Source organism: Pseudomonas sp. 13B_2.1_Bac1 (genome assembly GCF_025466155.1).
GTDB classification, from domain to species: Bacteria; Pseudomonadota; Gammaproteobacteria; order Pseudomonadales; family Pseudomonadaceae; genus Aquipseudomonas; species Aquipseudomonas aylmerensis.
The window spans coordinates 53,274-108,238 of the sequence record NZ_JANLOH010000046.1 but is presented as its reverse complement, the minus strand read 5'-3'; the positions used below and the strand labels follow the sequence as shown (position 1 = coordinate 108,238).

Annotated in this window: 57 protein-coding genes (2 of these 57 cut by a window edge); 28 read left to right on the top strand and 29 right to left on the bottom strand. The window is 63.1% G+C overall.

Annotated features, from left to right (window positions below; translation table 11 throughout):
• Positions 1-268, top strand: the end of a protein-coding gene (locus tag NTD80_RS10940; protein ID WP_315415295.1) for a glucose 1-dehydrogenase. 482 nt of this gene lie to the left of the window's left edge; the window shows 268 of its 750 coding nt (coding positions 483-750); the start codon falls outside the window, past its left edge; its stop codon occupies positions 266-268.
• A 62-nt stretch (positions 269-330) separates the two neighbouring features.
• Entirely contained in the window at positions 331-1,530 is a 1,200-nt protein-coding gene (locus NTD80_RS10935; protein ID WP_262133547.1) for an MFS transporter, read from the top strand.
• A 4-nt stretch (positions 1,531-1,534) separates the two neighbouring features.
• On the opposite strand, the gene NTD80_RS10930 is transcribed toward NTD80_RS10935, so the two are convergent.
• Positions 1,535-2,446, bottom strand: a complete 912-nt coding sequence (locus NTD80_RS10930) for a LysR family transcriptional regulator (RefSeq protein ID WP_262133546.1) — start codon at positions 2,444-2,446, stop codon at positions 1,535-1,537.
• A gap of 156 nt (positions 2,447-2,602) precedes the next feature.
• Between NTD80_RS10930 and NTD80_RS10925 the strand changes: the two genes are divergently transcribed.
• Positions 2,603-3,352: an SDR family NAD(P)-dependent oxidoreductase gene (locus NTD80_RS10925; protein WP_149415651.1), complete on the top strand. Its 750-nt coding sequence runs from the start codon at positions 2,603-2,605 to the stop codon at positions 3,350-3,352.
• A 5-nt stretch (positions 3,353-3,357) separates the two neighbouring features.
• Here the strand turns inward: NTD80_RS10925 and NTD80_RS10920 are convergent, their stop codons facing one another.
• Positions 3,358-4,242, bottom strand: coding sequence for an AraC family transcriptional regulator (locus NTD80_RS10920; protein ID WP_262133543.1), 885 nt, complete (start codon positions 4,240-4,242; stop codon positions 3,358-3,360).
• Between the two features lie 138 nt (positions 4,243-4,380).
• On the opposite strand from NTD80_RS10920, the gene NTD80_RS10915 reads away from it, so the two are divergent.
• From NTD80_RS10915 to NTD80_RS10905, 3 genes are read left to right on the top strand one after another with little or no spacing between them, the layout of a single operon-like run.
• On the top strand, positions 4,381-5,124 hold the full coding sequence (locus NTD80_RS10915) for an SDR family NAD(P)-dependent oxidoreductase (RefSeq protein ID WP_262133541.1): 744 nt from the start codon (positions 4,381-4,383) through the stop codon (positions 5,122-5,124).
• Positions 5,125-5,161: 37 nt separating this feature from the next.
• Positions 5,162-5,563 (top strand): VOC family protein, encoded by a 402-nt coding sequence (locus tag NTD80_RS10910; protein ID WP_262133540.1) that lies wholly within the window; start codon positions 5,162-5,164, stop codon positions 5,561-5,563.
• Complete coding sequence (locus tag NTD80_RS10905) at positions 5,560-6,537, top strand: saccharopine dehydrogenase family protein (protein ID WP_262133539.1); 978 nt, start codon at positions 5,560-5,562, stop codon at positions 6,535-6,537. The genes NTD80_RS10910 and NTD80_RS10905 overlap by 4 nt, the downstream gene beginning before the upstream one ends.
• A 33-nt stretch (positions 6,538-6,570) precedes the next feature.
• Here the strand turns inward: NTD80_RS10905 and NTD80_RS10900 are convergent, their stop codons facing one another.
• Positions 6,571-7,161, bottom strand: coding sequence for a TetR/AcrR family transcriptional regulator (locus NTD80_RS10900; RefSeq protein ID WP_262133538.1), 591 nt, complete (start codon positions 7,159-7,161; stop codon positions 6,571-6,573).
• A gap of 174 nt (positions 7,162-7,335) precedes the next feature.
• On the opposite strand from NTD80_RS10900, the gene NTD80_RS10895 reads away from it, so the two are divergent.
• From NTD80_RS10895 to NTD80_RS10875, 5 genes are all read left to right on the top strand, one after another.
• Positions 7,336-8,076, top strand: coding sequence for an SDR family NAD(P)-dependent oxidoreductase (locus NTD80_RS10895; RefSeq protein WP_262133537.1), 741 nt, complete (start codon positions 7,336-7,338; stop codon positions 8,074-8,076).
• Positions 8,077-8,122: 46 nt separating this feature from the next.
• On the top strand, positions 8,123-8,599 hold the full coding sequence (locus tag NTD80_RS10890; RefSeq protein ID WP_262133535.1) for a nuclear transport factor 2 family protein: 477 nt from the start codon (positions 8,123-8,125) through the stop codon (positions 8,597-8,599).
• 123 nt (positions 8,600-8,722) lie between these two features.
• On the top strand, positions 8,723-9,451 hold the full coding sequence (locus NTD80_RS10885; RefSeq protein ID WP_262133534.1) for an SDR family oxidoreductase: 729 nt from the start codon (positions 8,723-8,725) through the stop codon (positions 9,449-9,451).
• Positions 9,452-9,872: 421 nt separating this feature from the next.
• Positions 9,873-10,172, top strand: coding sequence for a hypothetical protein (locus tag NTD80_RS10880; protein WP_262133533.1), 300 nt, complete (start codon positions 9,873-9,875; stop codon positions 10,170-10,172).
• A 136-nt stretch (positions 10,173-10,308) separates the two neighbouring features.
• Positions 10,309-11,091: a DUF4253 domain-containing protein gene (locus tag NTD80_RS10875; protein ID WP_262133532.1), complete on the top strand. Its 783-nt coding sequence runs from the start codon at positions 10,309-10,311 to the stop codon at positions 11,089-11,091.
• 80 nt (positions 11,092-11,171) lie between these two features.
• Here the strand turns inward: NTD80_RS10875 and NTD80_RS10870 are convergent, their stop codons facing one another.
• The 5 genes from NTD80_RS10870 to NTD80_RS10850 form a co-directional block, all read right to left on the bottom strand.
• Positions 11,172-11,429 (bottom strand): hypothetical protein, encoded by a 258-nt coding sequence (locus tag NTD80_RS10870; protein WP_262133530.1) that lies wholly within the window; start codon positions 11,427-11,429, stop codon positions 11,172-11,174.
• Entirely contained in the window at positions 11,430-11,960 is a 531-nt protein-coding gene (locus NTD80_RS10865) for a GNAT family N-acetyltransferase (RefSeq protein WP_262133529.1), read from the bottom strand.
• Between the two features lie 89 nt (positions 11,961-12,049).
• Positions 12,050-13,468 carry an efflux transporter outer membrane subunit gene (locus NTD80_RS10860; protein WP_262133527.1) on the bottom strand — a complete coding sequence of 473 codons (1,419 nt, stop codon included), beginning with the start codon at positions 13,466-13,468 and terminating at the stop codon, positions 12,050-12,052.
• On the bottom strand, positions 13,465-15,033 hold the full coding sequence (locus tag NTD80_RS10855; protein ID WP_083221481.1) for a DHA2 family efflux MFS transporter permease subunit: 1,569 nt from the start codon (positions 15,031-15,033) through the stop codon (positions 13,465-13,467). The genes NTD80_RS10860 and NTD80_RS10855 overlap by 4 nt, the downstream gene beginning before the upstream one ends.
• Complete coding sequence (locus NTD80_RS10850; protein WP_262133524.1) at positions 15,026-16,135, bottom strand: HlyD family secretion protein; 1,110 nt, start codon at positions 16,133-16,135, stop codon at positions 15,026-15,028. Before NTD80_RS10850 ends, NTD80_RS10855 begins: the two co-directional genes overlap by 8 nt.
• A gap of 100 nt (positions 16,136-16,235) precedes the next feature.
• Between NTD80_RS10850 and NTD80_RS10845 the strand changes: the two genes are divergently transcribed.
• From NTD80_RS10845 to NTD80_RS10815, 6 genes are all read left to right on the top strand, one after another.
• Positions 16,236-16,946 (top strand): CerR family C-terminal domain-containing protein, encoded by a 711-nt coding sequence (locus tag NTD80_RS10845; RefSeq protein WP_262133522.1) that lies wholly within the window; start codon positions 16,236-16,238, stop codon positions 16,944-16,946.
• Positions 16,947-17,224: 278 nt separating this feature from the next.
• Complete coding sequence (locus tag NTD80_RS10835; RefSeq protein ID WP_262133520.1) at positions 17,225-17,386, top strand: hypothetical protein; 162 nt, start codon at positions 17,225-17,227, stop codon at positions 17,384-17,386.
• A gap of 268 nt (positions 17,387-17,654) precedes the next feature.
• Positions 17,655-18,599, top strand: a complete 945-nt coding sequence (locus tag NTD80_RS10830; RefSeq protein WP_262133518.1) for an alpha/beta fold hydrolase — start codon at positions 17,655-17,657, stop codon at positions 18,597-18,599.
• Between the two features lie 70 nt (positions 18,600-18,669).
• Positions 18,670-19,278 (top strand): LysE family translocator, encoded by a 609-nt coding sequence (locus tag NTD80_RS10825; RefSeq protein WP_201144653.1) that lies wholly within the window; start codon positions 18,670-18,672, stop codon positions 19,276-19,278.
• Positions 19,279-19,644: 366 nt separating this feature from the next.
• Entirely contained in the window at positions 19,645-20,628 is a 984-nt protein-coding gene (locus tag NTD80_RS10820; RefSeq protein ID WP_262133550.1) for a GlxA family transcriptional regulator, read from the top strand.
• Positions 20,629-20,679: 51 nt separating this feature from the next.
• Complete coding sequence (locus tag NTD80_RS10815; RefSeq protein WP_262133516.1) at positions 20,680-21,600, top strand: ADP-ribosylglycohydrolase family protein; 921 nt, start codon at positions 20,680-20,682, stop codon at positions 21,598-21,600.
• Here NTD80_RS10815 and NTD80_RS10810 read toward each other — a convergent pair.
• From NTD80_RS10810 to NTD80_RS10790, 5 genes are all read right to left on the bottom strand, one after another.
• The gene (locus tag NTD80_RS10810) at positions 21,597-22,841 is read right to left on the bottom strand and encodes an NAD(P)/FAD-dependent oxidoreductase (RefSeq protein ID WP_262133514.1); all 1,245 of its coding nucleotides are present in this window, start codon (positions 22,839-22,841) and stop codon (positions 21,597-21,599) included. The two genes, NTD80_RS10815 and NTD80_RS10810, sit on opposite strands and share 4 nt — an antisense overlap.
• Positions 22,842-22,844: 3 nt before the next feature.
• Positions 22,845-24,416 carry an aldehyde dehydrogenase (NADP(+)) gene (locus tag NTD80_RS10805; protein ID WP_262133512.1) on the bottom strand — a complete coding sequence of 524 codons (1,572 nt, stop codon included), beginning with the start codon at positions 24,414-24,416 and terminating at the stop codon, positions 22,845-22,847.
• Positions 24,417-24,477: 61 nt separating this feature from the next.
• Positions 24,478-25,425: a dihydrodipicolinate synthase family protein gene (locus NTD80_RS10800; protein ID WP_262133510.1), complete on the bottom strand. Its 948-nt coding sequence runs from the start codon at positions 25,423-25,425 to the stop codon at positions 24,478-24,480.
• A gap of 40 nt (positions 25,426-25,465) precedes the next feature.
• Positions 25,466-26,392, bottom strand: a complete 927-nt coding sequence (locus NTD80_RS10795) for a 4-hydroxyproline epimerase (RefSeq protein ID WP_262133509.1) — start codon at positions 26,390-26,392, stop codon at positions 25,466-25,468.
• A gap of 12 nt (positions 26,393-26,404) precedes the next feature.
• Positions 26,405-28,030 (bottom strand): APC family permease, encoded by a 1,626-nt coding sequence (locus tag NTD80_RS10790; protein WP_262133507.1) that lies wholly within the window; start codon positions 28,028-28,030, stop codon positions 26,405-26,407.
• A 187-nt stretch (positions 28,031-28,217) separates the two neighbouring features.
• Here NTD80_RS10790 and NTD80_RS10785 point away from each other — a divergent pair, with 187 nt between their 5' ends.
• Positions 28,218-28,997, top strand: coding sequence for an AraC family transcriptional regulator (locus NTD80_RS10785; protein ID WP_065908295.1), 780 nt, complete (start codon positions 28,218-28,220; stop codon positions 28,995-28,997).
• An 85-nt stretch (positions 28,998-29,082) separates the two neighbouring features.
• The gene (gene treS, locus NTD80_RS10780; RefSeq protein ID WP_262133506.1) at positions 29,083-31,149 is read left to right on the top strand and encodes a maltose alpha-D-glucosyltransferase; all 2,067 of its coding nucleotides are present in this window, start codon (positions 29,083-29,085) and stop codon (positions 31,147-31,149) included.
• On the opposite strand, the gene NTD80_RS10775 is transcribed toward treS, so the two are convergent.
• The 10 genes from NTD80_RS10775 to NTD80_RS10730 all read right to left on the bottom strand — a co-directional run bounded on the left by NTD80_RS10775 (position 31,146) and on the right by NTD80_RS10730 (position 42,853).
• Positions 31,146-31,379, bottom strand: a complete 234-nt coding sequence (locus NTD80_RS10775; RefSeq protein WP_262133505.1) for a LysR substrate-binding domain-containing protein — start codon at positions 31,377-31,379, stop codon at positions 31,146-31,148. The genes treS and NTD80_RS10775 overlap by 4 nt on opposite strands.
• A 121-nt stretch (positions 31,380-31,500) precedes the next feature.
• Positions 31,501-32,703, bottom strand: a complete 1,203-nt coding sequence (locus NTD80_RS10770; RefSeq protein ID WP_262133504.1) for a dipeptidase — start codon at positions 32,701-32,703, stop codon at positions 31,501-31,503.
• A 2-nt stretch (positions 32,704-32,705) separates the two neighbouring features.
• The gene (locus tag NTD80_RS10765) at positions 32,706-34,994 is read right to left on the bottom strand and encodes a TonB-dependent receptor (protein ID WP_106803743.1); all 2,289 of its coding nucleotides are present in this window, start codon (positions 34,992-34,994) and stop codon (positions 32,706-32,708) included.
• Between the two features lie 26 nt (positions 34,995-35,020).
• The gene (locus tag NTD80_RS10760) at positions 35,021-36,055 is read right to left on the bottom strand and encodes an ABC transporter substrate-binding protein (RefSeq protein WP_262133502.1); all 1,035 of its coding nucleotides are present in this window, start codon (positions 36,053-36,055) and stop codon (positions 35,021-35,023) included.
• Positions 36,052-37,266, bottom strand: a complete 1,215-nt coding sequence (gene metC, locus NTD80_RS10755; protein WP_262133501.1) for a cystathionine beta-lyase — start codon at positions 37,264-37,266, stop codon at positions 36,052-36,054. Before metC ends, NTD80_RS10760 begins: the two co-directional genes overlap by 4 nt.
• Positions 37,263-37,940 (bottom strand): amino acid ABC transporter permease, encoded by a 678-nt coding sequence (locus tag NTD80_RS10750; protein WP_262133500.1) that lies wholly within the window; start codon positions 37,938-37,940, stop codon positions 37,263-37,265. Before NTD80_RS10750 ends, metC begins: the two co-directional genes overlap by 4 nt.
• Complete coding sequence (locus NTD80_RS10745) at positions 37,930-38,673, bottom strand: amino acid ABC transporter permease (RefSeq protein WP_262133499.1); 744 nt, start codon at positions 38,671-38,673, stop codon at positions 37,930-37,932. Before NTD80_RS10745 ends, NTD80_RS10750 begins: the two co-directional genes overlap by 11 nt.
• Entirely contained in the window at positions 38,666-39,484 is an 819-nt protein-coding gene (locus NTD80_RS10740; protein WP_262133498.1) for a transporter substrate-binding domain-containing protein, read from the bottom strand. Before NTD80_RS10740 ends, NTD80_RS10745 begins: the two co-directional genes overlap by 8 nt.
• Positions 39,481-40,140, bottom strand: coding sequence for a class II aldolase/adducin family protein (locus tag NTD80_RS10735; RefSeq protein ID WP_262133497.1), 660 nt, complete (start codon positions 40,138-40,140; stop codon positions 39,481-39,483). Before NTD80_RS10735 ends, NTD80_RS10740 begins: the two co-directional genes overlap by 4 nt.
• Positions 40,141-40,159: 19 nt before the next feature.
• On the bottom strand, positions 40,160-42,853 hold the full coding sequence (locus NTD80_RS10730; protein WP_262133496.1) for a TonB-dependent receptor: 2,694 nt from the start codon (positions 42,851-42,853) through the stop codon (positions 40,160-40,162).
• 285 nt (positions 42,854-43,138) lie between these two features.
• On the opposite strand from NTD80_RS10730, the gene NTD80_RS10725 reads away from it, so the two are divergent.
• The 7 genes from NTD80_RS10725 to NTD80_RS10695 all read left to right on the top strand — a co-directional run bounded on the left by NTD80_RS10725 (position 43,139) and on the right by NTD80_RS10695 (position 49,762).
• Positions 43,139-44,176, top strand: a complete 1,038-nt coding sequence (locus NTD80_RS10725) for a ScbA/BarX family gamma-butyrolactone biosynthesis protein (protein WP_177410334.1) — start codon at positions 43,139-43,141, stop codon at positions 44,174-44,176.
• Positions 44,173-44,850, top strand: coding sequence for an HAD family hydrolase (locus NTD80_RS10720; protein WP_262133495.1), 678 nt, complete (start codon positions 44,173-44,175; stop codon positions 44,848-44,850). The genes NTD80_RS10725 and NTD80_RS10720 overlap by 4 nt, the downstream gene beginning before the upstream one ends.
• Positions 44,850-46,067, top strand: a complete 1,218-nt coding sequence (locus tag NTD80_RS10715; RefSeq protein ID WP_262133494.1) for a cytochrome P450 — start codon at positions 44,850-44,852, stop codon at positions 46,065-46,067. Before NTD80_RS10720 ends, NTD80_RS10715 begins: the two co-directional genes overlap by 1 nt.
• Before the next feature lie 13 nt (positions 46,068-46,080).
• Positions 46,081-47,628 (top strand): MFS transporter, encoded by a 1,548-nt coding sequence (locus tag NTD80_RS10710; protein ID WP_106803751.1) that lies wholly within the window; start codon positions 46,081-46,083, stop codon positions 47,626-47,628.
• Positions 47,629-47,856: 228 nt separating this feature from the next.
• The gene (locus NTD80_RS10705; RefSeq protein WP_105696888.1) at positions 47,857-48,366 is read left to right on the top strand and encodes a sigma-70 family RNA polymerase sigma factor; all 510 of its coding nucleotides are present in this window, start codon (positions 47,857-47,859) and stop codon (positions 48,364-48,366) included.
• Positions 48,363-49,298, top strand: a complete 936-nt coding sequence (locus NTD80_RS10700; RefSeq protein ID WP_262133492.1) for a FecR family protein — start codon at positions 48,363-48,365, stop codon at positions 49,296-49,298. The genes NTD80_RS10705 and NTD80_RS10700 overlap by 4 nt, the downstream gene beginning before the upstream one ends.
• Before the next feature lie 62 nt (positions 49,299-49,360).
• Complete coding sequence (locus NTD80_RS10695; protein WP_262133491.1) at positions 49,361-49,762, top strand: hypothetical protein; 402 nt, start codon at positions 49,361-49,363, stop codon at positions 49,760-49,762.
• A gap of 9 nt (positions 49,763-49,771) precedes the next feature.
• Here the strand turns inward: NTD80_RS10695 and NTD80_RS10690 are convergent, their stop codons facing one another.
• Positions 49,772-50,050: a hypothetical protein gene (locus NTD80_RS10690; protein ID WP_106803754.1), complete on the bottom strand. Its 279-nt coding sequence runs from the start codon at positions 50,048-50,050 to the stop codon at positions 49,772-49,774.
• Positions 50,051-50,266: 216 nt separating this feature from the next.
• Here NTD80_RS10690 and NTD80_RS10685 point away from each other — a divergent pair, with 216 nt between their 5' ends.
• Positions 50,267-50,659 (top strand): tautomerase family protein, encoded by a 393-nt coding sequence (locus tag NTD80_RS10685; protein ID WP_262133490.1) that lies wholly within the window; start codon positions 50,267-50,269, stop codon positions 50,657-50,659.
• A gap of 39 nt (positions 50,660-50,698) precedes the next feature.
• Here the strand turns inward: NTD80_RS10685 and NTD80_RS10680 are convergent, their stop codons facing one another.
• Complete coding sequence (locus NTD80_RS10680; protein ID WP_262133489.1) at positions 50,699-51,304, bottom strand: cysteine hydrolase; 606 nt, start codon at positions 51,302-51,304, stop codon at positions 50,699-50,701.
• A 179-nt stretch (positions 51,305-51,483) separates the two neighbouring features.
• On the opposite strand from NTD80_RS10680, the gene NTD80_RS10675 reads away from it, so the two are divergent.
• Positions 51,484-51,681, top strand: a complete 198-nt coding sequence (locus NTD80_RS10675; RefSeq protein WP_065908330.1) for a hypothetical protein — start codon at positions 51,484-51,486, stop codon at positions 51,679-51,681.
• A gap of 14 nt (positions 51,682-51,695) precedes the next feature.
• Here the strand turns inward: NTD80_RS10675 and NTD80_RS10670 are convergent, their stop codons facing one another.
• The 4 genes from NTD80_RS10670 to NTD80_RS10655 form a co-directional block, all read right to left on the bottom strand.
• Complete coding sequence (locus tag NTD80_RS10670) at positions 51,696-51,977, bottom strand: hypothetical protein (protein WP_120448696.1); 282 nt, start codon at positions 51,975-51,977, stop codon at positions 51,696-51,698.
• Between the two features lie 149 nt (positions 51,978-52,126).
• Complete coding sequence (locus NTD80_RS10665) at positions 52,127-53,149, bottom strand: LacI family DNA-binding transcriptional regulator (RefSeq protein WP_262133488.1); 1,023 nt, start codon at positions 53,147-53,149, stop codon at positions 52,127-52,129.
• A gap of 24 nt (positions 53,150-53,173) precedes the next feature.
• A complete protein-coding gene (locus NTD80_RS10660) occupies positions 53,174-54,481 on the bottom strand; it encodes a carbohydrate porin (protein WP_262133486.1) in 1,308 nt (435 codons plus the stop codon).
• 54 nt (positions 54,482-54,535) lie between these two features.
• On the bottom strand, positions 54,536-54,965 hold the final stretch of the coding sequence (locus NTD80_RS10655) for a c-type cytochrome (protein WP_262133484.1). Its footprint extends 926 nt past the window's final position; only the last 430 of its 1,356 coding nucleotides appear in the window; its start codon lies off the right edge, out of view — the gene reads right to left on this strand; it ends in the stop codon at positions 54,536-54,538.

Below are 54,965 nucleotides of genomic sequence, written 5' to 3'. Positions count from 1 at the left end.
TACGTTGACCTTCGCGTTGGCTAGAGAGTTGGGGCCACGGGGTATTCGGGTTAACTCCATCCTTCCAGGCCATACCAACACACCTGCCACAGACGGCAATTTCGCCGGTGATTTTGGCGAGCAACTTATCGCCGGGACGCCGTTGCGTCGCTTTGGCGAGCCTGAGGACATTGCGCCGCTTGCCGTGTTCTTAGCGTCCGAAGATGCCCACTGGGTGACAGGTGAATCCATCCGGGCATCCGGTGGTGTGCGCGGCGTGGGCTACTAACGTCTGCCGAATAACCCACAGGCGTTCAGCAACGTGCGCCTGTATGCCTTCAGGTTTCGACAATGACGGACAGTTTAAAAGCAGCATCTCCTTTGGCGTTATCAACTACTCCAAGCACCCAATACCCACCGGCCTCCTGGAGCGCAGTTGTTGCCATCGGCGTAGGCGCTTTCACGCTAGTGACCGCAGAATTTTTACCCGTGGGGCTGTTGCCGCAAATTGCACAGGACCTTGCGGTCAGTGAGGGGCAGGCCGGCCTTATGGTTACGGCACCCGGCATCGTGGCCGCCGGCGCGGCGCTGTTAACCATCAGCGTGGGCAAGCGTATTCAGCGTCAGCACGCATTGTTGGTGTTGCTCAGTCTGTTGGTCATTTCCAATGCACTGGTCGCCTGCGCCAATAGCCTTGGCGTTCTTCTCGTGGCTCGGATGCTTCTCGGCGTCGCGGTGGGCGGTTTCTGGACCATTGGGGTTTCACTGGGCCCCAGACTGAGGCCCGACGCCATTGCCCGGGCAACGTCCGTCATCTTTTGCGGGGTGACAGTGGGCACCGTAGCCGGCGTACCAGCAGGGACATTCCTTGGCGGGCTACTGGGATGGCGATTAGCGTTTGCAGCCTTCGCGGCGCTGGTTGTGCTGGTGGTGGTGGCGTTAGTGGTGCTGCTGCCGCGTATTTCACCTGAAAAATCCCTGGGCTTCGCTCAAGTACCGGTGGTGATGAGGATGAACACCGTTCGGGCAGGGCTCGCGGCGGTTGTGCTCATTTTTATCGGGCAGTTCGCCGCCTACACCTATATCGCACCGTTTCTAACGCAAATTAGCGGTATCGAGTCGGGCCGCCTGAGTGCGTTGCTACTCGCCTATGGCGTGGCGGGAGTTTTCGGCAACCTTTTTTGCGGTTGGTTTGTCGAGCGCAATGTACGCAGAGCGGTGCTGGCCACATCGATATTCTTGGGTGGTGCCATGTTGGCGCTGGTTATCTGTGGCGCGAGTTCAGGGTGGGCGGCAGCAGCGGTCGTCGCCTGGGGCGTTGGTTTTGGCATGCTGCCTATCGCCATCCAGAGTTGGATATTCAAGGCCGCGCCTGATCGACTTGAGGTTGTAGCAGCGCTATTCGTTGCTGCCGGGCAGTTGGCGATGGGGCTCGGCGCACTGATCGGCGGTGTAGTGGTTGATCACTTCGGCGTTCAAATGGCTATGGGGGTGGGAGTGGCGGGTACGTTGGGCGCCACATTGTGGATTGTCGCGAGCTTCCCCAGGTAGACCCTTAGGGCAACACGTGTGGGTGGGCAGCGAAATGGTCCACCAGCCAATCGACAAATGCGCGCACGCGAACGCTCAAGTGTCGGTTGGGCATGTACACCACCGACAGCGGGTTGGGTTCGGCCTGCCACTCTTGCAACACCGGCACAAATGTACCGGTATCGATATAAGGCTGCGCCATAAACCGTAACGTATGGATCACCCCTAATCCGGCAAGGCCTGCGGCGAGGTAGGCGTTGCTGTCGTTGACTGCCACCACGTAACGGCCTTGCACGGCGATGTGCTCATCGCCCTTGGTGAACTCAAGGTTGTTATGCCTTCCGGAGCCCGGGAAAAAGTAACGTACGAGCGCATGGCCATCTTCCAGTTCACCTGGGTGGCTGGGCATACCGTGCTTAGCCAAGTAAGCCGGCGTTGCGCAGGTAACAAACGGCAGGCTTCCCAGGCGTCGCGCAATCAGCGAGGAGTCTTGCAGGATGCCGCCGCGAATCACGCAGTCAATGTTTTCGCTGGCCAGGTCTGCTGTGCGATCACTCGCGCCAATATCAATCTGCACCTGCGGATAGCGGGCGTGAAAATCGGGCAGCGCCGGTATCACCAGTAGGGTGGCAACGGTGGTGCCCATATCGATTCTGACCTTGCCTTTCGGGGCCGACTGGGTGAGCGCAATTTCCGCCTCCACCTCCAGCCAGCGATCAAGCACCCGACTCATCTGTTCGTAATAGACGCCGCCCTCATTGGTCAGCGTGACCCGCCGCGTGGTGCGGTTAAGCAGCTTTACCCGCAGGTGTGCTTCCAGCGCTTGTACCAGCTTGGTCACGGCATTGGGGTGCAGATCCATTTGCGTGGCTGCTTTGACGAAGCTGCCGGTTTCAACAATGCGGTTGAACGCTTGTACGGCAAGAAAGTAGTCCACGCGGGCACCTTTTGAGGAATCTGAAGAAGGACGTTTATCACCAAAGCAGTGATAGCGCATACCGATTAGATCAGTTTATCCCCACTTGGGTGGTGGTTAGTGTGGCGGCACGGTTTGTCATTCGCGACTGGCCCCTCACCACACAGGTAGAAAATCATGAGTAAGTCCTTGGCAGGTAAAGTTGCATTGGTTACCGGTGGCTCACGTGGCATTGGTGCCGCTATAGCCAAACGTTTGGCCGCCGAAGGCGCTGATGTGGCGTTCAGCTACGCCACATCAGCGGAGCATGCCCGTACGGTGGCGCACCACATCGAATCACTGGGTGTGCAGGCGTTGGCCCTGGTTGCCGATCAGGCGGACGCTAATGCCGTCGCTGCGATGGTCAACCAGGTACACGCGCACTTCGGTCGCCTGGACATTCTGGTGAACAGCGCTGGAGTGTTTGTCACCGGTGTAATCGGCGATCCGCAGGCCGATATTGCCGAGCTGGAGCGCCAGCAGGCCATCAATGTGGGTGGCGTTGTCGCGGCTGTTCGTGCGGCGGTGCCGCTGTTGGCTGACGGTGGACGAATTGTTTCCATCGGCACCATGTTTGCCAGCCGTGCGCCTTTCCCAGGTATCGCTGACTACGCTGCGAGCAAGGCGGCGGTCGCTGCTTATAGCCGTGGTTGGGCGCGCGATTTAGGCGGGCGTCATATCACCGTCAATACCGTGCAGCCGGGCCCGATCAACACCCAGATGAACCCAGAAACAAGTGATGTGGCTGCCATGGTTAAACAGATGACGGCATTGGGTCGCTACGGCCAGCCAGAAGAAGTGGCGGGCGCCGTGGCGTTCTTGGTGGGGCCTGACGCTGGATATATCACCGGCGCCACCTTGAATGTAGATGGTGGTCAGAACAGCTAAACGGCTTAAGCCCGTGTGTCCGCCAAAATTCGCGCGGCATCCCGCGCCGGCGGCAATCCAAAAACACGGGCGTAGTCGCGGCTGAACTGGGTGGGGCTTTCATAGCCCACTTCATAGGCCGCCGTGGTGACGCTCTTGGCGCTGGACACCAACAGCATGCGGGCCTGGAGCAGCCGAACGCGTTTCTGATACTGCAATGGGCTCAAGTTGGTCACTGCTTTGAAATGGCGGTGGAACGCCGACACACTCATCGCTGCTTTCTCAGCCAAGTCGTCGACACGAATGGGCTCGGCGAAGTCGCGACGAATCCACTGGATGGCCAGGCTTACTCGGGCCATGGCGGTGTCCGGGGCTGCGATTTCACGCAGCATCCAGCCTTGAGGCCCCTGCAAGACGCGGTAGAGAATTTCTCGCTCATACGCCGGCGCCAGAGCGGTGATGTCTTGCGGACGCTCCATCAGTCGTAACATACGCACCCACGCGTCCATCAGTTCGGGCGTGACAGCGGCTACGGAAAAGCCGTTTTCCTGTGCAACCCGCTCGGCAGGTTTTGGCAGATCCGCCAACAGCGTGGTGAGAATCGTCGGGTCCAACGTCAGGCTCACGGCCAGGTACGGCTCGCCCGTGGCGGCGGGGTGCACCTTGCCCACGGCCGGCAACTCGATGGACATTACAAAGTAGGTCGCCGGGTCGTAGCGCAAGGTGCGGTCGCCAACAGTCATCGACTTACTGCCCTGCAAAATCAGGTTGATCATCGGGTCGTACACAGCGGCCAACAGATGTTCCGGTACCTCGCCTTGCACCATGGCGACACGGGGAATGCCGGTTTCAGTACGCCGGTTCTCGGCATGGGCGGCCAGCGCCCGGAGTTCGTTCAGTTGATTATTCATGCTGAGCATCTGACGCCAGAGCGGGTACGCCGCGCAAGCAAAAAGCAGAAACAGGCAGGTTTCAAGTAGGAATGGCTGCGTGGCTGCGCACGGTGATAGCTACTGTGGCATCTCATCTAACCCACACCGGAGCACACCATGAGCGTCATTCTGATCACCGGGGGCAGCCGTGGCATTGGCGCTAGTACAGCCACCCTCTGCGCCGAACGAGGTATGGGCGTAGTCCTGACCTATAACAACAACCCGGAAGCGGCGCAGGCAGTGGTCGAGCAGATTCAGGCAGGTGGTGGCAAAGCCGTTGCGCTGAAACTGGATGTGGCCGACGTGAGCAGCTTTGGCGCTTTTGCTGAAACAGTTAAGCAGGTCTTGCAGCAGGTATGGGATGTGGCGCACCTCGACGGTGTCGTCAATAACGCCGGCTACGGGCTGTTCAATCCAATCGCGACGGTCAGCGAAGCGCAATTCGATGGGTTGTTTAAGGTCCACCTCAAGGGTCCGTTTTTTCTGACGCAGACACTGCTGCCGTTGCTGGCCGATGGCGCCAGCATCGTCAACCTCACTAGCGCCACGACCCGTGTGACCACGGCGGGCGTTGCGCCGTACGCCGCGTTGAAAGGCGGGCTGGAAGTGCTGACCCGTTACATGGCCAAGGAGTTTGGCGAGCGCCGTATTCGCGCCAACGCCGTCTCGCCAGGGGCCATTCGTACCGAGTTGGGTGGCGGCCTGAACGATGAGTTCGAAGCGTTGCTCGCCAGGCAAACCGCGTTGGGCCGGGTAGGCGAGCCAGAAGATGTGGGCCGTGTGATCGCCACTTTGCTGTCTGCGGAGAGTGCCTGGATCAATGCCCAGACCATTGAGGTTGCTGGCGGTTACATGATCTAGAACCCTCCACACTCACCCTTTAAGCGAGGAAAACACCATGCTCGACCATGTCTTTATTTCTGTCGCAGACCTGGAGCGCTCCATCGCGTTCTACAGCGCCGCGCTGCCACCGCTGGGCATCACCAGCCGTCTTGACTACGACGGCAAGGATGGCCCGCCCGGCCATCCCGACCTCAAGGGGTTTGGGGCTCACGGGCGCGTATTTTTCTGGCTGCGCGAAGGCGTTGTTGAAGGGCGCGCGGCGCATATCGGCTTTGTCGCCAATAGCCGCGCGCAGGTAAATGCCGCCTATGCCGCCGCTATTCAGGCCGGCGGCACAGACAACGGTCCGCCTGGCGCCCGTTTGCACTACGACCCCGAGTACTACGCCGCCAATGTGTTGGACCCGGACGGCTATAGCCTCGAATTCGTCTACAAAAAATGGCAGCACAGCGCATGAAAAAACTATTGATATACGGCGCTGCGGGTTACACCGGCGCCATGGTTGCAGAACAAGCCAAGGCCGCAGGTCTGAACGTCGAAATTGCCGGTCGCGATGCCGCCAAGCTGCGAAAACTGGCCGAGCGCCTGGGCGTGCCCTACAGGGTACTTTCGCTCGATGAGCCGCTGTCTAGGGCCTTGGAAGGTGTGGATGTACTCCTGAACTGCGCGGGACCGTTTGCACTCACCGCGCAACCCTTGATGCACGCCTGCATTGAGGCCGGCGTCAGCTACCTGGACATTACCGCCGAAATCAACGTTTACCGGTTGGCTGAGCGGCTCAGCGTGCAGGCTGCCAAAGCGGGAGTGATGCTGCTGCCCGGTGTTGGCTGGGACGTGGTGCCAACCGACTGTCTGGCCATGCACGTAGCGGAGCGTGTGCGTAGCCCTCAATCACTGCGTGTTGCACTTCAGGTGGCGGGGTCCATGTCGAGAGGTTCGGCAATCAGCGCCAGCGAAATCGTCGGCGCAGGCTTGATGGCGCGGATCGATGGGCAATTGGTTGCCACGCCCGACGCCCAGCCACAGTTGTTCGACTTTGGTGACGGCCCGGTTCTCTGCGCACCGCTGTCCTTTGGTGACCTGATCACGGCTTGGCACTCGACTTCCATCCCCAATATCGCAATGTACGTTCACGTCACCGGTGATGCGTTTCCCACCGGTGATCTGGCACAACTCCCTGATGGACCTAGCGCCGAGCAGCGACTGGCGCAACCCGCTCGCGCGGTCGCTGAAGTGACCGGCGCTGACGGAACCGTGGCGCGCTCGGTGATCGGGACGGTGAACGGTTATTCCTATACGCCTCTGGCCGCAGTAGAGGCAGCGCGCAGGGTATTGGGAGGTGAAGTCAGGCAGGGCTTTGCAACGCCGGCACAGGTGTTTGGCGTCGGCTTTGCTCAAAGCATTCCTGGTACATGGGTGACTGACCGGTAGATGGGCCGCTGATCATTCTTACGCGAATAGCGCTCAATCCTGCGGGCCTGACAGTTCATGGCTGATGAACCTGCCTGCGATCTGCGCCACGTCGATCAGTCGTTTGCGCGACATGCCATTGCACGCGGAGGCTGAAAGCCCGCGCAACGTAACCGTAATGTAATCCGCGAGGGTTTGCGCGTTACCCGGCTGCACGTTGTCCAGGTACGCCCGTATGACCTTAAGGCCGCCGTTAGCCAGGGTTTCAGCCATCGTGCGGGCCACTTCGTCATCGGCACGCAGGCCCTCGGTAATCATGCAGCCACGCAATGTGGTGTCTTTTCCATATTGCTTTGCAGCGGCGACCAACAGCGCGCAAAGCGCCTCGCCGGGCGGGTGCTCCGGCGCGAGGATCTTGTCCAGCGGGAGGGCGTTTTCGCTGGCGTAGAGCTGCATCGCCCGCTCAAACAACTCGGCTTTGCTGCCGTATGCCGCGTAGAAGCTTGGCGGCTTGATATCCATGGCGTCGACCAAGTCGGTAAGGCTCACCGCGTCGAAACCGTGTTCATGGAACATGGCCTGAGCGATGGCGACTCCCGCTTCTCTGTCGAAGGCCGGGCGACGTTGGCGAGTTTTCTCGTTCATGGTGACCTCGTGGATAAGCGTCCAGTGTAGCGATCACTAAATTCAACATCAATTGTCCGATGCGGATCGCTCAATTTATGTAGCGATTACTAAATGTGTTGCGTGGTTGATCGTGCGTATGTAGTGTCCGCTATATAAATTCAATCTTCCAATTCGCCTGTAGAGGACATCGCAATGCAATTTCGAGACAAAGTCGTTCTGGTCACCGGTGGGTCGTCGGGCCTTGGGCTAGCCATTGCCCAGGAGCTGGTGGAGCAGGGGGCTCATGTAGTCATCACCGGTCGCCGGGAGGCGCAGCTCAATGATGCCGTGGCCATCCTGGGTGATCGTGCCACCGCAATCGTGGCGGATGTTTCAATCGCGGCAGATTTGGCGGTGTTGTTCGGCAAGATCAAGTCGCGCCACGGCCGCATTGACGTACTCGTGGCAAACGCCGGTATGGGCGAAGTAGAGCCTCTGGGCAGCATCACCGAAGCGTATTTCGACCGGGTGTTCAACACCAATGTGAAAGGCGTGACCTTCACCGTTCAGGGGGCGCTCGCCCTTATGGGAAAAGGCAGCAGCATCGTCATTATTGGATCAACGGCCTCTATCGATCCGGGCCCAGGCCTGAGCGTCTATGGCGCGACCAAGGCCGCACTGCGAGCGCTGGTAAGAAGCTGGGTGCTCGACATTCGCGGCAGTGGGGTGCGGATCAATATGGTCAGTCCGGGCCCCGTCGACACCGATTCGTTGCGCAAGATGCTGGCCGAGCAGGCCGATGAAGTCATCAAGGCATTGAGTGAAAAAAGCACCATCGGCCGTATCGGCCAGGCCCACGAAATCGGTAAGGCCGTGGCCTTTCTGGCCAGTGATGCCGCGAGCTACATCAATGGCGTGGAGCTATTCGCCGACGGCGGCGCCTCTCAGGTGTGACCCCATCGCTGTCACCCCGGCTCGCCCTTAATCCCTGGAGAAAAACATGAGTGATACCCCACAACTGCTTGCACGTCTCGCCGCCGAGAGCGCCATCCACCGCCTTCACGCTATCTATATTCATCGTCTGGACAGTGGCGATTTTACCGGTGTGGCAGACGTGCTTCAGCATGCCGTGCTTCATGTTCTTGGCACCGAAGCGTCCACTCGGGAGGGCTTGCTGGCGTTCTTCGAAGCCGGCCTGCAAAAGCATGAAGACGGCACGCCACGTACCTGGCACTCGATCACCAACGTGCTGATTGATGTCGCGCCCTCGGGCGACAAGGCGAGTTCGGCCAGCTATTACACCGTGCATCAACAGCTTGATGGGTTTCCCTTGCAGCCTATCTGCACCGGCAAGTACCTCGACGAATTTGAATTGCACGATGACGAATGGCGATTCAGTCGTCGCGAGGTGACGTTGCGCTTCGCCGGTGACCTTCAGCACCACGTGCAAGGCGCGCAGCGCCATCTAGTTGCTTAGAGCGCCTTATGGGAAAAGCACGTCCCGCGCCGTTCCTGAATGGTGGGGGGCGGCTTGGCTTCTCGCTCATTTCGCATAAATGCCTGTCTCGCCAAGGCGTTTTTACTCCCGAGGAATTCAAATTTGAATAACAATCGACAGGCGCTGATCACCGGTGCCAACAAAGGCATTGGGCTCGCGATTGCCAAAGGTCTTGCCGAGGCCGGTTTTTTTGTCTGGATCGGCGCACGCGACGTTGCACGTGGCGAGCACGCCGTTGCTGAGCTGCATAAAGCAGGGCTCGACGCCGGCTTTCTTGAATTGGATGTTGCAGACGACGCCAGCGTGCAAGACGCTGCCACGACTCTGGCTGCGCACATTGAAGCGCTTGATGTGCTGGTCAACAATGCGGGCATTGCAGTCGACATGACGCGGGCGCCCAGCCAAGTGCGCATGCAGGACATGAAGGCTGTTTATGAGGTAAATCTGTTTGGCCCTGTGCGTGTCACCCAAGCGTTTTTGCCTTTGCTCAGGGCCGCCGATCAGGCACGGGTTGTCATGATGGGCAGCGGCGTAGGCTCGCTAACCTTGATCACCGACCCGACCTCGCTCTATTCGACCGTCAATCTGCTTGACTACACCTCGTCGAAAGTCGCGCTCAATGCAGTCACCGTCTCCTTTGCCAAGGAGCTGGCGCCGTTGGGCATCAAGGTGAACACGGTCGAACCTGGTCATGTAAGGACTGACCTTAATGGCAACTCGGGTGTGCTAACCCCTGAAGAAGGTGCGGCTATCGCGATCAAGATGGCATTGCTCGAATGCGACGGTCCTACTGGTGGCTTCTTTGGAAGCCATGGCCGGCAACCGTGGTAGTTCCTAAATAGTTAATTTAATGATCCGCAGGAGACCTGACAGCAGTGAGGGCGCGCTGCTTCCCGTGCCACGTTGTCAGGAGGACAGAGATGAGTGTTGTTGGCCGATACGCTCTTTCGCGACCGGCAGCAATTGGCCGACAGCTGTCGGCCGTTCCATAGCCTGCCCGCCATCTGTACAGCCGGCAGCAACGGCCCGAGGAGGGGAGATCAAGGTTGATTCAGGCACAACCATTTGGATGTCAAAAAGCTGGATCAGTCACGTGATTGCCCTTGTCAGCTCGTACTGTCCGCCTCCAATCGTCAATCATTCTGGCGGAACGTACTCAACCACCATTAGCCCGGTTGGACTGCCAGCGCGTGGAACGACCCGCTATGCCTGTAAGTCTACCTGTATCTACTCATGGTTAAGGTACAGCGCAATGGATAAGACAATCACCGTCGATCAACTAGCTACCACCGACCTTAGATCAATCAACGAAATATGGCTCGTCGGGACGCATACCCAGTTATGCCTATGGCGTGGCGAACAGGTCTTTACCCACGAGATGATGAGCGAGGGCACCCACGATCAGAATGTCCGACGCCTGTGCGTGCAGTTGGTCAACCCTGACGATCAAGCCGCCGTGGCCAGCGTTGAGGTAATTGTGCGCGAACGGCTGGAAAAAATCGGGAAGGAGGGCGAGTTTTATCCCGCAGAGGACGCTGATACTCATCAATAATAAAAGGAGTATCGGCCATTCATGGGGAGATAACCCAAGGCCTGTTGTCGCTTGCAAGCGTATCTTCCGCTGATGAGCCTGGAACGCTTAGGATTACTCACTCAATTCAGTAACACCATGGAGCAGTCAACAGGTTATGGAGATTGAATTTCGCGGTAATGGCATGCATGACAACCCGTCTGTAGGTACATGCGATGAGTACGGTGTGAGCGGGATTACCAGCTTTGACGATCTCGCCCAAGCTCGTCGTAAGATTGCTGAGGCGCACCCTGGATTTACACCTCTGTTCTCGCTCGATGATCTGCACCAGGCCCGCTACACCTCGGGACATGCGCGCAACAATTCAGGGATGGACGATGCATCGGAGCAGGACATAGCGGGTTTACCGCCAGAGTGCTTCGAGAATGGTGAATACATAGGCTATCCGACTACGAAAGCGGAGTTCGCAATCTGTCTTCGCAATTTCATGAACCTGGTTGTAGCCACGTCTTTCGAAGACGCTTGCGCTCATGGTTTGACGCTGGATGAGCAGGCCCTGCAGGAGTGGATCGGTTATCAGAACAACCCTGTCTCTCTTCTGGAACAGCCCCTTTCAGCTGTCGTGGTGCCCGTTCAGCAGTCTTGCCAGGCACTCGCGGCTTTTCCGAATGGCTATTTCACTTCCGACCTGGACCCAGCGAAGAACTTTGCGGTTGCGCGTCATTTTTCGGAAGCGCATGGCTTTGAGTTGATGGGCGTAGGTGCTTCTTACATCGGCTTCATTCGTGCTGAGCCGCTTGATACATCCTTGGCTAACGTCGTAGCCCAAGACTTCTGTGCGCTCTACAACACTAGCGAGGAAGACCTGCAAGCACGCGTTTGCGCAGTTGCACAGACGATCTCCGGTCTGACGCATTTGTGGCTCCGTTACGTGGAATGAACTCCGTGCGCAGTAAAAGTGAATCGTCGCTGGGTTCATAGACGCCATGATTAGATCGCCCAGCACCGATGCCCAACTCATCAAGCCGGCCCCTCGCTCCTGAGAATACGCTGCTCCTTCACCTCCCCGGCGTACCCGCCAATTTTCGCCTGCTGGGCCGTCAGTAACGCGCTGATCTTCATCAGCGCCACGGCTTCGTGCGGGGTTTTCGCGTTGGCCGCCATGGCCGTCAATTCGACCACGGACCAGCCGATGACCGCTGCCGCATCTTCCAGGTCGTAGAACAGTTCCTGCTGTGCCGTCCTGAGGCCATCGAGGCCTTGTATCAAGTCTTTCATCTATGACTCCGATGACGTGAGTTCAAGCGCCATGACCACCATGCCGATTTCTGCCAGGTCGGTGCTGAAGGGGATTTCTGCAACCTCCTGGAAACCCGACGCGGCGTAAAAGCGACGGGCATTGGCATTGCTCTTGAGGACATCCAGCCAAAGCAAGCGTTCTCCACGTTGCAATGCCCATTGGCGAATGAACTGCAGAAGTTGCTTGCCATACCCGCGCCCTGCGGCACTGCTGAGGAAGTAGATTTTTTGCAGTTCGGCGCCGGGTTCACCTGTCACGGGGGCAGGGGTGGACCGGTTGGCCTTGGCAAAGCCTACGACGTGGCCGCTGGCATCGGCGGCGATAAACCAGGCGTGCTGGTCGGGCTGGGCGAGTGAGCGGCTGAGGGCGCTGGTTGAGAAGTCCTGGTCGAGAAAAGCCTGCAAGCCGGCGGGCGACCAGATGGTCGAGAAGTGTTGCCGGTAGGTTTCGCAGCCGACTTCGCGCAAGGCGTCGAGGTCGGCCTGGGTCGCTTGCCGAATGGTGAGCATGTTCTTCCCTGAGTGGCGCGTCGGCGCGCTTTATTGCGCTGCCGAGTCGCCAGTGTGTCTCAGGCAGCAAGGGCGTGTAAACGCCGTCGTTACAGGCTCCAACCCAGCCCCAGGGCCTTGTGCAGCGAGGCAAAGTCCTTGAGTAATTCGGCATCGCCGGAAATCCGGCTCTCCTGCGCCTGGTAGCGCGTGCGCTCCGCATCCAGCCAATCCAGGGTGCTCGCCGTGCCCGCCCGATAACGTTGGCGCGTCAGGTCAGCCGCGCGTACCGCTGAAGATTCGACGTTGCGCAACAGCACCACGTTCTGGCGTTGATGCCCGTAGCGTGCCAAGGCGACGTCGGCATCGCGCAGTGCACTCAAGACCACGCTCTTGTACTGCGCGAGCGCTTCATCGCGACCGGCTTCGGCGCCTTTGACGCTGGCGGCGACGCGGCCGAAATCCAGCACGTTCCAGGTCAGGCGCGGCAGGATCAGCCAGGTGCCGTTGTCCTTGCGGGCGAGGTGGCCGGGGTCGCCGGCTGAGAAGGACAGGTCGCCCATCAGGCTGAGCTTGGGGAACCAGTCGGCGGTTTTCTCGCCGATCTGCGCGTTGCTGGAGGCCAGTTTGCGTTCGGCGACGCGGATGTCCGGGCGAGCTTTCAAGAGGGCGGCGGGATCGGCCACGGGTACTTGGGCGGGAATGGACGGCAGTGCCTGCGGTGTGGCGAGGCGCTCATCCAGTTCGCCTGGCTCCAGGCCGCACAGCAGGCTCAGTTGGTCCTGGGATTCGACGATGGCGGCTTGCAAGGGCAAGCGCTGGGCCTGGGTATTTTCGGCCTGGGTCAGCACTTGTTCGAGTTGCAGCTGGGAGGCCACGCCTCGGCTGCGGCGTTGTTGAGTGAGGTCCAGGGCCTGGTTTTCGATGTCGACACTCGCCTCTACCAGCGCCAGGCGCGCTTGTTGGTCGCGCAGGTCGGTGTAGGCCTGCACGATTTCGGCGACCAGTTGCACCTGGGCATCCGCCAGTTGTGCCTGTGCGGCGTCGGCTTCGGCCTGTGCGGCTTCGACGGCGCGGCGAGTGCCACCGAACAGGTCGGCTTCCCAACTGGCATCGAAGCCGGCGAGGTACAGGCTCAGCGGGCCGCGCCCACCGCCACCACCGCCCAGCGCCGAGGTATCAGGCGAGCGCAGTTTGAGCATCGCCGCATCGCCCGTGACCTTGGGCATCGCCTGTGCACGCGCACCGCTGAGGCTGGCGCGCGATTGGCGCAGTCGGGCCCGGGCGGTGGCGATGTCCGGGCTGTTTTGCAGGGCCTGGCTGATAAGGGCGTTGAGCTGCGGATCGCCCAGGGCCTGCCACCACTGCGCGACGACAGGCGCGTGTGGCACGTCGCTGTCGGCATGTGGCAAGCGTGCGGCGGCGAGGGTTTTCGGCGCAACGTCGGGGGCGCCGTGGTAATCCGGGCCCACGGTGCAGGCGGACAGCAGCCCGACGGTCAGGAGGAGGGGAAACGAGCGAGCAATCATCGTTGTACCGTGCGCTTTTTCAGAATGAAGATCAGGGGCAGGCACGCCAGCATCGCCAGGCCCAATAGGTAAAACGCGTCGTTGTAGGCCATCACCGAGGCTTGCCGTGCGATGTCGCTGGCCAGTTGGGTCAACGCCTGCAAATGCGCGGTGGACGGGTCGCCGGTTTGCGCCAGGTAGCTGGCGGCGTTGCTCGCCATGTGATCCTGGGCCAATTGGCTGTTGGCGAGAATGCCTTCGCGCAGCCGGTCGTCGTGGAAGTGGCTGCGCCGGTCCATCAGCACGCCCAGCAGCGCCAGGCCGATGGTGCCGCCAAGGTTGCGCGACATGTTGTAGAGCCCGGCCGCGTCGCCGGCATCCTGGGTCTCGACCGAACGCATCGACAGCTGACTGAGCGGCATCATCACCAGGATCTGCCCGAAACCGCGCAGCAGCTGCGACCAGACAAAATCATGCCCGACGCTGTCGGCGGTGAGTTGGGTATCGACAAAACAGCTGGCCCAATACAGCAACAGGCCGATACCGACCATCCAGCGCAGATCATAGCGGCCGAGCATCCTCGGCAGGATCGGCATCAGCAGGAACGCCGGGATACCGGACAGCAGCATGATCGCGCCGGATTGCTGGGCGTTATAGCCGGAGAGGATGCCGAGGAACTGCGGAACCAGATACGCCGTGCCATACAGTCCGGCGCCGACTGCCGTGCCGATCAGCAGTACGCTGCCGAAGCTTTTGTTGAGCACCAGTTGCAGGCGCAGGATCGGCGTGCTCGAACGAAACTGCCCGACGGCGATCAGGAAAAAACCGACCAGCGTGGCGATGCTCAACCAGCTGATCAGCAGCGAGTCGAACCAGTGCTCGCGCTGGCCTTCTTCCAGCACCACCGTGAGCGAACTCAGGCCCATGGCCAGGCCGAGAATGCCCAGCCAGTCGGCGCTGATGAAACGTTGCAGGTTCATGCGCTCAGTGGGCAGGCCGGTGATCAACAAGGTGATCAACGCGATGCTGATGGGCAGGTTGAGAAAGAAGCACCAGCGCCAGTTGATGTTTTCGGTCAGCCAGCCGCCAATCACCGGGCCGAGCAGGGGCCCGAGGATCACCGTCATGCCGAACATCGTGGTGCCGATCGCCAATTGATGCGGGGGCAGGCGGGTGCGCACGATGGTCTGGGCGGTGGGGATCATCGCACCACCGGCGAACCCCTGGCCGATGCGCCCGGCGATCATCGCGCCGAGGCTGGAAGACAGGCCGCAGAACATCGAAAACAGCGTGAACATCAGCGCCGTGCCGATCAGGAACCGGCGCAGGCCGAAGACCCGGGTCAGCCAGGCGGCGAGGGGAATCATGACGATTTCCGACATCAGGTAGCCGGTGGCAATCCACGTGCCTTCGGTGCCGGTGGCGCCAATCTGGCCCTGGATCTGCGGCAATGCCGAGTTGGTGATCGAGACGTCCAGGGTCGCGAGCAGCGCGCCAAGCGCCCCGGCGGCGACGGCGATCCAGTCGGTCAGCGAGGCATTGCGCGGTGTCTCGGCCGCCACCCCGGCCATGAGTGCCTCAGCCATGGTTGGCGTCCGCGCCGTGGGTGCGGGTGTCCACGTCCACGGTGGCCGACAGGCCGGGCATCAAGGCGGCGCGAATGTCGTCAGGCACGTCGAGGGAAATCCTCACCGGCACACGCTGGACGATCTTGGTGAAGTTGCCGGTGGCATTCGACGGCGGCAGCAACGCGAACTGCGCGCCAGTGCCGGGGGAGAGGCTGTCGATATGGCCCTGCAGGTCATGGCCGGGGAGGGCGTCCACGTGCACGCTCACGCGCTGGCCGGGGTGCATCGCGCCGATCTGGGTTTCCTTGTAGTTGGCTGTCAGGTAGATCGCGCTGACCGGTACCACCGTCAACAGGCGCGTGCCGGGCTGCACGTATTGGCCGACACGCACGCCGCGATCGGCGATGCGGCCATCCAGCGGGCTGCGAATCACCGCGTCATCCACATCCAGCTGGCTCTGCGCCTCGCTGGCCTTGGCCACGCCGAGTTGCGCCTGGGCCTGCTTGAGCTGGGCCTGCAGCGTGCCATAGCGGGTCTGGCTGGAACGCAAGGCGGCCTGCTTGGCTGCCACCGTGCTGCGCGCCTGCGCCAATTGGTTGTTGAGTTGCGCCAGGCGTTCTTCCGGTTCGGCACCCGAGCGGGCCAGCGGTGCATAGCGGGCGACTTCGGTCTGCGCATGCTGGGCATCGGCCTGCGCGCCCTGCAACTGCGCGCGGGCTTCGGCGATGGTTGAATCCTGCTGCACCAGGTCGGCCTGGGCCTTGGCGAAATCGGCTTCGCGCGCGGCAATGGTTGCCGAGGCCTCGTCGCTGACGGCCTGGTATTTACGTGCATCCAGGCGCACCAGAATGTCGCCGCGCTTGACGTCCTGGTTATCGCTGACCAGCACCTCGGCGACGTAGCCGTTGATTTTCGGCGCCACGCTGATGCTGTCGGCCTGCAGGTAGGCGTCGTCGGTGGTCTCGATGAAGCGCCCGGTGATCCACCACCAGGCGGCCCATGACACACCGACCAGCACGGCAACGGTCGCCAGTGTCAGCAGGATCCGCCGGGCCTTGCCGCGTTGGGTGGTGACGCTGTCTTCAGGCATGACCTGAGGGGAGGGAGGTGCGGCGGACATCGGGTCACTCCAGAATTTATATCAGGTGGAATAAATTCCTTTTTTCGCGAATTTTTGTCAACTGGTATATTTTGCTTCGGGTATTCGAAGGGAGCAGCACATGGCACGACATAAACCGGCCGCCGAGGGTGGCTATCAGCGCGGTGAAGAAACCCGTGCGCGCATCGTCGAGGCGGCGGTCGTGGTCTTTGGCGAGCGTGGCTACGACGGTGCGTCTACCCGCGACATCGCCACCGCGGCCGGCGTCAACGCGCCGGCGATCCAGTACTACTTCGACGGCAAGGAAGGCGTGTACCTGGCGTGCGTCGAGCACTTGATCACCTTGCTCTGGCGCAAGATGAGCGAAACCGTCGAGGCCGCTGAACACGCGCTTGCGGATGAAAATACCGCTGATGCGGCCTTGATCGAGGTGTCACTGGGCATCCTCGGCGCGGTGGTCTCGACCATTCAGGACAGCCCCCAGACCAGCGCATGGCGGGCGTTCCTCGACCGCCACCAGGCCGGTTTATGCCCGGCAAGTGCAACCACGGCGTTCGACGAGCGCTTCAAGGCACGCATCGCCCGGGTCATCCGGCTGCTTATCGCGCGCTTGGCCGGGTTTGCGTTGGAGGATGAACGCACGGTCATTCATTCGATGGCGCTGTTTACCCAGGGCCTGGCGTTCCGGGTGCAGAAGCCCAAGCTGCTTGAGGCGTTGAAGTGGACCGAGGTCAGCGTCAAGGAGATGGAACTGGTCAGGGACGTGGTGCTGATGCAGGCACGGTTTACGCTGGAGGGGCTGGTTCGGCAGCGGGACCTGCGCGCTCAATGAATACGCGGTCGACTGGGCAACGCCGCCGTTCTACGTTCACCTGATGACGGCGTTGGGCAAGGCGGATTACGTGCCGCCTATGTTTGCCTTTCTGCGTAAGGGCTAGCCGCGACGGGTGTTTCCTGTCACGGTCACAGAGCCCAAGCTATTGAAAAACAATGGGTTGTATCGCCATGCATACAAACCTTACCCACGTGTTACACGATAGTCATGACGCACTTCATTTTGCACGGTCATAGCCTGCGAGAAGTTAATCTCGTCAAGCAAGAGAGTGCAGAATGAAGTTGAGTTACGTAACCAAGGCGGCAGTGGTTGTCGCGCTGTTGTCGACCCTGTCGGGCTGCTGGATGTTCATGCCACCGGGAGGCGGCGGTGGCGGTCATGGCGGTGGCCATGGTCAAGGCGGCGGCCCGGGTGGGCCAGGTGGCGGTCCGCGCTGACCGATAGGCACTAAGACAGGCAAGTCATGCACCATGACTTGCCTGTTTTTTTGCCCGCGATAAATCACAGGCAAAGAAAAGCCCGTGATGGGGGCACGGGCTAAAGGGATGTTCATTAGGAGCTGGATTGACCATAGGCGTCCGTCTGTGAAAGGTTCGTGAAAGACAACAAGTATTTCACTGTGGGCGTTCATCATCCGTTCAGCGCGGATTCAAGCACGCTGGGCAACTATAGCGTTGAGCCATTTCTGCTGGTGGAGACGCGTAGATGCTAGTGATCGTTGCCTTGCTCGCCCTCGTGGGGCTCGGGGTGTGGTTGACCTACCCACGGGTGGGCAATCTGCTGTTTGTGCTGATTGCACAGGTGCAGGCGCGGCGCGCGCGCCTAAAGGGCGTGGTGGTGCCTATCAAGGGCATGACGCTGGCCACCTGGCAGGGCGGTGATCGCCAGTCGCCGGCGCTGCTGCTGATCCACGGCTTCAGCGCGGACAAGGGCGTATGGCTGGATTTCGCGCGGTATTTTACCGACGACTACCGGGTGATCATTCCGGACCTCGCTGGCCACGGCAGCAACGCCTTTGTGCCCGGCGGCGACTACAGCATCGCGGCCCAGGCGCGGCGGATGGTGGCATTGCTCGACGCGTGCCAGGTCGCGCAGGTGCACGTGATCGGCAGTTCGATGGGGGCCTACATCGCGAGTTGGCTGGCTGCGCAGTATCCGGAACGGGTGCTGTCCATGGTGCTGATCGGCGCAGCCGGCGTGCAATTGCCGCAGCCCAATGAGGTGGAAGAGCTGGTCAATGCCGGCGACAACCCTTTCCTGATTCACACGCGGGCGCAGTTTGATCGGTTCTTCGCCATGACCATGGCGTCGCCGCCGTGGATTCCCGAGGTGCTGCTGGCGGCCGAGGCGGCGGTGTATATCAAGCGGCGTGCTGAGCTTGCAGAAATTTTCGCAGACTTCGAAGGCAGCCCGCGCATGGAGCCGTGGCTACCCGAGGTGCGCGTGCCCAGCTTGATTCTGTGGGGCCGCGAAGACCGCATGGTGCCTGTCGCCAGTGCGCAGACCTGGCTCGCCCGCCTTGCGCAGGCGCAACTGCAGATCATCGACGGCGTGGGGCACTTGCCGATGGTCGAATGTACCGAGCTGGCCGCGCAATATTGCCGGGACTTTCTCGGTGGCGCCAAAGTGTACAGCTCGATCCGCTCCTAGCTGTACGGGGCGGCGGCGCGCGGATGGCTTTACTGTCGCAGGCCTGCAACCCCCGTTTGGATGCCGCGTCATGGTCATGTCTACCAGCCTGCTGTCAGCTTTTGTGTTGTTTGCCTTCGTATCCTCGATCACCCCCGGTCCGAACAACACCATGTTGCTTGCCTCCGGGGTGAACTTCGGGTTTCGCCGCTCGATTCCCCATGCGCTGGGCATCAGCATCGGCTTCATGCTGCTGGTGATTGCGGTGGGCCTGGGCCTGGGTGAGGTGTTCAAGGTCTTTCCGTGGGCCTACACGGTGTTGCGCTACGTGGGCGCGACGTACCTGCTGTACTTGGCGTGGAAAATCGCCACGGCAGGCGGTATGTCCGACAGCAACGATGAACGCGGCAAGCCCATGACTTTCCTCGGCGCGGCGGCGTTCCAGTGGGTCAACCCCAAGGCCTGGATCATGGCGCTCGGCGCCATCACCACCTATACGCCGGCCGAGGGCTATGTCACCAACGTGTTGGTGATTGCCCTGGTGTTCGCCGTCGTCAACCTGCCCAGCGTATGCGTGTGGGTCGGGTGTGGCACGGGCTTGCGCAATGTGCTGCGTGAGCCGCGCTGGGTGCGGCTCTTCAACGGCGTGATGGCGGGGCTATTGGTGCTGTCGTTGTACCCGATGCTGTTTGCCGGTTGAGATAGCCGCTGCCGCGATTGAGGCTGGATCAGACCGGCGAGATGGTTGCCAACAGGCCGATGCCGATGGTCAATACCAAAAAGCCGAACAGGAAAAGTGCCATCTTGGTCATAAGGCCTCCGAAGGGAAGGGGGTAGGGATGGCGCTATTGTCCGCCCAGGCGGCTTTTCGATACAGACGCAGATAACAAAGAAAAAACCGTATCAGATGCGTGTGCCGCCGTTCTGCCACGGGCTTTGATCGGGCGCGCTTTTCTCAAGATCAGCGCGTGAGACAGCCACTGCATTTGCCCCTAAGATGGCGCCCACTGCATCAACAATAAACGTGGGCCAACCCTCGATGGAAAGACGCCAATTCAGCGGTGGCATGCAAGGCAAGAACCTGCGCTACCTCAACGAAACCTCGCAGCAGCCGGCGCCGCTCACCCGCGTCGGCTTTTTGCTGCTCGAACACTTTTCGCTGCCGGCCTTCACCCAGACCCTCGACACCTTCGTCACTGCCAACCTGCTGCGGCCTGAATTGTTCGCCGCGCGCACCTTTGCTTGCGCGGATGACGAAGTGATCAGCGACCTCGGGCTGGTCATTCGTCCTGATGCACGCCTGGGCTCGTCAGTGCTGCAGGATCTGGAGCTGCTGGTGATCTGCGGCGGCTTTCGCACCGAACTCAAGGCCAGCGAAGACTTCATCCACCTGCTGCGCAGCGCTGCCGAGCAGGGCGTGAAACTCGCCGGGCTGTGGAACGGCGCGTGGTTCCTCGGGCGTGCGGGCCTGTTGCAGGGCTATCGCTGCGCCATCCACCCCGAACATCGGCCGGCCCTCGCCGAAGTGTCCAAGGCCACCCACGTCACCAGCGAACCCTACGTGATCGACCGCGACCGACTGACCGCCTCCAGCCCCTCCGGTGCCTTCCACATGGCCCTGGACTGGATCAAGGCCTTGCACGGCAAGGCCCTGGTCGAAGGCATCGAAGACATCCTGGCCTTCGAAGAGTCGCGCTACCGGCGCATCAAGCCGACCGAAAATGTCAGCGTCAGCGCCCCCCTGCGTGAGGTGGTGAAACTGATGGACGCCAACCTCGAGGAACCGCTGGAGCTCGACCAACTCGCGGTCTACGCCGGGCGCTCGCGACGCCAGCTCGAGCGCCTGTTCAAGGAGCAACTGGGCACCACGCCGCAGCGCTACTACATGGAACTGCGCGTGACCGAAGCGCGGCGCTTGCTGCAGCACACCGAACTGTCACAGGTGGAAGTGCTGGTGGCCTGCGGGTTTGTCTCGCCGAGCCATTTCAGTAAGTGTTACAGCGCGTATTTCGGATATCGCCCCTCGAAGGAGAAGCGGTTGGTCAAGTAGCATGGGCGCGGTAGACAAAAATCCGCACGAATGCTCAGTCAAGGAGAGCTAATGACCATCACGCTTATCGATCGATATCGCGGCAGCTTGCTGGGGCTGGCGTGTGGCGACGCCGTGGGCACGACAGTTGAATTCATGCCGCGCGGCACGTTTGCGCCGGTCACCGATATGGTCGGCGGCGGGCCTTTCCAGCTCAAGCCGGGACAGTGGACCGACGACACCTCCATGGCGCTCTGCCTGGCCGAGAGCCTCCTGCGCAAGAACGGCTTTGACGCGGCGGACCAGATGGCCCGGTACCTGAACTGGTGGACGTGGGGCTACTTGAGTTCGACGGGTGATTGTTTCGATATCGGCATGACCGTGCGTGAGGCGCTGTCGGCGTTCCAACAGCACGGCGACCCGTTTGCCGGTTCGACTGCGCCGTTTTCGGCCGGCAATGGTTCGATGATGCGCCTGGCGCCGGTGGTGCTGTTTTACTTTCCAGACCTTCAGCGTATCGAGGACTTTTCCCGCCAAAGCTCGCGGACCACACACGGCGCCCAGGAAGCGATCGAATGTTGCGTGGTGCTCGCGCGGGCCATCGCCGGGGCGTTAGGCGGCGCCGCCAAAGAGCAATGGCTGACCATCCCAAGTACCGGGCTGCAGGCGCCCAAAGTGCTGGCGATTGCCCAAGGCGGCTACCGCGAAAAAAACCGCGAGCAAATCACCGGCTCCGGCTACGCAGTGGCGTCGCTGGAAGCCGCGCTCTGGTGCGTCCTCAACACGGACAGCTTCGCCGAGGCGGTGTTGGCGGCCGCCAACCTGGGGGATGACGCCGACACCACGGCGGCCATCGTCGGTCAGATGGCCGGCGCCCACTATGGCGTGCAAGGTATTCCGGCCGGCTGGCTGGAAAAATTGTGGATGCGTGACGACATCGAGGAAATGGCGGAGGCACTGTTGAAGGCCTCCACCGGCAACCCGGCGGTTTAAAACCTGTCCAGTCGATAGGGCGCCAAGCCCGACTGCAACTGATCGCCGCTTGCCAACGTGCCAACCATCTCCGCCGTCACCGCCGCCTGCGTCAACCCCAGGTGCTGGTGACCAAACGCCAGCAGCACCTTGCCGTCACACACTCGATCAATCACCGGCAGCGAATCCGGCAGCGACGGTCGAAAACCCATCCAGGGCGTTGCATCTTCCTGGCTCAGGTCCTGACGAAACAGGCCTTTGCTCAGTCGATGCAGCTGCCAGGCGCGCTGCATGTTGGCCGGGCGCTCCAGCCCGGCGAATTCCACTGTGCCGGCCAGGCGCAGGCCGCCCGTCATGGGCGTCATGATGAATTTGCGCTCCAGGGAAGTCACCGCGAAGGGCAGGCGCTGATGCTCATGCGGCAGCATCAGGTGATAGCCACGCTCGGTGTCCAGCGGCACGGTTTTGCCCGTCAGTGCCGCAGTGAGCCTGGCCGAGTGGGCGCCACAGGCGATCAGCACCTGACGCGCGGCCAATGGCCCTTGATCGGTACTCAGCGTAACGCCTTGATCATCTGTGCGGCCGTCCAGCACCTGGCGCTGGAGAAACTGCACACCCGCAGCTTTCGCCGCCTCGACCAGCTCGCAGACCACCCGATAGGGATCGAGAAAGTGCCCGGTACTCGGAAAAAACAGCCCGCCCAGAATGGCATCGCTCAATTGCGGCGCCGCCTCGCGGATTGCATCGCCAGTCCAGAAGGTCACCGGCACCTGCTGCTGGCGCATGCGCTCCTGCACCGCATCCAGTGCCGCGCGCGACTCCGGGCGTTCGAATACCAGCAGCGAGCCGTCTTCGCGCAGCAGTTGCGCGCGGTCGATGCTGTGCAGCAAGCGTTGCCACGCCGCCAGGCTGGCTTCGTTCAACGCGCGGATGCCCGCCACCGTACGCCGGTAGCGGGCCGGGCGCAGGTTCAGCAGCAGGCGGATAAACCAGGGCAGGGCGCGTGGCAGGTATTTCCAGTCCAGGCGCAGCGGGCCCATCGGGTCCATCAGCATGCCGGGCAAGCGCTTGAGGATCGATGCGTCGGCAATCGGAAACACCTGCTCGGTGGCCAAGTGGCCGGCGTTGCCATAAGAGGCGCCCATGCCCGGCGCCTGCGAGTCGATCACCACCACCTGGCGCCCTTGGCGCGCCAGCTGCAATGCGCAGGCGACCCCGATAATGCCGGCGCCGACCACGGCGATATCTGTACGCTCTGGCATTGTTCAGGCCTCCCGTTGGCCATCGAGCAGGCGGCGCAGCAGCAACGGGTTGCCCTGTTGCAGCGCCGTTGGCAGCAAGGCGTCGGGGAAGTCCTGATAGCACACCGGCCGCAGGAAACGCAGGATCGCCGCCGTGCCCACGGACGTGCTGCGGGCATCCGAGGTGGCCGGGAATGGCCCGCCATGCACCATGGCATCAGACACTTCCACGCCGGTCGGCCAGCCGTTGACCAGCAGGCGCCCGGCCTTGCGCTCCAGCACCGGCAGCAGCGCCTTGGCGTTTGCCAGGTCGGCTTCATCCATCTGAAGCGTGGCGGTGAGCTGGCCTTCGAGCTGTTCGGACACCTGGCGCACTTCTTCACTGTCGGCGCACGCCACGATCAGCGACGCCGCGCCGAACACTTCGGCCTGCAGGTGTTCATTGGTCAGGAAGGCGCTGGCTTCGGTCACAAACAGGTGCGCCTGGCCCTGGTTGGGACCGTGCGCCGGCACGCCGCGGGCCACCACCTTGGCGTGCTGGCTCAAGGCACCGACCCCGGCTTGGAAGGCACTGAAAATACCCGGTGTGAGCATGGTCTGTGCCGCGCTGCGCGACAGCAGGTCTGCCGCCTGTTGGATGAACCGATCCAGGGCCGGGCCCCGAATCGCAATCACCAATCCAGGGTTGGTGCAGAACTGTCCGGCGCCCTGGGTCAGCGACGCCACGAACCCCTGTGCCAGGGCTGCGCTGCGTGCTTCGAGCGCCGCTGCAAACAGGTACACCGGGTTGATCGAACTCATTTCCGCATACACCGGGATCGGCTCCGGCCGCGCCTGCGCCGCCTGGGTCAGCGCGATGCCGCCGCTGCGCGAACCGGTAAAGCCGACGGCCTTGATGCGCGGATCGGTCACCAGTGCGATGCCCACTTCGCGGCCCGAACCGTAAAGCAGGGAAAACACGCCCTCGGGCAAGCCACAATCGCTGACCGCCTTGGCCACGGCGCGGCCGACCAGCTCGCTGGTGCCGGGATGCGCCGCGTGGGCCTTGACGATCACCGGGCAACCGGCCGCCAGTGCCGATGCGGTATCACCGCCAGCGACGGAAAAGGCCAGGGGGAAATTGCTCGCGCCAAACACCGCCACCGGGCCCAGCGCCACGTGGCGTTGACGCAAATCCGCACGCGGCAGTGGCTGGCGTTGCGGCTGCGCGGAGTCGACGCGCACGTCCAGCCATTCACCGGCGCGCACGGTCCGTGCAAAGGTGCGCAGCTGCGCGCAGGTGCGGCCACGCTCACCCTGGATCCGTGGCACCGGCAAGCCGGTTTCGGCCGCAGCGCGCTCAATCAACGCATCGCCCAAGGCTTCGATGTTCTCGGCAATGGTTTCGAGAAACTGCGCGCGCTGCGCCAATGAAGTCTCGCGGTAGCGATCAAGGGCGGTCCACGCCAGTGCGCACGCCTGCTCGACATGCTCGCCGCTGCCACCGGCGTAGGCCGGCTCCAAGGGCGTGTCGGTGGCGGGATTGATGGCCCGGATCACATCGCGCGTGCCGTCGAGGAGTTGCTGGCCGATCAGCATTTTGCCCGTCAGAGTCATGGGGTTTTCCTGGAAAAAAGAGAGGATGGCCGCCGTGAGCACCACGGCGGCGCGTCGCGCATCAGTCGCGGTTCTGCTCGGCCGACCAGTCGGCGTACCACTGGCGGAACAGCGCGTACTGGGCCTCGGCATAGCGCCGCTGGGCTTCGCTGAGCACGTCGCTCGGGTTGAAATGCAAGGCGTAGCCCTGGTCACCGTTGAGCACCATCAGGTGCTTGTAATACAGCACCAGGTCGCAGCCTTCGTCGAAGGACGACAGCACCGCCAGCGCAGCTTCCAGCTCGCGCGCCAGGCGGCGGGCCTTGGCATCGCCCTTGGCCGCTTGCTTGCTCAGCGCCACCAGGTGCAGCACTTCGCGCGGCAGGGCGTTGCCGATGCCGGTGATCGCGCCGGTGGCGTTGCAGTTGACGAAACCGTGCACCACCTGGGTATCGACGCCGACCATCAGGGTCACGCTGTCGTCCTGGGAGGTGATGTGTTCTGCCGCGTAGCGCAAGTCGGCACCGCCGCCGAACTCCTTGAAGCCGATCAGGTTCGGGTGTTCGCGGCGCAGTTCGAAGAACAGCTCGGCGCGGGTGGCGAAGCCGTAGTAAGGACTGTTGTAGATCACCGCCGGCAAGTTGGGCGCGGCCTTGAGGATCGCCGAGAAGTGCGCCTTTTGTGCGGTGACGGAGGCACCACGCGAGAGCACGCGCGGGATCACCATCAAGCCATGGGCACCGACCTTCGCCGCATGGGCAGCATGGGCAACGGCCTCACGGCTGTTGACCGCACCGGTGCCGACGATGGTCGGTACCCCGGCGGCCACCAGGCGCGCGACGCCTTCCTGGCGCTCGGCTTCGGTCAGCAGCGGCCAGTCACCCATGGAGCCGCAATAGACCACGGCGCTCATGCCGATATCGATCAACTCGCGGCCCTTGGCAACCAGGGCGTCGAAGTCAGGCGTGCGCGCGGCGGTGCACGGGGTCATCAGGGCAGGGATGCAGCCGGTGAAGATGTTGTCGCTCATTGGGTTAACTCCTAACCACGTTCAATCAAAAGGGATGGGCTCAAATGCCCCAGGCGAAAGGGTCTTGCGCGTCGATCAGCAAGGTGCTGTCGGCGGTGATGTAGGCGCGGCCGGTGATGAACGGGCGCACACGCTCGCCGTCCCATTCATAGCGGCCTTCGAATTGGCTGCCGGTGATGCTGGCTTGTACCCAGGTCTCGCCGGGCGCGAGCTTGGCGTCAGCGGCCAGGCACGCCAGCTTGGCGCTGGTGCCGGTGCCGCAAGGGGAGCGGTCGTAGGCTTTACCAGGGCACATTACGAAATTGCGGCTGTCGGCCTCGGCATCGTCGGCGAACAGTTCGATATGGTCGATCGGCGCGCCATCCGCACCCTGGATGCCCTGGGTTTCCAGGGCCTTGAGCATCGCCCAGGTGTAATCGGTGAGGGCGTCGACGTTGTCCATCTGCAGGCGTTGGCCATGCTCGGACACCAGGAAAAACCAGTTGCCGCCCCAGGCGATATCGCCCAGCACCACACCATGGCCCGGCACGTCCACGGCGACCTGGCGGCGATGGCGGTAGGCGGGCACATTGCGCAGGGTCACCGCGCCGTCGGCGTGCAGCGTCGCGGCCACCGGGCCGACGGGGGTGTCCACGGTGTGCACGCCCGGCGTGATACGGCCCAGATGGTGCAGGGACGCGATCAGGCCAATCGTGCCGTGACCGCACATGCCCAGGTAGCCGGCATTATTGAAGAAGATCACCCCGCAGGTGGCACCCGGTGTGACGGGCGCGCAATACAGCGCACCGACCAGCACGTCGTTGCCGCGCGGCTCCAGGATGCAGGCGCGGCGCCATTGGTCATGCTCGCTGCGCAGGTGCTCCAGTTGGTCGGCAATGGTGGCGCCGCTGAGGGCGGGGAAACCGCTCATCACCAGGCGCGTTGGTTCGCCGCCGGTGTGGGAGTCGATCACATGCAGTCGCTTCATAAAACGCTCCAATCAGTGGGTAGCCGGGGCCAGCGGTGCGTGGGACGGGGACTCGTCGACGGCTTCGCTTTCATCCGCTTCGTGTTCCAGGCGCACCAGGTGGGCCGGCACGCCGGTGGCGGCGCCCCAGTAGTAGATGCCGAGGGCGCAGACCGCGACGACGACGGTGTCGAACGGATGACTGAGCACGCCGATACCGCCGAAACTGCCGAGCTTGGACAGCAGGATGGTCACTGCGTAGAAACCGATAAGCCACGCCGACGAGCGCACTTGTTGCTTGAGGTTCAGGTGCGCGGTCGGCACCCAGCGCGCGCACAGCAGGTACACCACGAACATCAGGATCTGCAGGCCAAGCAGCCACGACACGGTGCTCCAGCCCGACCAGTACACGATCAGTGCGGCGATGATGAACGACAGCGGGCCGAGCACCGCCATGCCCTTGACCCGGAACGGCCGCGCCATGCCCGGCGCATTGCGACGCAGCGCCGCGACGGTCACCGGGGCCACGGCGTAGCTGAGGATCAGCGCGGCGGACACCACGTTGATCAGCGCTTCCCAGGACGGGAACGGCAGGGTCCAGAACACTGACAGGGCAAAGGTCAGCCACAGCGCCGGGCGCGGGATGCCGGATTTCTCATCGACGCGCGTGAAAATCTTGAAGAACGTGCCGGTCTGCGCCCAGCCGTACACCACGCGCGGCGTGGCGTTCATGTAGATGTTGCCGCAGCCGCTGGGCGAAATCACCGCGTCGGCCACCACCAGGTAGGCCAGCCAACCCACACCCAGCGCGAGGGCGATATCGCGGTACGGCAGCGCCAGTTCCTTGCTGATCCCGGCCCAGCCGTTGGCGAGCATTTCGGTGGGTACGCCGCCGAGAAACGCGGTCTGCAGCAGCACATAGATGGCGGTCGACAACAGCACCGAGAGGATCAGCGCAATCGGAATCGTGCGTTGCGGGTTCTTCACTTCACTGGCCACCGAAATGATCGGCGTCAGCCCCAGGTAGGCAAAAATCACCCCGCCGGCCGACACCGCCATCTCGATGCCCGAGAGGCCGAACGGTGCAAAGCCGTGCACCTGGAAATTCGCCGGCTTGAAGAAGGTGAACAACACGCCGATCACCAGCAACGGCACGATGAACTTGAACACGCTCACCAGGTTGTTGGCGATGGCGAAGGTCTTCACGCTGCGGTAGTTGAGCACGAAGAACAGGCACAGCAGGGCGAATTGCACCAGCCATCCGAGGGTGGTCGGGTCACTGGAGCCGGCCTTGGTCAGCTCGGGAAACCACGCGGCGGCGTATTGGCGCGAGGCGACCACTTCAATGGCGACCAGGCTGGAAAACGCGATCAACGTGATAAAGCCCATCAGGTAACCCAGCAACGGGCCGTGGGAGTACACCGGGTAGCGCACCACGCCGCCGGCGCGGGGCAATGCCGCGCCCAGTTCGCAGTAGACGATGCCCAGCAGCAGCACCGCGAAACCACCGATCAACCAGGAGAAAATCCCGGCCGGACCGGCGATTGCCGAGACGTGGCTGGCCGCGAACAACCAGCCGGAACCGAAGATGGCACCCAACCCGATAAAGGTGAGGTCCATCAACGAAAGTTGCTTCTTGAACTTGCCTTGACCTGACATAGCGTCGCCTTCTTGTGAGTTATTGGATAGGCATGCAGTGGCGCTATCGTGAACGCTTCGGCAGGGCGCCGATTGATGTTTTGCGCAAGCGTGAATGACGAATTCAGCACAGTTTTCCGCGCTCGACAGCGCCCCGGGCATGCGGCAATCTGCTCGGCGTCCGCGTCAGAAAGTGGGGAGAGAAACCATGCTGCACAGCGCATTTGCGACCCTTTGCCAAGGGAGCGAGGCCAGCCGCCCGCACAGCATCGAGCAGCTATTGGCCGGCGTCGCCCAGCTGCTGCCGATGCTGGATGTGATCCCCAACGCCGCGATCTTCATCAAGGACATGGACGCCCGTTACCTCCTCGCCAACCGCACCCTGGTGCAACGCTGCGGCCTCAAGCAGCTGCAGCCTCTGCTGGGCAAGACCAGCGCCGAGGTGTTCCCCGCGCAGTTGGGGCCGGGCTACACCGAGCAGGATCGGCGCGTGCTGCAAGAAGGCTTTGTGCTCGAAGACCAGCTTGAACTGCACCTCTACGGCACCCGCGAACCGGGCTGGTGCCTGACCCACAAGTGGCCGCTGTACAACCACACGGGCCAGATCATCGGCCTGGCCGGCCTCTCGGTCGACCTGCAATCGGCCAGCGAAACCCACCCGGCCTACCAGCGCCTGGCAGCGGTGGACGAGCACATCCGCGCGCACTTCAACCGCCGCGTGACCCTCGGTGAACTGACGCGGATCGCCGGTATCTCCGTGGCCCAGCTGGAGCGTTACTGCAAGCGCGTGTTCCACCTCACCCCCCGGCAGATGATCCAGAAAGTGCGCCTGGAACACGCCCACCGGCTGTTGCACTCGGACATGCCGATTACCGAGGTGGCGCTGCAATGTGGCTACACCGACCACAGCGCGTTTACCCGCCAGTTCAAGGCGTCGACGGGGTTTACGCCGAGGCAGTATCGGCAGGCGACCGGCGGACCGGATTAGCCCCCGAACATCGCAATGCAACGAATGGCCCGCGTACGCCTCATATGTCTACGAGTAATGTTTCACGACGACAGGTACCAAGCTTATGACGGCGGCTGAAAACAACCATGTGAACTGGCTGGTAGAACAATCGATGCTGCATGCGGCTCGCCAGCGCGCCAAGCTCTATTCGGGGCAGGGCCGGTTGTGGCAGCAGCCGTACGCGCAGACCCGGCCGCGCGATGCGTCGGCGTTGTCGTCGGTGTGGTTTACCGCCTACCCGGCGTCGATCGTGACCCGCGAGGGCGGTACGGTGCTGGAAGCGCTGGGGGACGAGAGCCTGTGGCATGCGCTGTCGAAAATCGGCATCCAGGGCATTCATAACGGCCCGCTGAAGAAATCCGGCGGCCTGACCGGCAGCACGCACACGCCGACCATCGACGGCAATTTCGACCGCATCAGCTTCGAGATCGACCCGCAGCTGGGCACCGAGGCGCAGTTGCAGGCGTTGACGCGCATGGCCGCGGCGCACAATGCGGTGATCATCGACGATGTGATTCCGTCCCACACCGGCAAGGGCGCGGACTTTCGCCTGGCCGAGATGGCCTACGAGGATTATCCCGGGCTGTACCACATGGTCGAGATCCGTGAGGAAGACTGGCCGTTGCTGCCCGACGTGGCCGAAGGGCGCGATGCGCAGAACCTCAGCCCTGTGCAGGTGGATGCGCTGCGCGACAAGCACTACATCGTCGGCCAGCTGCAGCGGGTGATCTTCTTCGAGCCGGGCGTGAAAGAGACCGACTGGAGCGCTACCCAGGTGGTGATCGGCGTGGATGGCAAGCCGCGTCGCTGGGTGTACCTGCATTACTTCAAGGAAGGCCAGCCGTCGCTGAACTGGCTCGACCCGACCTTCGCCGCCCAGCAGATGATCATTGGCGATGCCTTGCACGCCATCGACGTGATGGGCGCGAAAATCCTGCGCCTGGATGCCAACGGCTTCCTCGGGGTGGAGCGCAAGCTCGATGGCACGGCCTGGTCGGAAAGTCACCCGCTGTCGATCACCGGCAACCAGCTGCTTGGCGGCGCGATTCGCAAGGCGGGCGGCTTCAGCTTCCAAGAGCTGAACCTCACCGTGGATGACATCGCATCGATGTCCCATGGCGGCGCCGACCTCTCCTATGATTTCATCACCCGTCCCGCGTACCAGCATGCGCTGTTGATGGGCGATGCCGAATTCCTGCGCCTGATGCTGCGCGAAATGCATCGCCAGGGCATCGACCCAGGCTCGCTGATCCACGCGCTGCAGAACCACGATGAACTGACTCTCGAGCTGGTGCACTTCTGGACCCTGCACGCCCACGACACCTTCCTCTACCAGGGCCAGACCTTCCCCGGCAACATCCTGCGCGAGCACATCCGCGAGCAGATGTACGAGCGCCTGGCCGGCGAGCATGCGCCCTACAACCTCAAGTTCGTCACCAACGGGGTGTCCTGTACCACCGCCAGCATCATCACGGCGGCGTTGGGCATTCGTGACCTGGAGGCGATTACCCCGGCGGATATCCAGCAGATTCGCCAGATCCATTTGCTGTTGGTGATGTACAACGCCATGCAGCCGGGGGTGTTTGCCTTGTCGGGCTGGGACCTGGTGGGCGCGCTGCCGTTGGCTGCCGATGAGGTGGCCCACCTGATGCAGGACGGCGACACGCGCTGGATTCATCGCGGCGCCTATGACCTGGTAGACCTGAACCCTGAGGCCGAACTGTCCGCCGGACAGATGCCGCGCGCGAAAAGCCTCTACGGCAGCCTGAACAGCCAGTTGCAGGACCCTGAGTCATTCGCCTCGCAACTGCAGAAAATCCTCGGCGTACGCCGCGCCTACGACATCGCGGCGAGCCGCCAGATCCTGGTGCCGGACGTGCAGCATCCAGGCCTGCTGGTGATGGTCCACGACTTGCCGGCGGGTAAAGGCACGCAGATTACCGCGCTGAACTTCGGCGCCACGCCGATCACCGAAACCCTGCACCTGCCCGACATCGCGGCGGGGATGGTGGTGGACATCATCAACGAGCGGGTGGAGGGCGATCTCACTGCCGAAGGCGAGTTCACCATCACCCTGGATGCGTATGAGGGGCTGGCGTTACGGGTGGTCAGCAGTTCGCCGATGCTCTAGGGCCCGAATGCCGCCATCGCTTCATCAATGAAATGCCGCAGCTTGGCGGTGCGCTGGCGGTCGGCGGGGTAAATCAGGCTCATGGGCTTGGAGGGCCCTTCAAAGGTGGGCAGCACTCGCACCAGTTGGCCGCTGGCGAGTGCCGGGGCCAACAGGTCGAGTGCTGCCATCACCACGCCAAAGCCGGCAATCGCCGCCTTGAGCTGCGCGTCGGCGCTGTTGACTCGCATTCCGCCTCCAATTTTGTCGAGGTGGGGCGCGCCGCGTTGGAGGACAGCGTGGTGAGGCATTACTGAGCCCCGTCAGTGAAAGTCTGGAGCGCGCTCGCCAGCGCTCCAGCACGTCGCGCCTTCAGGGTTGCGCGCGCGCCTGCGCCGCCTGCAATACCCGCAGCAGATTCCCGCTCCAGATATTCGCCACCTGCTGCTCGTTGTACCCGGCATCCAGCAAGCGCTGGGTTACCACCGGCAATTGGCTGACGTCTTCCAATCCGCTCACGCCACCGCCGCCATCCCAGTCTGCACCGATACCGACATGATCCGGCCCGGCCACTTCCAACAGGTGCAGCAGGTGCTGCATGAAGATATCGAGGTCGGCCTTGGGCTGGGCAAAGCGCTGGTTGATCGTGTCGCGTTCCTGGTAGAGGTCCTTGATTTGCTCCGGACTGAGGGCGGCGAGGTTGTGAAAGCGTGCGCCGAGCGCGGCCATGGCTTTGTTGCGCTCCGGGTTGGGCGTCAGCGGGATCAGGTAGTCGCTGTAGGCGTTGACCTGAATCACGCCGCCTTTTGCCGCCAGTTGGCGCACGCGGGCGTCGTCGAGGTTACGCGGGTGCGGGTTGACCGCGCGGCTGCTGGAGTGCGAGGCGATGATCGGCGCGCTGGACAACGCCAGCATCTGGTCGAACACCGCATCACTGGCATGCGACACATCCAGCAGGATGCCCAGGCGGTTGGCCCGTTGCACCAGGTCGCGGCCCTTGGGGCTCAGGCCTTTCCATTCGGGCAGTGCGGTGGCGGAATCGGCCAGGTCGTTGTTCATGAAATGCACCAGGCCGAGCATGCGCAAACCCTGGCGATAGTAGGTGTTGAGCAACGCGGGGTCGGAGCTGAGCGGGTCGGCGTTTTCCATACTGATGAAGACCACGCGCTTGCCCTCGGCGGCGATACGGCGGGCGTCGTCGGCGGTAAGCGCCAGGGCGAAGCTGTCGGGATTGCGGTCGATCACATCGCGAATGCGGGTCAGGGTCGCCAGTCCATAGGCGCTGGCATACGCACGGCCTTCCTCGGTGCGCGGGCCCTGGGGCGTGTACACCGCGAAGAAACCACCGTCCAGGCCACCTTCGCGCATGCGCGGCAAGTCGACCTGGCTGCCATCCTGGCGGTAGTCATGGCGTTCCAGAATGTTCCAGCCGGGGCGGGTCAGGGTCAGGGGGGTATCCAGGTGGCTGTCGAGTACCAGCAGGCGTTGGTGCAGGGCCAGGGTCGCGGGGCTGACCACGGTGTCGGCGTTGGCCAACAACGGCAGCAAGGCGAGCAGCAGCAGGCGCTTGTTCATGTTCAGAACTCCATGCTCAGGGTGCTTTGGAAGGTGCGCGGCGAGCCCGGGCGGAAGACCGCGGGGCCGCTGGTGCTGGTGAGGATGTAGCCCAGGTAGTCCTTGTCGAACAGGTTGTCGACGTTGAAGCGCACCTTCACATTTTTCAGCGGCCCGTAATGCAGGCGCTCGCCACCCAGGTCCAGGTAGGCGTTGTAGAGGGTGTAGCCGGGTACCGATTCGCTGTTGGTGAAGTTGCTGTAGCGCTCGCCGATATAGCGCGCCGAGAAATTCAGCACTGCCCACGGCGCCAACTCATAGGTGACGCCGGCCTGGGCCAGCCAGCGCGGGCTGTCGGGTACCTCGTTGTGCTTGATCGAAAGGCCGCCGGCGTCGTTCTGGAACGTCGAGGTGTTGTAGGTCAGGTTGCCGTTGAGCACGACTTTGTCAGCCAGGTACGGCAGCTTCCATTGCCCGCTCAGTTCACTGCCGTAGGCCTGCACCTTGCCGACGTTCTGGTAGTAGGTTTCGACCTGGCTGCTGCCGGGGACCGGCGAGGCGAAGGCTTGGAGGCGGTTGTCGAAGTCGGTGCGGTACAGCGCCCACGCAGCGTTGAAGCTCGGGCGGTTGATGCGGTAGCCGACTTCATAGTTCTTCGCGCGTTCGGCTTCCGGCGGTGGTGCGCTGGGGCTGGCGGCGCGGAAGATATCGTCGGCACCGCGCGGCAGCGCCATGTTTTCCGAGTAGGAGGCAAACACCTGGGTGTCGTCGGTCAGGTTGTAGACCAACCCGGCCTGGGGCAGGAACGCGTCGTTCCACTGGGTCGCGATACGCGGCTGGCGGTTGTTGATGTAGTCGCCGGCATTGCGGTAGCCCTCGATGCGATATTTCAGGTGCAGGCTCTTGAACCCATACTGCAGGCGCAGGCGATCATCGAGCAGTGTCCAGGTGTCCTTGAGGTGGTACTGCAGCGAGTCGCGAGTGGAGCTGAAATCGCCCTGCAGGTGCACCGGCTCATTGAACAACGGTTCGCCGGCCGGGCTGCCGTCGGTGAGGTTGTAGCGCGCCTGCTGACGGTTGAACACATCGGTCTCGGCCCACAGGCCGGTGTCGATCTGGTGCTGGCCGACCTCCCATTGCAGGCCGGTGCGGCCGCCAAATCGATGGCCGCTGAGGGACGACAACCCGTATTGCACGCCGCGAGGTGCGAACAGGCCATCGACGTTACCTTCGGCATTGTGCAGCGCCAGAGAAGTGGCGTAGGCCTCGGGGGATACGCCAAAGCCTTTCTTGGCCTCGTAGTACAGCGTGGTGTAGTTGAGCAGGTCGGGGCGAATCTCGAACTGGCCGCCAAGGCTGTACAAGGTGTCGCGCCGCTGGTTGACCGCCTGCTTGTAGAACTGGTTGTAGTTGGTGTTGCTGTAGCGCACGCCGGGCACGGTCTCGGGCAAGTCGGGCAGGCTGCCGAGATAGGCGAAGTAACGGCCCGAGCGGCCGAACGGGTCGTTGGCGCTGCCGTCGTACTGGGCGATGCTCACGTACGGCGAGTCATAGTCGTAGAACGCGTTGTGCACCGCGCGCAGCCATACCTCATCACGATCACCGAAGCGGTAGCGCACCTTGGCTTCCAGGTGCTCGCGGTCAATGGTGCCGGGACCGCGCCACAGGTCGCCGTCGATTTTCGAACGGCTGAAATACGCCGACAGGCCCTGGTACTCACCGCTTTGCAGCTTGACGAAACTGCGCCGCAGGCTGTCGCTGCCCAGGGTGTAGGAGAGGCTCGCGCCGGGCTCGACCGTGGGGTTGCTGGTCTGGTAATCCACATACGGGCCCAGGGACGCGTAGCCCGATTGCGAGACATCGCCGGCGCCGGTGGAGGCGGTGACCCGCTCGGTGTTTTCGTTGTCGACATAGCGATAGATCGGGCTGCCGCCAAACTGGTCGGTGCGCCCCAACGGCACACCGTCGATGGAAAAACCGATCTGCTGCAGGTTGAACGCGCGCACGAACACCGAGTTGCCGAACTCATACAAGCCCAGCGCATCGTTGACCTGCACATTGAAACCGGGCAGCGCCTCGAGCATTTTCAGGCCCGAGGTACCGGCCGGTGCCGACAGCAACGCCTGGTGTGAAATGGTCAGGGTATTGCTGATCTTGTCTTCGCCGATGGCGGCGCTGGCCTCGGTTACGCGCGCGCCGACCACCTCGACTTTGCTCAGTTGCGGTTCGGTGGAACTGGCGGCCTGCGCCGCCCAACTGGAATCGGCCACCAACAGGCTGGCGAGCAGGGTTTTACGGTACTGAGCAATCATTGTCTGTCCTTGGCAAAGAGGTGGCGTCAAAAACCGGCGTGGGCCTTGGCGAGAAACTCGGGCTGGGCCCACTCGTGCACGCTGAAGTCGTTCTGCAGGAACCCGCGTTGCACCAGGAAGTCCTTTTTCAACTCCAGGGCGGCGAGGTTCTGCGCGGCCAGTTGCGGCACGAAATCCAGCTCGGCGATGGCGCGGCGGATAAACCCGGCATCCGGCAGGAAGGTCACCCGCGTGAACAGCTCGGCGGCGGCATCGCGGTGCTGGTTGATCCAGTGGCCGGCGCGGATTGCAGCGCGCAGGAATGCCACGACCACCTCGGGGTGTTCTTCGGCAAACGCGCGGTTGACGGTGGTGGCGTAGGGGCCGTTGTGGTTTTTCAAGGTCCAGTCCGGGTAGCGTTCCAGGTCCTCGATCACCGTGAATTCGCCGCTGGCCAACAGCGCCGGCACGTGCCCGGCGGCCACATGCACCGCGTCCACACGCCCTTCGGCCAGCGCCTGGACTTCATGCCCAGGCTTGCCATGCAACCCATGCAGTTGCGACCAGAACGCCGAAGGCCGGATCGCCGGCTGCAACGTCTGCGGATCACCTTCGTCCTCAAGCTCGATCAGCCGCACCTGCGACGGTTCCAGCCCCGCCAGTTGCAGGGCATTGAACAAGCCGTGTTCGGCCAGGGCCTTGAGCACATCGACCCGCGCCTTATTGCGGCTGACCGGCACCCCGATGCGCTTGCCAAACAGGTCGGCGACCTGGCGGATGCGACCCTCGGCGCGCACCAGAATCTGCCCGGCGCGCTGCGTGGCGGTAGTGGCGACCAGGAGCGTGTCGGCCTGGTCGGCGCGCGCCCACAAGGCCGGCACGGCGCCGCCGTCGCGAATCAACCGCGATTCGCCATGGGTGAAGTGCGGCAACCAGCCCAGGTTTTCCGGCAGTGAACGCAGATAGATGGCGTCGGCGCCGACGCGCTGGTATTCCTCATCCAGCCAGCCGAATTCCACGGCGATGTTCGACGCGACCAACAACGGGCAAATGCTGTAGTGGGTGGGCAATGTTTGGCTCATGACAGATTCCTCGAGGCAGGTGGGGTGACACTCAGGCGTTCCAGGCCTTGTTGCAGGTCGGCGATCAAGTCCTCGACCGCTTCAAGGCCCACATGCAGGCGCAGCAACACGCCGGGTTCGATGTGCGCGGAAGGGTGGCGTTGTTGCGGGCGGATCAGGCTTTCGAAACCGCCCCAGCTGGCACCCATGGCGAACAGCTGCAGGCTTTCCAGAAAGGCCTTGGCCTGGGGCGCGTAGACGGGCTTGAGCACCACGCCGAAGAGCCCGGTGGAGCCGAGAAAGTCGCGCTTGAATAACGCGTGCCCGGTGGCCTCGGGCAAAGCCGGGTGCAGCACCTGGGCCACTTCGGGGCGCTGCTGCAACCACTGCGCGACCGCCAGTGCCGAACGCTGGTGCTGACGCAGGCGTACACCCAGGGTGCGCAGGCCGCGCAGGCCGAGGTAGGCATCGTCGGCGCTGGCGATATAACCGAGCTGGCGCACGGTTTCGCGCACTGACGCGTACAGCGTTTCGGTGGTGACGATCACGCCGAGCATGGCGTCGCTGTGGCCTACCAGGTACTTGGTGGCGGCATGGATCGAGATGTCCACACCGTGCTCGAACGCCTTGAAGAACAGCGGCGTGGCCCAGGTATTGTCGAGCATCAGCAGCGCGCCGTGGGCATGCGCGGCTTCTGCGAGGGCGGGAATGTCCTGCACTTCGAAAGTGCTGGAACCGGGTGCTTCGGCGTAGACCAGGCGGGTGTTGGGGCGCAGCAAACCGGCGATGTCGGCACCGAGCATCGGCGCGAAATAGGTGGCCTGGATGCCGTAGCGCGGCAGTATCTGGTCAAACACCTGGCGGGCATGCCAGTAGCAGTTGTCGGTCACCAGGATATGGTCGCCGGCCCGCGCCACTGCCAGCACCGCGCCGACAATCGCCGCCAGCCCGCTGGGCATGATCAGCCCGCGAAAGCCGCCTTCCAGCTGTGCCACGGCGTCTTCGAAGGCGGCGGTGGTGGGGTTGCCGTTTCGGCCGTAGATGTGCCCGCGATAGTGCGGGTCGTCGGCCTGTTGCAGGTGGTTTTCCAGGGTGCCGGTGTCGGGCCAGATAAAGGTCGAGCTGCGGTATACCGGGGTGTTGACGGTGCCGGCGTGGTTGGCAGGATCGCGGCCCAGGTGAGTCAGGCGGGTATCGTCGCGCAAGGGATGCGTACTCCAGGAAGGGCTCATGCGCGTTCCAGCCGCTTGGCCCAGCGTGAAAGGGGGTAGATGTAGATAAAGAACGCGATGAACACCAAGCCGTAGGCGGGCAGCAGCAGGTCGTTGCGCAGCTGGGTCGAGAGGTGCGACTGCACGGTGGTCATCAACTCTTCCACCCCCAGCAGGTTGGCGAGGGAGGTGGACATGGTCACCGCGCAATACAGGTTCATCCACGGCGCCACCAGGCTCGGCAGTGTCTGCGGGATGATCACGTGACGCAGCGCCTGGCCGTGGCGCATGCCCAGGGCCTGGGCGGCTTCCCATTGGCCGGTCGGCACTGCACGCACGGCGCCGCGCACGATCTCCGAGACGTAGCCGATGGCAGGCATGGCCAGGCCCAACGCGACCTTGAGCCAGTCTGGCAGTTGCCACCAACGCCCGGCCCACTGCACTTCATAGGGCAGCAGGTAGGCCACGTAGAACATCACCACCAGCCACGGCAGGTTGCGCAGCAAGCGGCTCAGATGCCCGGCGCCACGCCGCAGGCCGGGGCGGGCGCTGACCTGCAGGCTGCCGAGCGCCACACCGCCGAGCGTCGCCACCAGCATCGCGGTGATGCCCATCAGGATGTTCAGGCCAAAGCCTTGCAGCAGGGCCGGCGCCCACTGCCACAGCAGTTGGAAAAGGCTCGACTCAGGCGGCATCGGGCAGCTCCTGGCCAGGCAGGCGCAGATAGTCTTCGAGACGGCGCAGCAGCCAACTGCTGAGGCCGATCAACAGCAGCCAGACCAGCAGCAGTACCTGCATCATTTCCGCGACGTTGAAGTTGTCCGACCAGATCCGGTTGCTCGCATAGAGCAGTTCCGGCACCGCAATCGCGTAGGCGATCGAGGTCGACTTGATGGTTTGCACCACCGTATTGCCCATCGCCGGCAGGCTGTTGCGCAGGGCCAGCGGCAGCACGATATGGCGCAACACCGTGCGCCCGTGCAGGCCCAGTGCGGCGGCCGCGTCGAGGGTGGCGCGCGGCACCGCGTCGATGCCGGCGCGCAGGTTTTCGGCCTGGAATGCGCCGCTGTGCAGGGCAATCACGATGATTGCCCACTGCGTGCCATTGAGCAGGCGCACACTGGCGCCGTCCACCAGCGGCAACAATGCGCCGACGCCAAAGTAGAAAAAGAACAGCTGCACCAACAGCGGCGTATTGCGAAACAACGCGATGTACGCCGCACTCAGGTGACGCCACAGCGGCCGGCGCGAACCCAGGCCGGCGGCGCCGAGAATCCCCATGACCAGCGACAGCGCGATACTTGCCACCGACAACAACAGGGTCAGCCCCAGGCCGAGCAGGAAGCGCTGGCGGTCCATCGGGTCCCACAGGATGCTCAGCGACAGCCCATGCTGTTCCAGCGACAGGCGCATATTGATTTCACTCATGGCTGGCCCGTGCATGCTGCTGCGCGACCCAGGCATTGGGGGCCAGGCCGTAACGCTGTTCCAGGTCGATGATCACGCCGTGGGCATGCCAGCCTTCGACGATGCCCGACACGGCCGCCAGCAGCGCCGGCTGGCCCTTGCGCAGGGCGATGCCCCAGGGCGCCGGGTCCTGGCCTGGCAACTTGACTTCGTAATCGGCCCATTCCGGCTGGCGCGCCAGGGCGCTGTACAACGCATCGTCACCCATCGCCCCGAGGCAACGGCTGTCGGCAACGGCCTTGCGCACTTCGGCGGTGCCGTTGAACGAGGCGAATTGCACGCCATAGCGGCTTTCAAAGGGGCGCACCCACACACTGGTGGCGGGCGCGCACAGGGTTTTGCCGCGCAGGCTTTGCCAGTCCGGCACGGCGGTGCTTTTCGGCGCGAATACCGTGGCGGCCGAGCTGTAGAAACCCGGGCTGGCAAAGTCCACTTCACGCCGGCGCGCCGGGGTGTCGAGCAACGAAGTGACCAGCACTTCGCAACGGCCCTGGTCGAGGAACAGCAAACGGTTCAACGGGTTGACCTGCACCAGTTGCAGCTTCAGCGGCTGGCCGACCTTGGCGGACAGCTGCTGTTGCAGGTCGACGATCAGGTCCATGATCAAGCCGCCGGGTTTGCCTTGGGCGTCCAGGGTCTTGAACGGTGGGAATTCATCACTGGTGCAGACGTTCAGCGTGCCGCGCGATTGCGCACGTTCCAGCAGGGGCTCGGCGTGGGCGGGCACGGCGAACGCTGCCAGGAGCGCGAGGGCGGCGACCGTCCGGCTCATGTCGCACTCCAGCCCAGCCGCGAACGCTGCGCCGCGCCGCTGGGGAAGGGTTGTGGCGTGCCGAGTTGCTGGGCCAGGAAGGTCAGGTAGGCGGCTTCTTCAAGGTTCACCAGCAAGCGCGTCGCCGCGAGCACATCACGCTCCGACCAGGCAAACGGCCCATGATTGGCCAGCAACGCCGCCGGCGCGTGGGGATGCTCACGCAGCGCCGCGACCACCGGCTCCGGCGCATAACGCGGGCCCCAGGCGGTCAGCGGGATCTCCTCATCTTCCGTCAGGATCCCCAGCAACTGTGCGGCGTGGGCACGCAGCGGGCGCCCGGCGATGGCGAAGGCGGTGAGGTACGGCGAGTGGGTGTGGATCACCGCATTGACTTGCGGGCGCTCGCGGTAGATCGCCACATGCAGCGCGGCCACTTCCTGGAGGTTGTCGGTGAGGCTGCCCTGGCTGTGGCGCAGGTCGAAATCGACGATGGCCGCCACACCACTGTCGGCGCCGCTGAGCGAGGCGATCACCAGCCGCTCCTCGCCAGGAATGCGCAGGCTGATGTTGCCCGCCTCGTTGCTCGACAGCGCCTGGTGCTTGATCAGCAACTGCTTGGCCAGGGCAAATTCGTGTTCGAACACTTGGGTAAAACGCACAGGATCAAAGCTCATCGGAAACTCCTTGTGAGGGTCAGAAGCGGTAGTCGGCTTTCACGTAGTAGAAGGCGCCTTCGGCACCCGCCGGCGAGATGCTCTGGTAGGCCACGCGCCCGCCGACAAAGCGGTTGGCGACGTCGATCTTGTCCGGGTAGCTGTCGAAAATATTGTTGCCGCCCAGGGTCAGGGTGAGTGCCTGGCTGATGTCGTAGGACACGCTGGCGTTGCTCACCCATTGCGCCGAAAAGGTCTGGTCGCGGGCTTCGCCGAGGTTGGAGTCGAGGGTGTAGGTGCCGTAGCGAATGGTGTTCCAGCTCGCCTGCCAGGCCCCCTTGCGCCAGTCGGCACCGAGGATCAGCTTGCTGTTGGGCGAGGCGCTTTCCACGTAGCTCAAGGCTTCACGATTGATCAGGGTGATGCCGGTGCCGGCCAGGGGGCCGGGGTTGTCCTTGATGTCGGTGACCTGGGTCTTGCTGTAGTTGAAGGCGCCGTTGAGGGTCAACTGGCTGGCATCGGCCAGGTCCAGGCGATAGTGGGCGGCGAGGTCGACGCCGCTGGTCTTGGTGTCCAGTGCATTGGTGAAAAAGCTCACCCCGGAGTAATTGCCGTAGCCTTGGTTGGCGAGAATCTGGCTGACCTGGGTGCCGCTGAGGGTTTCCGACAGGGCGATGCGGTCCTTGATGCGGATGTGGTACGCATCGACGCTGACGCTGGCGCGCTCAATCGGTTGCCAGACCACGCCGAGGGACAGGCTGGTGGATTTTTCCGGCTTCAGGTCAGTCGCGCCCAAGGCCCGCGCCACGGGCGTGTTCACACTGACGGTGCCGACCTGGTAGGCGGTCGGGTCGCCGGCCTTGAATTCGGTCTGGGTCGCCGAGGTGCCGATCTGCCCGAGGGTCGGCGCACGGTAGCCGCTGCTCAGGGTCGAGCGCAGGCCCCACTGCGGGGTGAAGTCATAGCGCGCGGAAAACTTGCCGGTCGTGGTGGTGCCGAAATCGTCGTAGTGCTCGCTGCGTCCGGCCAGGCCCAGTTGCAGCTTTTCGGTGACCTGCTGCTCCAGGCCCAGGTAGCCACCGAACACGTGGCGGGCATAGCGGCCTTCGTCGCTGTCCTGGGTGCCAGGGAAACCCTGGGCGCCACCCGCGCGGGCGGGCAGGGCCGTGCCGTGGGTCCAGGAGGCGAGGTCGCCGGCGATCACTTCATAGGACTCGTTGCGCCAGGCCAGGCCACTGGAAAACACCAGGGGGCCGGCACCCCAGCCGACCTTGAATTCCTTGACGTGATCAAGGCCGACGTTGGTCTGCTCATTCACCAGCGCCCCGGCGTTGAAGCTCGTCGGGCTGGCGGGGCCGAGGCTGGCATTCAGTGAATCGCTGAGGTGATAGTCGATGCGGTTGCGTCCGTAGTTGGCGCTGAGGTCGAAGCTGCCGAGCTGTTCATCGCGGATCTTCACGCCGCCGGTGACCGAGGCATCCCGCGAGCGCACATCCAGCAGGGGCAGGAAACCGTTGGGGTACACGGCCACCAGGTTGTTGGGGTCGATGGGGCGGCGAAAAGTCGCCTGGGATTCACCGGTGCGGTCCTGGTAGGTGGCAAAGCCGTAGAGGTCGACCGCGTCGTTGAGTGACAGGCCGCTGTTCAGCGCCAGGTTCCAGTCCTCAAGGCCCGGGGAACCGTAGCGCCAGTGACGGTCGGCATCCGCTTCGCGGGCATCGCCGGTGGGGTAGAACTGCCGGCCATCGGTGCCGCCGGTGGAGGTGCGTTCGCTGCGCAGGCCTTCGCCACTGAGGGTCAGGAAACCGTCGCCGGGCAAGGTGAAGCCGGTCCAGCCGCCTACCGAGCGACGAAAGCCATCGCCCTTGGTGTACTGGCCAAAAGTGCTCTGCACCGCGCCGCCGTGGTCCTGCTCCTTGAGCACGATGTTGATCACCCCGGCAATCGCGTCCGAGCCGTACTGTGCCGAGGCGCCGTCGCGCAGCACTTCGATATGGTCGACCGCGCTGACCGGAATCGTCGACAGATCCACCGCCTGGGAGCCACGGCCCAGGGTGGCCTTGGTGTTGACGAAGGCCGAGGCATGCCGACGCTTGCCATTGACCAGCACCAGCACCTGGTCGGCCGCCAGCCCGCGCAACGACACCGGCCGCTGTGACGACACGCCGTCGGTGCCGTTGACTTGCGGGTAGTTCACCGACGGCACCAGGGTTTCCAGGGCCTTGGCGAGGTTATCGGTGCCGGCGCGTTCCAGCTGTTCGCTGCTGATCACATCCACCGGCGCCGCGCTTTGCAGGGCGGTGACGTCGCTGCGGCGGGTGCCGATCACTTCGACCGATTTCAGTCGCGGTGCCTGCGGCTCGCTGTTGATGGCGGCAGCGGGGGCGGCGGTGCTGGCCAGTCGGTGGATCAACACCGCGCCGCTGGCGGTCTGGCTGAAGCCCAACTGGGAGCCGCTCAAGGCAATGCCCAGCGCCTGTTCCTGGCTCAAGCGGCCCTGGATCGAGCGGCTGGCGCGGCCTTCTACCAGCGGCGGGTCAAACGCAATCGGGTGGCCGCTTTGCTGGGAGATACTCAGCAGCACCTCATCCAGCGGCCCTGCGGGGATATTGAAATCAATCACCGTCTGTACCGACGTCGCCTCGTTTTGAGCCAACGCCAGGGTCGGCAGCGTCAGCCCGCCGAGGGCCAATGCGCAGGCCAGCGGCGCCAGGGTGAATCCTGTTTTCAACATGCAAATCTGCTCCGGGTCGTGATGTTCTTTACGACCTTGAGCAACTTCGCGAGCGGATTTTCACCACTAAGTTAGAACGATTAGTTGGGTGTCTAGATGATTTTGTTGTGCGCATAAGCTTCGATCAAACTGATCTAAGTGCGCACTGAAAATATAAGGGAGTATTCGCACAAGGGTACTGACAGCCAGATCGGGTTGTCCGCGCACAGCATACAAAGTTCACCGATGTGAACATGTACGGCGGTCTGCACGCTTACGGAAAAGCTCATCAGGAGACAGATGCCCATGTCTGACGTATCAGTTTTGAACCCGCTTGGCTCGGTGCCGAGCCTGCATTGCGAAAACACCGTTCCGCGCAGCATGGTGCACCGTGCCGCCGTCAGCGAAGTATTCCTGACCGGCGCCGAACGCATCAAGGACGGACACTTTCGCTGCAGTGCGCAATTACCGCGCACCCACAGTTACTTCAGTGAACATACGCACCGTGCCGCGCACTACGACATGTTGTTATTGCTTGAAGTGTTCCGGCAGGCGTCGATTTATATCTCCCACGCGTTTCTGCAAGTGAATGCCCAGGACAAGTTTATTTACCTGGACAGTGTCACTCGGGTGACCGAGCGGCATTTGCTGGTGGTCGGCGATCGCCCGGCGTCAGCGTCGATCGACGTGTATGTCGTGGATGAATACCTGCGCCATGGTGAGCGCAGCGGCGTCACCCTCAACATGTCGCTGAGCATCAATGGCGAAGTCGCCGCGCGCCACGAACGCATGAGCATTCGCTGGATGAGCGGCGCGGCCTGGAACAAGATGCGTGCTCGTGGACTAGCGGCCATTCCGTTGGACGCCGACCCATTGGCACAACTGCCGCCGCCCTTGAGCCCCTCGGCAGTGGGGCGCCACTGGTTGAATAACGTGGTGCTCGGCCGGGACCTGGAGCAGGGCGCCGAGAGCCTGGTCGCGCCGCTGATCGTCGACCTCAACAACCCGGCGATCTTCGACCATCCGCTGGACCATATCCCCGGCATGCTGTTGCTCGAAGGCTTTCGCCAGGTCGCGCTGGTGGCGGCTGACCGGCAACTGCAGGTCGCCCCCGAGCAACTGTTGCTGTCGCGCTGCCATGTGGTGTTCACGCGGTTCGGCGAGTTCGGTCTGCCGACGCGAGTGCGTGCAGATCTCGCCTCCTTGTCCCGTGATGAACACGGCCAGATCACCCTCGCGCTGGATGTCGAGCAGGACGGCGTGGTGATTGCCACCGCCGAGCTGGAGTTGCTGCCGGTGGCTGCCAGCCAGCCCTTGGCCCTGGTGGCAGGGGGTGTGCGATGAGCGCGCCGGAGTTTATCTGGTTCGATTTCGGCGGCGTGCTGTCGCCGCCGATCCCGGCATTGTTCGAGCAATACCAGCTCAAGACCGGCCTGGCCCCGCGCGTGTTGCAGCAGGCCATGAGCGACGTGGCGGACGAGTTGGGCGTGCCAATGCTCGCACCGGTCGAGAACGCCTTGCTGACCGAGCGCGAGTGGGGCGCACGGCTGGAGCAGGCTCTGCGTCGCCGCGATCCACAGATCGACCTGTCGCGTGCACGCCTGCAAGGCTTCGGCGAGCAATGGTTCGCCGGGGTGCCCGCGAATGCGCCACTGGTGGCCGCCGTGCGCGCGTTGAAACGTAGCGGTTTTCGCGTCGGTATTCTCACCAACAACGTGGTCGAGTGGTCGCTGCATTGGCGCGCGATGGTCGGCCTGGATGAGGTCGTGGACCTGATCGTCGACTCCAGCCAGGAGCGCACCCGCAAGCCGGACACGGCGTTTTTTGAGGTGGCCACCGCACGTTCGGGCGTGGCGCCGCAGCACAGCCTCTTGATCGATGACGTGGCGGAAAATATTCATGCCGCTGCAGCGTTGGGCTGGCAAGTGCTGCACTTCACCGACAACCACCAGGCCCTCGCGCAACTGCAGCGCGTCACCGGTGTGAGCCTGTTGCAACCTGCCGTGGAGCCTGCCTGATGAATATCGCCGTGACCGCCACACCTGAAGTGACCGTGGCGCGCATCCCGCACCTGGATGCGCCGCCGGCTTATCAACCTGCCAGCCCCGCCAATGGCCTGCCGAGGATCCTGCTGCCCAGCGGCCACCTGGCCTTTCACCTGACCCGTTATGAACACGTGCAGGCGCTGCTGCTGGATAACCGCGCGATTCGTGCCCCGTGCAACGAAGAAGACGGCGCGAGCTTTTTGCCGACCATCACGCCGCCCGAACTGCTGCTCAACAATGATATTCCCGACCATGGCCGCCTGCGCAAAGTGGTCGCGCGCGACTTCAGCCCGAGCGGCGTGGCGGTGCTGCGTGAGAAGGTCGAGCAAACCACCCACGAACGCCTGGACGTGCTGCAGCGCCAGGCGCCCGGTGCCGACCTGTTTGCCCAGGTGCTCGACCACATTCCCGCGACGGTGGATTGCCAGTTGCTCGGCATTCCCTTGAGCGATCGCGAGTACTACCGGCCTCTCAGCCATACCGTGCAGGTGGCGTCGGACGCGGATGTGCCGGAGCTGCTGAACCAGTTCTGGGGCGTCTACAACTACCTGACCGACCTGGTCACCGGCGCACGGCCAACCTATGCCGATGGGTTGATCCAGCGTTTCGTCGCCAGCCGTGCCGACAGCGAACCGCCGCTCAACGACAAGGAACTGGTGGGCATCCTGCTCGGCGTGTTGATCGGCGGCGACCAGAACATCCTCACCGTGCTGACCAAGTCGGTGTACACCTTGCTGGCTGCGCCCGAGCTGTGGCAGCAATTGGTGGAGGACCCGAGGCTGATTCCGGAGGCCGTCGAAGAACTGCTGCGGCTGATCCCGCTGGGCACCATCTCGACCTTTCCGCGCCTGGCCAGTGTCGACCTGGAAGGGCCGTGGGGGCTGATCCCCGAGGGCAGCATCATCTACGCCGATGCGTTTGCCGCCAACCGCGATCCGGCGGCATTCCCCGAGCCGCTGGCGATTCGCCTGGACCGCAAGGGCGCGCGGCATTTGCAGTTCGGCTATGGCATGCACAACTGCATGGGCGCGGCACTCGCCCGGCTGGAAATCACCACGGTGTTGCAGATCCTCGTGCAACGCTTTCCCAACCTGCGCCTGGCGGTGCCGGCGGACCAGGTGCCCTGGATCGACGGCATCATCCTGCGCCGTCCGGCCCGTTTACCGGTGCTCGGCTTTACTTCAACCTGACCTGGAAGGACCCATGAAAACGACCTTTGCCGATACGGCGCTACTGAGCATCATCCTGCTGGCGATATTTGTCGTGCCCAGTTCCATTTCCGGCACGGCCCTCGCGCTGCCGGCCATCGGCGCGGATATCCAGGCGCCGCTGACCAGCCTGCAATGGGTGGTCAACGCCTTCAACCTGGCGTTCGCCTGCTTTACCCTGGCCTGGGGCGCGCTGGCGGATCGGCTCGGGCGCAAGCGCTGCTTCGTCGCCGGTGCGTCGCTGTACGTGGTCGCTTCGGTGCTGTCTGCGGTGGCCGAGAGTGCCTGGCTGCTGGACGCGGCACGGGGACTGGCGGGCATCGGCGCGGCGGCGATTTTCTCCTGCGGCATCGCCATTTTGTCCACCCACTTCAGCGGCCCGGCGCGGCTGCGCGCATTTGCCTTGTTCGGCACGGTGGCGGGGCTGGGCGTCAGCCTGGGGCCGACCTTGTCCGGCCTGTTGCTGGACAGTGTCGGCTGGCGCGCGATTTTCTGGGCGCATGCGGTGACCCTGGTGATTGTGCTGTTGGGGAGCCCGCTGATTACCCGCGACGGGGCATTGGCGGAGCGCACCGCGCGCTTCGATGTGCCGGGGGCGACGCTGTTCGTGCTGGCGTTGCTGGCGCTGATGGTTGCCATCGTGCAGGGCTCGCAATGGGGCTGGAGCAGCCAGGGCGTGCTCGGCCTGGTGGCCGTGGCGGCGGTGTTGCTGGCGGTATTCACCTGGCAGGAGCGGCGTCATCGCCAGCCGATGCTCGACCTGTCGCTGCTGGCGCGCGGGCCCTTTGTCGGCCTGGCGCTGGTGACGGTCGCCGCGTCATTCGGCTTCGTGACGTTGCTGACCTACCTGCCGAGCTACCTGTTCGGCGTGCTGCAACTGAGCGCGACCCACGCCGGCCTGGCGATGTTGCTGCTCACGGTACCGATGCTGTTTTGCCCGATCCTGGCCGGCAAGTGGGCGGCGCGCGGGGTGTCGGCGATTGGCATCCTCAAGGCCAGCCTGATTGCCTTGCTGGTCGGCGTGGTCGCGCTGGCGCTGGTCAGCCAGGTGGGTGTGGCGCTGTGGCAATTGGCGCTGCCCTTGCTGCTGGTGGGCATCGGCATGGGCCTGTCGGCGGGGCTGGTGGATGGGCTGGCGCTGAAGACCGTCCCGGAGCAAAAGGCCGGGATGGCCGCCGGGTTGCTCAACACGTTCCGCCTGGGCAGTGAGGCGATTGCCGTGGCCTTGTACGGCTCGCTCCTGGCGACCTTGCTCGACAGCCAATTGCGCGCCACCTTGAGCCGCCTGGCACCGGACCCCGGCACCCTGCAACGCTGGATCGACGAGGTAGCCGCCGGCAACCTGACCGGTTCGCTGCAGGCGCTGGGCACAGAGCAGGCTAGCACCGTGCACAGCCTGTTTATCGGCGGCTATGACAGTGCCTTCCACGGCGTGCTGTGGGTGTTGGCGTTGATCCTGCTGGTGTTGACGGTGGTGGTGACCTGGCTGGTACGGCCACTGCGTGAACAGGAACGCAGCGAGGCGCAACTGGCCGCCCAGTAAGTGCGGTTTCACACTGCCCGCGATGGTTGCGGGCGGTGACTTTGCGTGCCTGGAAGGTTATCCAGGGTTATGCAAAAAATGCAGTTTGATGGCTTTTTTTATTCTTTTATCTGGTGATGCCCACTGGGGCAAACTGGATTCACCTGCCCGGATGCAGGTCTACCTCAAACCGACAGGCCCACCACCACTTGTCCGCTGGCGTGTGCAGTCCATGAAGATTATGGACCTATGGACCCGAATGCTTTGCTCAAGACCCGCCTCATCGGCCAGATTTTCCAGCAGCACTACAGCTGGTTGTGCGCGCGGTTGTCCTACCGCACCGGCTGCAGCCATAGCGCTGAGGATATCGCCGCCGAGACGTTCCTCAAGGTGTGGATGCTGCCCGATCCCACTGCGATCCGCGAACCGCGCGCGCTGCTGACCACCATCGCCCAGCGCCTGATGTACGAGAGCTGGCGCCGTCGTGACTTGGAGAGGGCGTACCTGCAGATCCTCGCCGAGGTACCCGAACACGTGCATCCGTCGCCGCAGGAGCAGTTGATCCTGATCGAGAGCCTGCTGGCCATCGACCGACTGCTCGATGGCCTCTCGGGGCAGGCCAAGGCGGTGTTCGTACACAGCCAGCTGGATGGCATGACCTACACACAGATCAGTGAACGGCTGGGCCTGTCCCTGGGGCGCATCCACCAATTGATGACCCAGGCCCTGCGAGCCTGTTACCTGGGGTTGAGTGAGTGAGCAAACACCCGTTGAACGACCCGGTGGCCGAAGAGGCCATCGGCTGGCTGGTGCAAATCCAGTCCGGCGACTTCAGCCCCGCGCAGCAACAAGCGCTGGATGAATGGCGCAGTACCTCGGCGCACCATCGCCAGGTGTACGCGCAACTGATCGCCGGCCTCGACCAACTCAAGGCCTCGCCGTGGCGTGGACGCTCCAGCGCGCAGCTGTTGCGCAGCCTGGAGCAGCCGAGCAGCCGGCGTTCGTTCCTGCGTACCAGCCTGTGTGCGGTGGGCCTGGCGGCGGGCGCGGGCTGGGGCTCGCGTTTCGAAGACGCGGGGCAATCCTATGCCACGGGTACCGCCGAGCGTCGCACCTGGCAACTGGCGGATGGCAGCACACTCAAGCTGAATGCGCGCAGCCAGGTGCTCGCCACGTTGAAGGGGGAGCAGCGCAGCCTGGAACTGCGCGCCGGGGAAATGCTGGTGAATGTGCTGCGCCCGCTGCAGGTCGACACCCGCGCCGGCCGCATCAGCGCCAGCACCGGCCGCCTGATGCTGAGTGAGCAGGGCGCCGCGATACGCCTGGTGACCCTGGATGCCGACGCGGTGTTGCACTTCGAAGGCGGCACGCAGCAGCGGGTGGCGATGCACCAGAGCACGCTGTTCGATCATCAGCGCATCCTCACCCAGGTGCCCATGGCCGCCACCGATACCGCCTGGCTTGACGGCTGGCTGGTGGTGCGCAACCAGACCCTGGCCAGCGTGGTCGACGCAATTCGCCCGTATCGCAACGGCATCGTGCGCCTGGACGCCGCTGTAGCCGGTCTGCGCGTGACCGGACGCTTTCCCCTGGACGATGCGCGGCAGACCCTAGAGGCCCTCGAGCAGAGCCTGCCGATCAAGGTGCGGCAATGGGGTGGGGTGGTTGTGTTGATTGGCGCGCGGGCCTGATTGGCGGTTGATGCACGTGCTGAATGGCTTTAGGATCACGCCCTTTTCAAGGGATTGAAAGCATGCTTGCCAAACACGTTCGCGCGTTCTCGATGCTGGGCTTGAGCCTGGCGCTGACCGGCTGTATTCATTACGAGCACCAGAGCGCAGAAGGAAAACCTGCGGACCAGGTTGCGGTCATACAGCAGTTCGACAAACACCTGACGATCACCCGTATTGATAACAACGGGACGCTGTTCTGGCTGGGTCGGCAGAACGAATACCGCCTCGGCGCCGGCACCCACACCCTGCAAGCTACCTGGTCGATTGGGGACGGCCGAACCGCGCCCCTCGCAACCACGGTGAGCCTGGTCGGTGGCCGAACCTATGGGCTGTATGGCGAGGCGTCGAAGGGCCGCTGGAGCTATGACATTCGTGATGTCGAGACGGGGCAGAGCGCGACAGTCAAAGCCCCATCGAACTAAGCACCTGCTTCACGGCAACGGGTTGGCCACCGGCGCCGGCTGTTTGCGAAAACGCGACGTGCGCACGTACCGAGCCAGCATCCACAGACCGGCGGCAATCGTGGTCAATATCGCACTGGCAAGTAAATAGCCGAGCACGCGGCCAATTTGATAAGGGGTCAGGAAGCCCGCCAGCAAGATCATCCCCGCATCGAACAGCGGCTTGAGAGTGAGCAGGGACGTGAGGATAGACGCGGCGTAAATCGGCAGGGAGACTACCAGGCGCAGCGCGCCAGACAGGTTGTTCATGCGTGATGTCTTCCATGAGGTGTTGAACGAAGGCCGCATGTTACGGCTTTTTCGCGTTCGGTTCATGCAAGCGTCACAGGTCGTGCAAAATCAATATGCGCAATAATCATATTTATTATTGCCGAATATGCGATTGATGAATTGTTCGCACAGGCCTAGGGTAGTGATCACGGGCCGCCGCTGTGGAATGGCCACCGACCTGCCAAGGATTCTGCCATGCCTTTAGTTCGAATCGACCTCGCCGCCGACACTTCCGAAGCAACCGCTGCCGCCATTGGCGACGTGGTGTACGCGGCGATGACCAGCGTTGCGAATGTGCCCGAGCACGACAAATTCCAGATCATCAATCGGCATGCCCGCGATGAACTGGTGTATCCCGCCGCTGGCTACCTGGGCGTGACTTACACCCCCAGCATCGTGTTTATCCAGGTCACCTGGAATGCCGGGCGCAGCGTGGCGGTGAAAAAGGCCTTCTATCAATTCATCGCAGAAGGCATTCACGCCAAGACCGGGCTGCGCAAGGAGGATGTGTGGATCAGCCTGGTGGACGTGAAGCGCGAGGACTGGTCGTTCGGCAACGGTGAAATGCAGTACGCACCAACCGAATGAACAAAAACCGGCGACTCATCCAGGAGTCGCCGGTTTTTTTCATGGGGCCGTCAGCGCCTGCAGAAACTGCGTGTGTTTCAGCGTCTGCGAAAACATCGGCAGTGTGAAGTTTTCCGCCGCCTGCTGTTGTTCCTCGGTAAACGTCGCCGTGCAGTCGGTCAGGGTGACGACGTTGTAGCCTTTCTCATACCCCGAGCGCACCGTGCCCTCGACGCAGCAGTTGGTCAGGAAACCCGCCACCACCAGCGTCTGGATGCCATTGTTGCGCAACACCAGGTCCAGCCCCGTGGTGGCAAAGCCATCCAGCCCGCGCTTGCCTTCGATGACGATATCGCTGCTGTCCTGGGACAGCGTCGCAGTGATTTCGGCGCCCCAGGTGCCCGCACTGAAGGCGTTGCCGTCGGCCACGCCCTTGAGAATCCCATAGTCGCGCGTGGTCAGTTCGGGGTACCCCGCGGCGAAGCTGATCGGCAAATGCACGATCTTCACCCCGAGCTTGCGGGCTTGCTGCACCGTGGTGGCAGTATTAGCGAGCATGTCGGTGGCGTGCATGACGTCTTTGACGGCGTCATGGAACACGCCACCCTGAGTGGTGAAATCGTTCTGGAATTCGATCAACACAAGCGCGGTGGTGTGCGGGTTCATGCGGACTCTCCGAGAGGCGGGCGGTGGGCTTTTAATCGTAGATCAAGTGCGGCCCGGAGGCTGTATTTGTTTGACCGCAGTGCGCTTCTCGCCGTTCGTCCATTGCCCGGCACTCTCGTGCACCCGCTGCCTCTCATGTTTAAGCCCGGATTCCCCGCGCGCCAGACTGGAGAGACAGCATGCACATTGACGAAAAAGCGCCGGGCAACCAATCCCAACAGGTGGTAACGCGCACCACCGACAATGAAACCGGCCCGGACCCGAAGCGCACGGAAGGTGAGATCCCGCTGCCGCCGGAAGACGGTGCGCCGCTTGAAGAAGACATGTCGGACGTGGACGCCGCCGATTCGGTCGCGAGTGAACACCCGGATGCCTGACGACGGCACACCCGTCAGTCATCCACGGTGAACGTCACCCAGCCAGGGCCGTCCGTGGTTCGTTCGATCTCGACGATCACGCCGCCTATCGAAGAGCCATCGGGCAGGTTGACCGCGACAAAGTTCGGGTGCCCTGGCCATTGAAGGGGCCGGTCGAAGTTCAGGCGCGCGATTGTCGGCTTGCCGCTGCTGGTCAGTTGGATTTCCACCGACTCATTGAGGTGTTCATCTGAAGCGGTGCCCAGATGACGAGAGGCCGTGATGACACTGGCGGTACCCTGGTAATCGTAAGACATGGACTGACCTTTTGTGAGTGGGCGTGGACGCGACGCGCTGAAACTCTGCTGCGCGCTGCTCTAGTGAATAGAGCCCGTGCGCCAGCGCATCGTTCAATCAACATCACACAACGGCCAGGCGCTGCGCTCGCCTGCAATCACCACGCCGGTCACAAGGCGCCGGGCAGGTTTTCCTCGATGATGATTTTCATCGCCAGTGGCAGCAGGGGCGGCGTGTCGATCATGCCGTGGGTGTGCAGCAGATAGTCGATGCTGGCCTGCACCTGACCTTCCGGGTCCTGATCGAGTACCAGCGACATCACGCCCTGGCGCAGCAGCGCGGCGTGCTGGGGGGTGGCCTCATGGCCGATCCATACCGGATCGACCTGCCTGTGCGCCAACGCCGCATAGATACCCTGCGAACCGCTGCCGGTGTCATACAGTCCTGCCAAGGGCCCGACGGCTAGGCACTGCGCGACGGCCGCGCGGGTCAGTTCATCGTCATCAAAGCACTCGACCGGGCCGACAATGCGCGTAGCCGGTGCACGCTGCGTCATTACGTCGATGAAGCCTCTGGCGCGCTCCTGATGAGCGCTGTAGGCGAGCGAGTTGACCGTCAGCAGCACGGCACCGGGGCGTTGGCCGATCCATTCGCTCATCAAGCGCCCGGCACTGCGCCCGGCGGCGTGATTGTCGATGCCGACATACACCGCGCCCTCGACCGTGCTGAGGTTGGTGGTCAGCAAGACGGTGGGCGTGCCGTTCTGCACGATGGTGTTCAGCGCCTGGTGCACGTCCGGCGTGTCAGGCGCGACCACGATCATGCCATGGCGCCGCGAACGCGGTTTGCGCAGGGCGTCGAGCAGTTGCCCGGGGGCGTTTTCCGGCCAGCGCTGGCGGCGCAACGTGAGGTCCGAGCGCAGGCGTTGTGCCTGGCGCTCGAACGCCGCGTCCAGGCGCTTGAAATGGTCAGTGGCGCTGTCGGCCAACAGTACATCGACTATCATCGGGCCGGTGAACGGCGCGGGCAGGCCGCGACGCACACCCAGCGCACGCGCCATCGCCAGGACCTTGCGCCGCTTGGTGTCGGACACGCCCCCGCGATCATTGAGGACCCGGTCCACGGTGCTCAGGCTGACGCCGGCCAATTCTGCGACCTTGATCAGGCCGTGACGCTTGAGGGTGTTGCCCATGCTGCGTGCGTATCCTGTGGCCGGTTAAAACTGCGATTGTACTTGCAGGCCCAGTACCAGGGCATTCTTGACCTGACGAACGCCGTCCGGGTCCTTCACGTACTGCAGGTTCGGCATGATGTTCAACCAGCGTGTAGCCTGGATCCCGTAGTTCAGCTCGGCAACATATTCACTGTGCTGCCCGGGCAAGTCACCGCCAGCGGCGTTTACCGCGCGGGCATTGCGCAGGAACACCGAGCTGGCGTGAACACGTGCAATGCCGGCGCCCAGCGTGTCGGTGGGACGCGCATCCCACAGGCCCTTATAGACCAGGCTGAGTTTCTGGTAGCTGTCGATCGCCGTCGTGTTGCGATCCTGGAACGTGGCGCTGGCCGTCAGGGTCAGGCCGCGAGAAGTGTCGCCGTTGACCGAGGTCAACTGCTGCTTGGCCACAACCCACTCGCCATGCCGTGTAGCGTCGGTGCGATAGACGTTGCCACGGGTGGCCGCCGCTTGCCCGAACTGATCCTTGTACACATCCTCGGCCTGTGCGGTGCTGTGGTAATAACCCACACGGTATTCGCCGGGCAGTTGGTTGATAGTCGGGCTCCATACCAGTTCGAGCGGCGTGAAGGTGCCGGTGGTGCCGTGGGTGTTGAGCTTGAGGCCGTTGTCATTCTCCAGGTTCGACGGGTTCACATTGAACGCGCCGACCTGTGCATACACCGTCGGGCTCAAGCGGTAGCGCAACCGTGCGGCCCACTGGCTGATCGGGCCGTTGTAGATGCTGTTCACGTAGTTGCCCGGTTGCGAGCCACAGAACGCCAGCCCCTGGAACAGGCAGTCTTCCACGGCGAAGTCATCGCTGACGGCGAACCGGCCCAGCTTGATGTTCACCGCATCGCCAAGCCAGCCCTTGCTCAACCACAGTTCGCTGAGACGGGTCACGCTGCCACGGCCCTGGATCTCCTGGGTCGAGCCCATGCCGGCGGCGCCCGGTGCGCTGATCTTTTGATTAAGGTTATTGGCGCCGTTGCGGTTGGTCAGCCCCAGGCTAAAGGCTGCGTCCTGCCAGCCCAGCAGCTTTTGCAGGTCGATGTCGACGCCTGCGTTGAATTGGTCGGCGTAGCGGGTCGAGCGGTCTTTGTGCTGGTAACCGCCGCGTAGCAAGGTCGATGTTTCGCCGGTGTAACCCAACTTGATATCCACCCCCTGGGCCAGCCAGGCGCTGCGCAGGCCGCCCCAATCGCCGCTCATCCAGGGTGAGTCGCTGGCGAACGCATCCGCAGCGTGTGTTGCAGGTACGCCCATGGCAACGCAGGCCGCCAGGCAGCGCAGTGGAAAACGTAGCATCTGATTGTTCCTTCAAAGGCAGGGACGCGGCCTGAAGCAGGCCGCGTCACGGGTTCAGCGGGAGGTGCCGTCGGCGCTCAGTTGGGCTGGCAGCTTGCGGTCTTCGCGTACAGCGGCGACCTGTTTGGCGCTCACCTCGGGGGCGGTGTTGCCCCAGCTGTTGCGGATATACGAGAGCGTCGCCGCGATTTGCTGGTCCGACAATTTCCACGCAAAGCTCGGCATCGCACCGCTGGTGGGGTTGTCGACGGTCACCGCGCCACGGCCGCCTTCGAGCACCGTGGTGATCAGGCTTTGGGGATTTTCTGCCTGGATGCCGGGGTTGCCGGCCAGGCTCGAGGCCAATTGGTTGATGCCCTTGCCGTCACTGCTGTGGCACGCCGAGCAGTTGGCCGAGTACACATTGGCGCCTTGCTGCATCAATGTGCCGGAGGCCTTGAGCGGCCGCGGGCTGCGGGTGTCCGAGCCAGGCAAGGTCTTGAGG

What these genes read in the sequence shown, in the direction of transcription:
- NTD80_RS10935 (WP_262133547.1), top strand. Translation starts at nt 331, where the DNA reads ATGACGGACAGTTTAAAAGCAGCATCTCCTTTGGCGTTATCAACTACT.
- NTD80_RS10925 (WP_149415651.1), top strand. Translation starts at nt 2,603, where the DNA reads ATGAGTAAGTCCTTGGCAGGTAAAGTTGCATTGGTTACCGGTGGCTCA.
- NTD80_RS10920 (WP_262133543.1), bottom strand. Translation starts at nt 4,242, where the DNA reads ATGAATAATCAACTGAACGAACTCCGGGCGCTGGCCGCCCATGCCGAG.
- NTD80_RS10915 (WP_262133541.1), top strand. Translation starts at nt 4,381, where the DNA reads ATGAGCGTCATTCTGATCACCGGGGGCAGCCGTGGCATTGGCGCTAGT.
- NTD80_RS10910 (WP_262133540.1), top strand. Translation starts at nt 5,162, where the DNA reads ATGCTCGACCATGTCTTTATTTCTGTCGCAGACCTGGAGCGCTCCATC.
- NTD80_RS10905 (WP_262133539.1), top strand. Translation starts at nt 5,560, where the DNA reads ATGAAAAAACTATTGATATACGGCGCTGCGGGTTACACCGGCGCCATG.
- NTD80_RS10900 (WP_262133538.1), bottom strand. Translation starts at nt 7,161, where the DNA reads ATGAACGAGAAAACTCGCCAACGTCGCCCGGCCTTCGACAGAGAAGCG.
- NTD80_RS10895 (WP_262133537.1), top strand. Translation starts at nt 7,336, where the DNA reads ATGCAATTTCGAGACAAAGTCGTTCTGGTCACCGGTGGGTCGTCGGGC.
- NTD80_RS10890 (WP_262133535.1), top strand. Translation starts at nt 8,123, where the DNA reads ATGAGTGATACCCCACAACTGCTTGCACGTCTCGCCGCCGAGAGCGCC.
- NTD80_RS10880 (WP_262133533.1), top strand. Translation starts at nt 9,873, where the DNA reads ATGGATAAGACAATCACCGTCGATCAACTAGCTACCACCGACCTTAGA.
- NTD80_RS10875 (WP_262133532.1), top strand. Translation starts at nt 10,309, where the DNA reads ATGGAGATTGAATTTCGCGGTAATGGCATGCATGACAACCCGTCTGTA.
- NTD80_RS10870 (WP_262133530.1), bottom strand. Translation starts at nt 11,429, where the DNA reads ATGAAAGACTTGATACAAGGCCTCGATGGCCTCAGGACGGCACAGCAG.
- NTD80_RS10865 (WP_262133529.1), bottom strand. Translation starts at nt 11,960, where the DNA reads ATGCTCACCATTCGGCAAGCGACCCAGGCCGACCTCGACGCCTTGCGC.
- NTD80_RS10860 (WP_262133527.1), bottom strand. Translation starts at nt 13,468, where the DNA reads ATGATTGCTCGCTCGTTTCCCCTCCTCCTGACCGTCGGGCTGCTGTCC.
- NTD80_RS10855 (WP_083221481.1), bottom strand. Translation starts at nt 15,033, where the DNA reads ATGGCTGAGGCACTCATGGCCGGGGTGGCGGCCGAGACACCGCGCAAT.
- NTD80_RS10850 (WP_262133524.1), bottom strand. Translation starts at nt 16,135, where the DNA reads ATGTCCGCCGCACCTCCCTCCCCTCAGGTCATGCCTGAAGACAGCGTC.
- NTD80_RS10845 (WP_262133522.1), top strand. Translation starts at nt 16,236, where the DNA reads ATGGCACGACATAAACCGGCCGCCGAGGGTGGCTATCAGCGCGGTGAA.
- NTD80_RS10835 (WP_262133520.1), top strand. Translation starts at nt 17,225, where the DNA reads ATGAAGTTGAGTTACGTAACCAAGGCGGCAGTGGTTGTCGCGCTGTTG.
- NTD80_RS10830 (WP_262133518.1), top strand. Translation starts at nt 17,655, where the DNA reads ATGCTAGTGATCGTTGCCTTGCTCGCCCTCGTGGGGCTCGGGGTGTGG.
- NTD80_RS10825 (WP_201144653.1), top strand. Translation starts at nt 18,670, where the DNA reads ATGGTCATGTCTACCAGCCTGCTGTCAGCTTTTGTGTTGTTTGCCTTC.
- NTD80_RS10820 (WP_262133550.1), top strand. Translation starts at nt 19,645, where the DNA reads ATGCAAGGCAAGAACCTGCGCTACCTCAACGAAACCTCGCAGCAGCCG.
- NTD80_RS10815 (WP_262133516.1), top strand. Translation starts at nt 20,680, where the DNA reads ATGACCATCACGCTTATCGATCGATATCGCGGCAGCTTGCTGGGGCTG.
- NTD80_RS10810 (WP_262133514.1), bottom strand. Translation starts at nt 22,841, where the DNA reads ATGCCAGAGCGTACAGATATCGCCGTGGTCGGCGCCGGCATTATCGGG.
- NTD80_RS10805 (WP_262133512.1), bottom strand. Translation starts at nt 24,416, where the DNA reads ATGACTCTGACGGGCAAAATGCTGATCGGCCAGCAACTCCTCGACGGC.
- NTD80_RS10800 (WP_262133510.1), bottom strand. Translation starts at nt 25,425, where the DNA reads ATGAGCGACAACATCTTCACCGGCTGCATCCCTGCCCTGATGACCCCG.
- NTD80_RS10795 (WP_262133509.1), bottom strand. Translation starts at nt 26,392, where the DNA reads ATGAAGCGACTGCATGTGATCGACTCCCACACCGGCGGCGAACCAACG.
- NTD80_RS10790 (WP_262133507.1), bottom strand. Translation starts at nt 28,030, where the DNA reads ATGTCAGGTCAAGGCAAGTTCAAGAAGCAACTTTCGTTGATGGACCTC.
- NTD80_RS10785 (WP_065908295.1), top strand. Translation starts at nt 28,218, where the DNA reads ATGCTGCACAGCGCATTTGCGACCCTTTGCCAAGGGAGCGAGGCCAGC.
- treS (WP_262133506.1), top strand. Translation starts at nt 29,083, where the DNA reads ATGACGGCGGCTGAAAACAACCATGTGAACTGGCTGGTAGAACAATCG.
- NTD80_RS10775 (WP_262133505.1), bottom strand. Translation starts at nt 31,379, where the DNA reads ATGCGAGTCAACAGCGCCGACGCGCAGCTCAAGGCGGCGATTGCCGGC.
- NTD80_RS10770 (WP_262133504.1), bottom strand. Translation starts at nt 32,703, where the DNA reads ATGAACAAGCGCCTGCTGCTGCTCGCCTTGCTGCCGTTGTTGGCCAAC.
- NTD80_RS10765 (WP_106803743.1), bottom strand. Translation starts at nt 34,994, where the DNA reads ATGATTGCTCAGTACCGTAAAACCCTGCTCGCCAGCCTGTTGGTGGCC.
- NTD80_RS10760 (WP_262133502.1), bottom strand. Translation starts at nt 36,055, where the DNA reads ATGAGCCAAACATTGCCCACCCACTACAGCATTTGCCCGTTGTTGGTC.
- metC (WP_262133501.1), bottom strand. Translation starts at nt 37,266, where the DNA reads ATGAGCCCTTCCTGGAGTACGCATCCCTTGCGCGACGATACCCGCCTG.
- NTD80_RS10750 (WP_262133500.1), bottom strand. Translation starts at nt 37,940, where the DNA reads ATGCCGCCTGAGTCGAGCCTTTTCCAACTGCTGTGGCAGTGGGCGCCG.
- NTD80_RS10745 (WP_262133499.1), bottom strand. Translation starts at nt 38,673, where the DNA reads ATGAGTGAAATCAATATGCGCCTGTCGCTGGAACAGCATGGGCTGTCG.
- NTD80_RS10740 (WP_262133498.1), bottom strand. Translation starts at nt 39,484, where the DNA reads ATGAGCCGGACGGTCGCCGCCCTCGCGCTCCTGGCAGCGTTCGCCGTG.
- NTD80_RS10735 (WP_262133497.1), bottom strand. Translation starts at nt 40,140, where the DNA reads ATGAGCTTTGATCCTGTGCGTTTTACCCAAGTGTTCGAACACGAATTT.
- NTD80_RS10730 (WP_262133496.1), bottom strand. Translation starts at nt 42,853, where the DNA reads ATGTTGAAAACAGGATTCACCCTGGCGCCGCTGGCCTGCGCATTGGCC.
- NTD80_RS10725 (WP_177410334.1), top strand. Translation starts at nt 43,139, where the DNA reads ATGTCTGACGTATCAGTTTTGAACCCGCTTGGCTCGGTGCCGAGCCTG.
- NTD80_RS10720 (WP_262133495.1), top strand. Translation starts at nt 44,173, where the DNA reads ATGAGCGCGCCGGAGTTTATCTGGTTCGATTTCGGCGGCGTGCTGTCG.
- NTD80_RS10715 (WP_262133494.1), top strand. Translation starts at nt 44,850, where the DNA reads ATGAATATCGCCGTGACCGCCACACCTGAAGTGACCGTGGCGCGCATC.
- NTD80_RS10710 (WP_106803751.1), top strand. Translation starts at nt 46,081, where the DNA reads ATGAAAACGACCTTTGCCGATACGGCGCTACTGAGCATCATCCTGCTG.
- NTD80_RS10705 (WP_105696888.1), top strand. Translation starts at nt 47,857, where the DNA reads ATGGACCCGAATGCTTTGCTCAAGACCCGCCTCATCGGCCAGATTTTC.
- NTD80_RS10695 (WP_262133491.1), top strand. Translation starts at nt 49,361, where the DNA reads ATGCTTGCCAAACACGTTCGCGCGTTCTCGATGCTGGGCTTGAGCCTG.
- NTD80_RS10690 (WP_106803754.1), bottom strand. Translation starts at nt 50,050, where the DNA reads ATGAACAACCTGTCTGGCGCGCTGCGCCTGGTAGTCTCCCTGCCGATT.
- NTD80_RS10685 (WP_262133490.1), top strand. Translation starts at nt 50,267, where the DNA reads ATGCCTTTAGTTCGAATCGACCTCGCCGCCGACACTTCCGAAGCAACC.
- NTD80_RS10680 (WP_262133489.1), bottom strand. Translation starts at nt 51,304, where the DNA reads ATGAACCCGCACACCACCGCGCTTGTGTTGATCGAATTCCAGAACGAT.
- NTD80_RS10675 (WP_065908330.1), top strand. Translation starts at nt 51,484, where the DNA reads ATGCACATTGACGAAAAAGCGCCGGGCAACCAATCCCAACAGGTGGTA.
- NTD80_RS10670 (WP_120448696.1), bottom strand. Translation starts at nt 51,977, where the DNA reads ATGTCTTACGATTACCAGGGTACCGCCAGTGTCATCACGGCCTCTCGT.
- NTD80_RS10665 (WP_262133488.1), bottom strand. Translation starts at nt 53,149, where the DNA reads ATGGGCAACACCCTCAAGCGTCACGGCCTGATCAAGGTCGCAGAATTG.
- NTD80_RS10660 (WP_262133486.1), bottom strand. Translation starts at nt 54,481, where the DNA reads ATGCTACGTTTTCCACTGCGCTGCCTGGCGGCCTGCGTTGCCATGGGC.